Origin of the sequence: Rhizobium sp. SG_E_25_P2, from assembly GCF_029892285.1 — a bacterium.
In the GTDB taxonomy this organism is placed as follows: Bacteria; Pseudomonadota; Alphaproteobacteria; order Rhizobiales; family Rhizobiaceae; genus Rhizobium_E.
On sequence record NZ_JARXVM010000016.1, the window covers coordinates 57,152 to 113,894 of the forward strand.

The 56,743-nt window shown below is 61.1% G+C and carries 53 protein-coding genes and 8 tRNA genes (2 of these 61 cut by a window edge); 29 read left to right on the top strand and 32 right to left on the bottom strand.

What is annotated here, in order from left to right:
* On the top strand, window positions 1-148 hold the end of the coding sequence (locus M2360_RS20180) for an FAD-dependent monooxygenase (RefSeq protein WP_280777125.1). The gene continues 1,007 nt to the left of window position 1, outside the view; the window shows 148 of its 1,155 coding nt (coding positions 1,008-1,155); its start codon lies off the left edge, out of view; the stop codon is at window positions 146-148.
* A 22-nt stretch (window positions 149-170) separates the two neighbouring features.
* On the opposite strand, the gene M2360_RS20185 is transcribed toward M2360_RS20180, so the two are convergent.
* Window positions 171-1,355: a cystathionine beta-lyase gene (locus tag M2360_RS20185; protein ID WP_280777126.1), complete on the bottom strand. Its 1,185-nt coding sequence runs from the start codon at window positions 1,353-1,355 to the stop codon at window positions 171-173.
* 331 nt (window positions 1,356-1,686) lie between these two features.
* Here M2360_RS20185 and M2360_RS20190 point away from each other — a divergent pair, with 331 nt between their 5' ends.
* The 5 genes from M2360_RS20190 to M2360_RS20210 all read left to right on the top strand — a co-directional run bounded on the left by M2360_RS20190 (window position 1,687) and on the right by M2360_RS20210 (window position 7,690).
* The gene (locus M2360_RS20190) at window positions 1,687-2,712 is read left to right on the top strand and encodes an amino acid ABC transporter substrate-binding protein (protein WP_280777127.1); all 1,026 of its coding nucleotides are present in this window, start codon (window positions 1,687-1,689) and stop codon (window positions 2,710-2,712) included.
* Window positions 2,713-2,808: 96 nt separating this feature from the next.
* On the top strand, window positions 2,809-4,002 hold the full coding sequence (locus M2360_RS20195) for an amino acid ABC transporter permease (protein WP_280777129.1): 1,194 nt from the start codon (window positions 2,809-2,811) through the stop codon (window positions 4,000-4,002).
* A gap of 1 nt (window position 4,003) precedes the next feature.
* A complete protein-coding gene (locus tag M2360_RS20200) occupies window positions 4,004-5,161 on the top strand; it encodes an amino acid ABC transporter permease (RefSeq protein ID WP_280777130.1) in 1,158 nt (385 codons plus the stop codon).
* A 13-nt stretch (window positions 5,162-5,174) separates the two neighbouring features.
* Window positions 5,175-5,948, top strand: coding sequence for an amino acid ABC transporter ATP-binding protein (locus M2360_RS20205; RefSeq protein ID WP_280777131.1), 774 nt, complete (start codon window positions 5,175-5,177; stop codon window positions 5,946-5,948).
* A gap of 197 nt (window positions 5,949-6,145) precedes the next feature.
* A complete protein-coding gene (locus M2360_RS20210; RefSeq protein WP_280777132.1) occupies window positions 6,146-7,690 on the top strand; it encodes a M10 family metallopeptidase C-terminal domain-containing protein in 1,545 nt (514 codons plus the stop codon).
* Between the two features lie 62 nt (window positions 7,691-7,752).
* Here the strand turns inward: M2360_RS20210 and ilvD are convergent, their stop codons facing one another.
* From ilvD to M2360_RS20250, 8 genes are all read right to left on the bottom strand, one after another.
* Window positions 7,753-9,594, bottom strand: a complete 1,842-nt coding sequence (gene ilvD / locus M2360_RS20215) for a dihydroxy-acid dehydratase (RefSeq protein WP_280777134.1) — start codon at window positions 9,592-9,594, stop codon at window positions 7,753-7,755.
* 154 nt (window positions 9,595-9,748) lie between these two features.
* Entirely contained in the window at window positions 9,749-10,543 is a 795-nt protein-coding gene (gene exoR, locus M2360_RS20220; RefSeq protein WP_280777135.1) for an exopolysaccharide production regulator ExoR, read from the bottom strand.
* A 360-nt stretch (window positions 10,544-10,903) separates the two neighbouring features.
* On the bottom strand, window positions 10,904-13,732 hold the full coding sequence (locus M2360_RS20225; protein ID WP_280777136.1) for a valine--tRNA ligase: 2,829 nt from the start codon (window positions 13,730-13,732) through the stop codon (window positions 10,904-10,906).
* A 123-nt stretch (window positions 13,733-13,855) separates the two neighbouring features.
* Window positions 13,856-14,680 (bottom strand): DUF2497 domain-containing protein, encoded by an 825-nt coding sequence (locus M2360_RS20230; protein ID WP_280777137.1) that lies wholly within the window; start codon window positions 14,678-14,680, stop codon window positions 13,856-13,858.
* Between the two features lie 164 nt (window positions 14,681-14,844).
* Entirely contained in the window at window positions 14,845-16,260 is a 1,416-nt protein-coding gene (locus tag M2360_RS20235; RefSeq protein WP_280777139.1) for a TolC family outer membrane protein, read from the bottom strand.
* A 219-nt stretch (window positions 16,261-16,479) separates the two neighbouring features.
* Window positions 16,480-17,124, bottom strand: a complete 645-nt coding sequence (locus tag M2360_RS20240; RefSeq protein ID WP_280777140.1) for a protein-L-isoaspartate O-methyltransferase — start codon at window positions 17,122-17,124, stop codon at window positions 16,480-16,482.
* Window positions 17,125-17,297: 173 nt separating this feature from the next.
* Window positions 17,298-17,372: transfer RNA gene (locus tag M2360_RS20245), tRNA-Asn, on the bottom strand.
* Window positions 17,373-17,413: 41 nt separating this feature from the next.
* Window positions 17,414-17,488, bottom strand: a tRNA-Asn gene (locus M2360_RS20250).
* 293 nt (window positions 17,489-17,781) lie between these two features.
* Between M2360_RS20250 and M2360_RS20255 the strand changes: the two genes are divergently transcribed.
* Window positions 17,782-17,855, top strand: a tRNA-Cys gene (locus M2360_RS20255).
* 23 nt (window positions 17,856-17,878) lie between these two features.
* On the opposite strand, the gene M2360_RS20260 is transcribed toward M2360_RS20255, so the two are convergent.
* Window positions 17,879-18,178, bottom strand: a complete 300-nt coding sequence (locus M2360_RS20260) for a hypothetical protein (protein ID WP_280777141.1) — start codon at window positions 18,176-18,178, stop codon at window positions 17,879-17,881.
* Between the two features lie 150 nt (window positions 18,179-18,328).
* Between M2360_RS20260 and M2360_RS20265 the strand changes: the two genes are divergently transcribed.
* From M2360_RS20265 to M2360_RS20305, 9 genes are all read left to right on the top strand, one after another.
* Window positions 18,329-18,637, top strand: a complete 309-nt coding sequence (locus M2360_RS20265) for a hypothetical protein (protein ID WP_280777142.1) — start codon at window positions 18,329-18,331, stop codon at window positions 18,635-18,637.
* A 66-nt stretch (window positions 18,638-18,703) separates the two neighbouring features.
* A complete protein-coding gene (locus M2360_RS20270; protein ID WP_280777152.1) occupies window positions 18,704-18,874 on the top strand; it encodes a hypothetical protein in 171 nt (56 codons plus the stop codon).
* A 124-nt stretch (window positions 18,875-18,998) separates the two neighbouring features.
* Window positions 18,999-19,421: a BA14K family protein gene (locus tag M2360_RS20275; protein ID WP_280777215.1), complete on the top strand. Its 423-nt coding sequence runs from the start codon at window positions 18,999-19,001 to the stop codon at window positions 19,419-19,421.
* Window positions 19,422-19,543: 122 nt separating this feature from the next.
* Window positions 19,544-21,031, top strand: a complete 1,488-nt coding sequence (locus tag M2360_RS20280; RefSeq protein WP_280777153.1) for a deoxyribodipyrimidine photo-lyase — start codon at window positions 19,544-19,546, stop codon at window positions 21,029-21,031.
* A 70-nt stretch (window positions 21,032-21,101) separates the two neighbouring features.
* Window positions 21,102-22,355, top strand: coding sequence for a cyclopropane-fatty-acyl-phospholipid synthase family protein (locus M2360_RS20285; protein ID WP_280777155.1), 1,254 nt, complete (start codon window positions 21,102-21,104; stop codon window positions 22,353-22,355).
* A 120-nt stretch (window positions 22,356-22,475) separates the two neighbouring features.
* Window positions 22,476-23,516 carry a cysteine synthase A gene (locus M2360_RS20290; RefSeq protein ID WP_280777156.1) on the top strand — a complete coding sequence of 347 codons (1,041 nt, stop codon included), beginning with the start codon at window positions 22,476-22,478 and terminating at the stop codon, window positions 23,514-23,516.
* Window positions 23,517-23,523: 7 nt separating this feature from the next.
* Entirely contained in the window at window positions 23,524-24,255 is a 732-nt protein-coding gene (locus M2360_RS20295) for an alanyl-tRNA editing protein (protein WP_280777157.1), read from the top strand.
* Window positions 24,256-24,282: 27 nt separating this feature from the next.
* Window positions 24,283-25,137, top strand: coding sequence for a 3-mercaptopyruvate sulfurtransferase (sseA, locus tag M2360_RS20300; RefSeq protein ID WP_280777158.1), 855 nt, complete (start codon window positions 24,283-24,285; stop codon window positions 25,135-25,137).
* Window positions 25,138-25,140: 3 nt separating this feature from the next.
* On the top strand, window positions 25,141-25,707 hold the full coding sequence (locus tag M2360_RS20305) for a GNAT family N-acetyltransferase (protein WP_280777159.1): 567 nt from the start codon (window positions 25,141-25,143) through the stop codon (window positions 25,705-25,707).
* 83 nt (window positions 25,708-25,790) lie between these two features.
* On the opposite strand, the gene ald is transcribed toward M2360_RS20305, so the two are convergent.
* Complete coding sequence (ald, locus tag M2360_RS20310; RefSeq protein ID WP_280777160.1) at window positions 25,791-26,906, bottom strand: alanine dehydrogenase; 1,116 nt, start codon at window positions 26,904-26,906, stop codon at window positions 25,791-25,793.
* A gap of 158 nt (window positions 26,907-27,064) precedes the next feature.
* Here ald and M2360_RS20315 point away from each other — a divergent pair, with 158 nt between their 5' ends.
* Together M2360_RS20315 and M2360_RS20320 are read left to right on the top strand one after the other, a co-directional pair.
* Window positions 27,065-27,526, top strand: coding sequence for an Lrp/AsnC family transcriptional regulator (locus M2360_RS20315; protein ID WP_280777161.1), 462 nt, complete (start codon window positions 27,065-27,067; stop codon window positions 27,524-27,526).
* A 65-nt stretch (window positions 27,527-27,591) separates the two neighbouring features.
* A complete protein-coding gene (locus M2360_RS20320) occupies window positions 27,592-28,161 on the top strand; it encodes a hypothetical protein (protein ID WP_280777162.1) in 570 nt (189 codons plus the stop codon).
* Between the two features lie 151 nt (window positions 28,162-28,312).
* Here M2360_RS20320 and M2360_RS20325 read toward each other — a convergent pair whose 3' ends face one another.
* The 4 genes from M2360_RS20325 to cysG are packed head-to-tail and all read right to left on the bottom strand — an operon-like array spanning window position 28,313 to window position 32,241.
* Window positions 28,313-28,807 carry a DUF934 domain-containing protein gene (locus tag M2360_RS20325; protein WP_280777164.1) on the bottom strand — a complete coding sequence of 165 codons (495 nt, stop codon included), beginning with the start codon at window positions 28,805-28,807 and terminating at the stop codon, window positions 28,313-28,315.
* 10 nt (window positions 28,808-28,817) lie between these two features.
* Complete coding sequence (locus M2360_RS20330; RefSeq protein ID WP_280777165.1) at window positions 28,818-30,488, bottom strand: nitrite/sulfite reductase; 1,671 nt, start codon at window positions 30,486-30,488, stop codon at window positions 28,818-28,820.
* Window positions 30,489-30,524: 36 nt separating this feature from the next.
* Complete coding sequence (locus tag M2360_RS20335; RefSeq protein ID WP_137156154.1) at window positions 30,525-30,803, bottom strand: DUF2849 domain-containing protein; 279 nt, start codon at window positions 30,801-30,803, stop codon at window positions 30,525-30,527.
* A gap of 1 nt (window position 30,804) precedes the next feature.
* The gene (gene cysG, locus M2360_RS20340) at window positions 30,805-32,241 is read right to left on the bottom strand and encodes a siroheme synthase CysG (RefSeq protein WP_280777167.1); all 1,437 of its coding nucleotides are present in this window, start codon (window positions 32,239-32,241) and stop codon (window positions 30,805-30,807) included.
* 198 nt (window positions 32,242-32,439) lie between these two features.
* Here cysG and M2360_RS20345 point away from each other — a divergent pair, with 198 nt between their 5' ends.
* The 4 genes from M2360_RS20345 to mazG all read left to right on the top strand — a co-directional run bounded on the left by M2360_RS20345 (window position 32,440) and on the right by mazG (window position 34,437).
* A complete protein-coding gene (locus M2360_RS20345; protein ID WP_280777168.1) occupies window positions 32,440-32,637 on the top strand; it encodes a hypothetical protein in 198 nt (65 codons plus the stop codon).
* Window positions 32,634-32,921 carry a type II toxin-antitoxin system RelE/ParE family toxin gene (locus M2360_RS20350; protein ID WP_280777169.1) on the top strand — a complete coding sequence of 96 codons (288 nt, stop codon included), beginning with the start codon at window positions 32,634-32,636 and terminating at the stop codon, window positions 32,919-32,921. The genes M2360_RS20345 and M2360_RS20350 overlap by 4 nt, the downstream gene beginning before the upstream one ends.
* Window positions 32,922-33,002: 81 nt before the next feature.
* On the top strand, window positions 33,003-33,602 hold the full coding sequence (locus M2360_RS20355; RefSeq protein ID WP_280777171.1) for a nucleoside deaminase: 600 nt from the start codon (window positions 33,003-33,005) through the stop codon (window positions 33,600-33,602).
* 1 nt (window position 33,603) lies between these two features.
* Complete coding sequence (gene mazG, locus M2360_RS20360) at window positions 33,604-34,437, top strand: nucleoside triphosphate pyrophosphohydrolase (RefSeq protein WP_280777172.1); 834 nt, start codon at window positions 33,604-33,606, stop codon at window positions 34,435-34,437.
* On the opposite strand, the gene M2360_RS20365 is transcribed toward mazG, so the two are convergent.
* The 9 genes from M2360_RS20365 to dusB form a co-directional block, all read right to left on the bottom strand.
* A complete protein-coding gene (locus M2360_RS20365; protein ID WP_280777173.1) occupies window positions 34,438-35,694 on the bottom strand; it encodes a GGDEF domain-containing protein in 1,257 nt (418 codons plus the stop codon).
* 113 nt (window positions 35,695-35,807) lie between these two features.
* Complete coding sequence (gene hflX / locus M2360_RS20370) at window positions 35,808-37,118, bottom strand: GTPase HflX (protein WP_280777216.1); 1,311 nt, start codon at window positions 37,116-37,118, stop codon at window positions 35,808-35,810.
* 149 nt (window positions 37,119-37,267) lie between these two features.
* The gene (gene hfq, locus M2360_RS20375; RefSeq protein ID WP_280777175.1) at window positions 37,268-37,510 is read right to left on the bottom strand and encodes an RNA chaperone Hfq; all 243 of its coding nucleotides are present in this window, start codon (window positions 37,508-37,510) and stop codon (window positions 37,268-37,270) included.
* A 101-nt stretch (window positions 37,511-37,611) separates the two neighbouring features.
* Entirely contained in the window at window positions 37,612-38,475 is an 864-nt protein-coding gene (locus M2360_RS20380; RefSeq protein WP_280777176.1) for a D-amino-acid transaminase, read from the bottom strand.
* A gap of 20 nt (window positions 38,476-38,495) precedes the next feature.
* Window positions 38,496-39,860 (bottom strand): sigma-54 dependent transcriptional regulator, encoded by a 1,365-nt coding sequence (locus tag M2360_RS20385; RefSeq protein ID WP_280777177.1) that lies wholly within the window; start codon window positions 39,858-39,860, stop codon window positions 38,496-38,498.
* Entirely contained in the window at window positions 39,850-42,096 is a 2,247-nt protein-coding gene (locus M2360_RS20390) for a PAS domain-containing sensor histidine kinase (RefSeq protein WP_280777178.1), read from the bottom strand. The genes M2360_RS20385 and M2360_RS20390 overlap by 11 nt, the downstream gene beginning before the upstream one ends.
* A 117-nt stretch (window positions 42,097-42,213) precedes the next feature.
* Window positions 42,214-43,668: a nitrogen regulation protein NR(I) gene (gene ntrC / locus M2360_RS20395; protein WP_280777179.1), complete on the bottom strand. Its 1,455-nt coding sequence runs from the start codon at window positions 43,666-43,668 to the stop codon at window positions 42,214-42,216.
* Window position 43,669: 1 nt separating this feature from the next.
* Complete coding sequence (locus tag M2360_RS20400) at window positions 43,670-44,815, bottom strand: nitrogen regulation protein NR(II) (RefSeq protein WP_280777181.1); 1,146 nt, start codon at window positions 44,813-44,815, stop codon at window positions 43,670-43,672.
* The gene (gene dusB / locus M2360_RS20405; RefSeq protein ID WP_280777182.1) at window positions 44,815-45,804 is read right to left on the bottom strand and encodes a tRNA dihydrouridine synthase DusB; all 990 of its coding nucleotides are present in this window, start codon (window positions 45,802-45,804) and stop codon (window positions 44,815-44,817) included. The genes M2360_RS20400 and dusB overlap by 1 nt, the downstream gene beginning before the upstream one ends.
* Before the next feature lie 198 nt (window positions 45,805-46,002).
* Here dusB and M2360_RS20410 point away from each other — a divergent pair, with 198 nt between their 5' ends.
* Together M2360_RS20410 and M2360_RS20415 are read left to right on the top strand one after the other, a co-directional pair.
* The gene (locus M2360_RS20410; protein WP_280777184.1) at window positions 46,003-47,208 is read left to right on the top strand and encodes a bifunctional 2-C-methyl-D-erythritol 4-phosphate cytidylyltransferase/2-C-methyl-D-erythritol 2,4-cyclodiphosphate synthase; all 1,206 of its coding nucleotides are present in this window, start codon (window positions 46,003-46,005) and stop codon (window positions 47,206-47,208) included.
* Window positions 47,208-47,705: a CinA family protein gene (locus M2360_RS20415; protein ID WP_280777185.1), complete on the top strand. Its 498-nt coding sequence runs from the start codon at window positions 47,208-47,210 to the stop codon at window positions 47,703-47,705. The genes M2360_RS20410 and M2360_RS20415 overlap by 1 nt, the downstream gene beginning before the upstream one ends.
* Window positions 47,706-47,741: 36 nt before the next feature.
* Here the strand turns inward: M2360_RS20415 and M2360_RS20420 are convergent, their stop codons facing one another.
* From M2360_RS20420 to M2360_RS20435, 4 genes are all read right to left on the bottom strand, one after another.
* Window positions 47,742-48,194 (bottom strand): type II toxin-antitoxin system RatA family toxin, encoded by a 453-nt coding sequence (locus tag M2360_RS20420; protein WP_280777187.1) that lies wholly within the window; start codon window positions 48,192-48,194, stop codon window positions 47,742-47,744.
* 174 nt (window positions 48,195-48,368) lie between these two features.
* A tRNA-Asp gene (locus M2360_RS20425) sits at window positions 48,369-48,445 on the bottom strand.
* A 209-nt stretch (window positions 48,446-48,654) separates the two neighbouring features.
* Window positions 48,655-48,731 (bottom strand) — tRNA-Asp (locus M2360_RS20430).
* A 159-nt stretch (window positions 48,732-48,890) separates the two neighbouring features.
* Window positions 48,891-50,039, bottom strand: coding sequence for a CaiB/BaiF CoA-transferase family protein (locus tag M2360_RS20435; protein ID WP_280777188.1), 1,149 nt, complete (start codon window positions 50,037-50,039; stop codon window positions 48,891-48,893).
* 172 nt (window positions 50,040-50,211) lie between these two features.
* On the opposite strand from M2360_RS20435, the gene M2360_RS20440 reads away from it, so the two are divergent.
* The 5 genes from M2360_RS20440 to M2360_RS20460 all read left to right on the top strand — a co-directional run bounded on the left by M2360_RS20440 (window position 50,212) and on the right by M2360_RS20460 (window position 51,996).
* The gene (locus M2360_RS20440; RefSeq protein WP_280777189.1) at window positions 50,212-50,898 is read left to right on the top strand and encodes a DUF1045 domain-containing protein; all 687 of its coding nucleotides are present in this window, start codon (window positions 50,212-50,214) and stop codon (window positions 50,896-50,898) included.
* 122 nt (window positions 50,899-51,020) lie between these two features.
* Window positions 51,021-51,095: transfer RNA gene (locus M2360_RS20445), tRNA-Glu, on the top strand.
* Window positions 51,096-51,363: 268 nt separating this feature from the next.
* Window positions 51,364-51,438: transfer RNA gene (locus M2360_RS20450), tRNA-Glu, on the top strand.
* Window positions 51,439-51,582: 144 nt separating this feature from the next.
* Window positions 51,583-51,657: transfer RNA gene (locus M2360_RS20455), tRNA-Glu, on the top strand.
* A gap of 129 nt (window positions 51,658-51,786) precedes the next feature.
* Window positions 51,787-51,996, top strand: coding sequence for a hypothetical protein (locus M2360_RS20460; protein ID WP_280777190.1), 210 nt, complete (start codon window positions 51,787-51,789; stop codon window positions 51,994-51,996).
* Between the two features lie 77 nt (window positions 51,997-52,073).
* Here the strand turns inward: M2360_RS20460 and recJ are convergent, their stop codons facing one another.
* The 4 genes from recJ to M2360_RS20480 all read right to left on the bottom strand — a co-directional run.
* Window positions 52,074-53,873, bottom strand: a complete 1,800-nt coding sequence (gene recJ / locus M2360_RS20465; protein WP_280777191.1) for a single-stranded-DNA-specific exonuclease RecJ — start codon at window positions 53,871-53,873, stop codon at window positions 52,074-52,076.
* Window positions 53,874-53,936: 63 nt separating this feature from the next.
* Window positions 53,937-55,259 (bottom strand): homoserine dehydrogenase, encoded by a 1,323-nt coding sequence (locus tag M2360_RS20470; protein WP_280777192.1) that lies wholly within the window; start codon window positions 55,257-55,259, stop codon window positions 53,937-53,939.
* A gap of 28 nt (window positions 55,260-55,287) precedes the next feature.
* On the bottom strand, window positions 55,288-56,511 hold the full coding sequence (locus M2360_RS20475) for an LL-diaminopimelate aminotransferase (protein WP_280777193.1): 1,224 nt from the start codon (window positions 56,509-56,511) through the stop codon (window positions 55,288-55,290).
* Window positions 56,512-56,650: 139 nt separating this feature from the next.
* Window positions 56,651-56,743: the 3' portion of an SHOCT domain-containing protein gene (locus M2360_RS20480; RefSeq protein WP_280777195.1), read on the bottom strand. Its footprint extends 273 nt past the window's final position; 93 of the gene's 366 nt are visible here — the last part of the coding sequence; its start codon lies off the right edge, out of view; the stop codon is at window positions 56,651-56,653.

Consider the following 56,743-nt stretch of genomic DNA (forward strand, 5'->3'; position numbering starts at 1 on the left):
GGTCCGTTCTCGCGGCGCCTTCAACAAATTCGCCTATCACGCGCGCGGCCCAGTTCGGGTCGCCCGCGACCTGGTGCTAAAGCTGCGCAAGCCCGAAAGCGTCGCGGCCGATCTCGACTGGCTTTACGGCTACAAGGCGCCGGGCTGAACGCCCGGCTTCCTTTCTGTGGTTAAATCTCCGCCGCCGCCCGGAAGCCGGCTTCGAGGTCGCGCTGGAGATCGGCGACATCCTCAAGCCCGATCTGCAGGCGGATCAGCGCGCCGCCTTCGGGCGCCTTGCGGATCTTGCGGTCGCCGAGATTGACAGGCACGGCGAGGCTTTCATAGCCGCCCCAGGAATAGCCGAGACCAAACAGTGTCAGACGATCGAGAAAGGCATGCGCGCGCGCCTTGGCCTTTTCAGGCTCTGATTTCAACACAAAGGAAAACACGCCTGACGCGCCCTTGAAGTCGCGCTTCCAGATGGCGTGGCCGGCAAAGCTCGGCAGAGCCGGATGCAGCACGGAGGCGACGTCGTCGCGGCTCTCCAGCCATTGAGCGACCTTTATCGCGCTCTCCTGATGACGCTCCAGCCTGACACCCATGGTCCTGAGACCGCGCAGGATCTGGTAGGCGTCGTCGCCGCCGACGCACAGGCCCATCACCAGATTCATTTCGTCGATCGCCGGCCACAGCTTGTCGTTCGCCGAAACTGTGCCCATCAACACGTCGGAATGACCCGAGGGATATTTGGTCGCCGCATGGATCGAAATATCGACGCCGAAATCGAGCGGCTTGAAATAGAGCGGCGTCGCCCAGGTATTGTCCATCGACACGATTGCGCCGGCGGCATGGGCAGCGTCGGCGATTGAGCGCACATCCTGCATTTCGAACGTGTTCGACCCCGGCGCTTCGAGATGCACGAGCCGTGTGTTGGGACGGATCAGGCTCGTTATGCCCGCGCCGATCTCTGGATCGTAATATTCGGTCTCCACGCCCATGCGCGCGAGCACCGTTCCACAGAAACGCCGCGTGGGAAAATAGACCGAATCGACCACCAGAATGTGATCGCCCGGCCGGAGCACAGCGAGAAACGGCACGGTGATCGCGGCAAGCCCGGAGGCCAGCAAAATCGTGCCCGCCGATCCCTCCAGTTCGTTGATCGCGGCGCAGAGCGCATCTGTGGTCGGCGTTCCGTGCGTGCCATAGGTGTAGGACTGCCCGCTGGTTTCAAGCGTGCGGGAGTCCGGAAACAACACCGTCGAGGCGTGTACGACCGGCGGATTGACGAAGCCGTGATAGTCGCGCGGACTATAGCCCTGATGCGCGAGCCGCGTATTGATGCCCATTTCACCCTCGCCGACGTCCTTGACCATGCTTTATCTCCATCAATGCTGAAGCTGGATTTCCACAGGCCGGGCTTTTTGGTCAAGCGCGACGCCCCGCGTTTTCGCGGCATAATGCCGTCCTTGGTCGAAAACGCAAAAAAATTCGCCTAATGGCCTATTTAATAGGTCCAGATCTGCACATTTTTCCGGAAACAGGGATGTTTGCGCACTAATATACGCAAAAATCTCGGCAACACTTGACTAACGCAGCGTTTACGATTGTCTTAGAGCGACGTCCACCTGAAAGGGAAACGGCTGGACGACCGTTTTCGCTCTGGCGAGAAACGGCGGGGAAACAACAAACAAGAAGGTACGAAACATGACGAAACAGCTTTTGACCGGCGTGCTTGGCGCAGCGATCGTGGCGCTCGGCGCAGCGGCTGCTCAGGCCGGAACGCTCGACGACGTCAAAGCCAAGGGCTTCGTCCAGTGCGGCGTCAACGCCAACTTGGCCGGCTTCGGTTCTCAGGACGCCAACGGTAATTTCACCGGCTTCGACGTCGATTATTGCAAGGGCATCGCCGCCGCCGTGTTCGGCGACGCCACCAAGGTGAAATTCACCGCTTTGTCCGCCAAGGATCGCTTCCCGGCCCTGCAGTCCGGCGAAATCGACATTCTGGCGCGCAACACCACCTGGACCGCCAGCCGCGATTCGCAGCTCGGCTTCGATTTCCGCGCTGTGAATTATTATGACGGCCAGGGCTTCATGGTCCGCAAGGACATCGGCGTGAAGAGCGCGCTGGAACTGTCCGGCGCCGCCGTCTGCGTCCAGTCCGGCACCACCACCGAACTCAACCTCGCCGACTATTTCCGCGCCAACAAGCTGGAATACAAGCCGGTCGTGTTCGAAAAGCAGGAAGAAGTCGACGCCGCCTATAACGCCGGCCGTTGCGACGTCTACACCACCGACCAGTCGGGCCTGTATTCGATCCGCCTGTCGCTCGCCAATCCGGCTGATCACGTGATCCTTCCGGAAATCATCTCCAAGGAGCCGCTCGGCCCGGCCGTTCGCCAGAACGACTCCAAGTGGTTCGACGTCGTCTCCTACGTTCACTACGCCATGGTCACCGCTGAAGAATTCGGCATTACCACGGCCAATCTCGATGAGATGACCAAGTCCACCAACCCGGACATCCAGCGCTTCCTCGGCGCCGAAAAGGACCAGACGATCGGCAAGGATCTCGGCCTGGACGAGAAGTGGGCCTATAACGTGGTCAAGGCCGTCGGCAATTACGGCGAATCCTTCGAACGCAATGTCGGCCAGGGCTCGAACCTGAAGATCGCGCGCGGCTTGAACGCCCTGTGGTCGAAGGGCGGCCTGCAATACGCCCCGCCGATCCGCTAAAATCTTCCGGGAGGCGGCAAAGCCGCCTCCCGATTTCGCCTAGAACATAGATGAATAAGCTCCCTGAAGGGAGCGGCGAAAAACGGGGAAAAATGCATGGCAGCAGACGCCACAACGCGCGTCGGGGACGACAGTCCTTCGCAATCGCTTCTCTATAACCCGGAAATCCGCGGTTACTTCTACCAGGCCGTGACGGTTATCGTCGTCATCGCATTCATTTACACCGCCGTGACAAATGCGGCGGAAAATTTGGCTCGCGCCAATATGACGGCGGGCTTCGACTTTCTCGGCAGCCGCGCCGGTTTCGACGTCGGCCAAAGCCTGATCGCCTATACGAGCGACTCGACCTATTTCCGCGCCTTGCTTGTCGGCCTGGTCAACACGCTTATTGTCGCCGTTTTCGGCATAATTACGGCGACCATCGTCGGATTGCTGGTCGGCGTCGGTCGCTTGTCGCAGAACTGGCTGATCGCCAGGCTTTGCACCGTCTATGTCGAAGTGTTCCGCAACATTCCGCCGCTGCTGGTGATTTTCTTCTGGTACAAGCTGGTTCTCGACATCCTGCCGGGTGTGAAGGAATCTTTCGAACTGCCTTTGTCGGTCTATCTGAACAATCGCGGCGTGTTCATGCCGGCTCCGGTGTTCGGCGACGGCTCCGGCCTGATCGTGATCGCCCTGATCCTCGGCATCGCCCTCGCTTTCGGCTTCAGTCGCTGGGCCAAGAGCCAACAGATGGCGACCGGCAAGCAATATCCGACCATCAGCGTGGGCTTTGGCCTGGTCATCGGTCTGCCTTTGCTGGTTTTCCTGGCGCTCGGCGCGCCCCTCACTTTCGACGCGCCCGTGCTCGGCAAGTTCAATCTCAACGGCGGCATGGTCGTGGGACCTGAATTCCTGTCGCTCTATCTGGCGCTGTCTTTCTACACGGCGTCCTTTATCGCCGAAATCGTCCGCGCCGGCATCCGCGGCGTCGCCAAGGGTCAAAGCGAGGCGGCGCAGGCGCTCGGCATTCGTCACGGCTTGACGACGCGTCTGGTGGTGTTGCCGCAGGCGCTCAGGATCATCATTCCGCCGCTGACCTCGCAATATCTCAATCTCACCAAGAATTCGTCGCTCGCCATCGCTGTTGGTTACGCCGATCTCGTGGCGGTCGGCGGCACCATTCTCAACCAGTCCGGCCATTCGATCGAAATCATCGCGATCTGGATGATCTTGTATGTGTCGATCAGTCTGATCACGTCGCTGTTCATGAACTGGTTCAACGCGAAAATGGCATTGGTGGAGCGCTGATATGGCAAATGACTACGCTTACGTCCGCCAGACCTTCCTGACGCCGGAAAAGCCGCCGATCGGCGACGCGACGTCGGCAAGCTGGATACGCCGCAACCTGTTTGCGACGCCGGTCGACTCGATCCTCACGCTCGCGGCGGGAGCGATCATCGTCTGGTTCCTCTATCACGCGCTGGACTGGCTGGTGATCAAGGCGGTGTGGACCGGTTCGGACCGCACCGTTTGCGCCACCCCCGCCCAGGGCGGCATTCAACCCGAAGGCTGGTCCGGCGCCTGCTGGGCCTATGTCGGCAATTACTTCACGCAGTTCATGGTGGGCTCCTATCCGCGCGACCTGCTGTGGAGGCCAATCGTCGTCGCGATCCTGTTCGTCGGCCTCCTTGTGCCGTTCCTGATCCCCAAGGCTCCGTTCAAGGGCTGGAACGCCATCGCCCTTTTGGTCGTCCTGCCGATCGTCGCCTTCGTGCTGCTGCTCGGGGGCTGGTTCGGCCTGACCCATGTCGAAACGGCGCGTTGGGGCGGATTGATGGTCACCCTGATCCTGTCCTTCGTCGGCATCGTCGTGTCGCTGCCGATCGGCATTTTCCTCGCGCTCGGCCGTCGCTCGACGCTGCCGATCGTCAAGGGCTTCTGCGTGTCCTTCATCGAACTGATCCGCGGCGTGCCGCTGATCACCGTTCTGTTCATGGCCAGCGTGCTCCTGCCGCTGTTCCTGGAGCCGGGCGACACGCCGATGGACAAGTTCCTGCGCGCGCTGATCGGCGTCTCGATCTTCGCTTCGGCCTATATGGCGGAAGTCATCCGCGGCGGCCTGCAGGCCATTCCGAAGGGGCAGTATGAAGGGGCGGATTCGCTGGGCCTGAGCTACGGCCAGAAGATCACCTTCGTCATCATGCCGCAGGCGATCAAGCTGGTCATTCCCGGCATCGTCAACACCTTCATCGGCATGTTCAAGGACACCTCGCTCGTGTCGATCATCAATATGTTCGACCTGCTTGGCGTGGTGAAGAACAGCTTTGGCGACACGACCTGGTTGACGCCGGTCACGCCGCTCACGGGTCTGATCTTTGCGGGCTTCGTGTTCTGGCTGTTCTGCTTCGGCATGTCGCGCTATTCCAGCTTCATCGAGCGCCGCCTCGACACTGGACACAAGAGATAAAGGGGAAAACACCATGGCTAATGACGCCGCACAGAAACTGAACGTGTCCTCGACCGATGTCGCCGTCGAACTGATCGGCATGAACAAGTGGTATGGCGAATTCCACGTTCTGCGCGACATCAATCTCAAGGTGATGAAGGGCGAACGCATCGTCATCGCCGGCCCGTCGGGTTCCGGCAAATCCACGATGATCCGCTGCATCAACCGTCTGGAAGAACACCAGAAGGGCACCATCATCGTCGACGGCATCGAACTCACCAACGACCTCAAGCGCATCGACGAAGTGCGCCGCGAGGTCGGCATGGTGTTCCAGCACTTCAACCTGTTTCCGCATCTGACGATCCTGGAAAACTGCACGCTGGCGCCGATCTGGGTTCGCAAGATGCCCAAGAAGCAGGCCGAGGAAATCGCCATGCATTTCCTCACCCGCGTCAAGATCCCCGATCAGGCCCACAAATATCCGGGCCAGCTTTCGGGCGGCCAGCAGCAGCGTGTCGCCATTGCGCGGGCGCTGTGCATGAAGCCGAAGATCATGCTGTTCGATGAGCCGACCTCGGCGCTCGATCCGGAAATGGTCAAGGAAGTGCTCGACACCATGGTCGGTCTCGCCGAGGAAGGCATGACCATGCTCTGCGTCACCCATGAAATGGGCTTTGCCCGCCAGGTCGCCAATCGGGTGATCTTCATGGACCAGGGGCAGATCGTTGAACAGAACGAACCCGGCGCCTTCTTCGACAATCCGCAGCATGAACGCACCAAGCTGTTCCTCAGCCAGATCCTGCACTGAAGATCGATGCCGAAACGCGACAAGAGCCGGCCAAACGCCGGCTCTTTGTCGTTTTTCCTGTTCTGAACCGGATAGATAAAATTCGCACCGAATGAGCGCCGGACAGTTAACCGCATCCATTAGTCGAGTTGAAAATACATTCTGTCATTCTCCGAAATCATCACGGCCAAACCGCGCCGACGTTCGGGGACAACACCATGACAGGAACCGCCAAGACAATCGCGACCGTTTCAGCGACGGGGAATTCCATGATCGACGGCGTGCTCTACGGCTATGCCTGGAGCGGGACCATCACCTACGCCTTCCCGACCAAAGCGACCGATTACAGCTACACGAGCGAATCCAGTCAGAATTTCGCCGCCGCCACCACGCAGCAGAAGAACGCGGCGCTTTTTGCCGTCGAACAATCCTTTGGAACCGCGGCGAATGACGGTTTCGCCATCGAGGGCTTCACCAACGCCACCTTCTCCTCGGCGGCGACCGCATCGGCGACGCTGCGCTTCGCCCAATCGGACGCCCCCTCCACCGCCTATGCCTATATGCCCGGCAACTATGCCCAGGCTGGCGACATGTGGTTCGGCCGCAATTACGACTACACCAACGCGCAGGCGGGAAACTACGCCTGGCACACGGTGCTGCACGAAATCGGCCATGCGCTCGGATTGAAACACGGTCATGAATCGGAAGGCAATTTTGCCGCGCTGCCCGCCGAGTACGATTCGCTCGAATACAGCGTGATGACCTATCGGACCTATGCCGGCGCCGACACCAATGGCTATACCTATTCGAATTGGTCCGCGCCACAGACCTATATGATGGCCGACATCGCCGCGCTCCAACAGATGTACGGCGCAGACTTCACCACCAACAAGACCAACACGACCTACAAATGGTCAGCCGCCAATGGCGACACCTATGTCAACGGCAAGGTCGGCGTCGACGCCGGCGGATCGCTGATCTTCGCGACGATCTGGGACGGCGGCGGAACCGACACTTACGATCTCAAATCTTACTCAACCAATCTGTCCATCGATCTGCGCGCCGGCGGGCATTCGACCTTCAATTCCTCGCAGCTCGCCAGCCTCGGCAATGGCCATTCAGCCAGCGGCAATATCTACAATGCGCTGATGTACAACAACAACACCGGCTCGCTGATCGAAAACGCCATCGGCGGTTCGGGAGCGGACACCATCTATGGCAATGAAGCCAAAAACGTCCTGACCGGCAATGACGGCAACGACACGCTTTACGGCCTGACGGGCGACGATCAGTTGCTCGGCGGCAATGGAGATGATGCGCTTTATCTCGGTGACGGCGCCAATCGCGCCGATGGCGGCGCGGGCAATGACACGATCACGGCCGAAACCGGCAAGGACAACCTCGTTGGCGGTCTTGGCGCCGATACGATCTCATCTGGAACCGGCATTGATACGGTGAATGGCGGCGCTGGAATCGATCGATTGGATGGCGGCGCTGACGCCGACACCCTGACGGGCGGAACGGATGGCGACACCTTCGTCTTCGAAGACAATGATGGTCTCGACAAGATCACCGATTTCCAGAACGGCTTCGACAAGCTGGAACTCGACGGTTTCTCATATAGTTCGACGTCCCAGGTCGTCGCCCTCGCCAAGCAGGTCGGATCGAATGTGGTGCTGACTTTCGATACCGATCAGACGGTCACGCTCGCCAACATCAAGCTTGCCGTCATCGACGCGACGGACTTCCTGCTGGTCGCCTGATCCAACAAAAAAGCGCGCGACCTCGCCGGGCGCGCGCTTTTTTCTGTCCAGTTTCCTGGCGATCAATCAAACTGCCCGAGATCGCGCACCGCGCCGCGATCGGCGCTGGTGGCGAAAGCCGCATAGGCCTTGAGCGCCTTCGACACATTGCGCTTGCGCGTAATGGCCGGCTTCCAGCCCTTGGCGTCCTGATCGATCTTGCGCGCGGCCAGTTCCTCTGCGGAAACGCGCAACTCAATGGTGCGGTTGGGAATGTCGATGTCGATCATGTCGCCTTCGCGCACCAGCCCGATCATGCCGCCATTGGCCGCCTCAGGCGAGGCATGGCCGATGGAGAGACCGGAGGTGCCGCCGGAAAAGCGGCCGTCAGTAATCAGCGCGCAGGCCTTGCCGAGACCCTTCGACTTCAGATAGCTGGTCGGATAGAGCATTTCCTGCATGCCCGGGCCGCCCTTCGGGCCTTCATAACGGATCACGACGACATCGCCGGCCTTCACTTCATTCGAAAGAATGCCCTTCACGGCGGCGTCCTGGCTTTCATAGACCTTGGCGGGGCCGGAGAATTTCAGGATCGATTCGTCGACGCCGGCGGTCTTCACGATGCAGCCGTCGAGCGCCAGGTTGCCCTTGAGCACGGCAAGACCGCCATCCTTGGAGAAAGGATGCTCAACCGAGCGGATGACGCCGTGTTCGCGGTCCATGTCGAGTTCGTCCCAACGCGCCGACTGGCTGAACGCCGTCTGCGTCGGCACGCCGCCGGGCGCCGCGCGGAAGAATTCGCGCACGCTCTCGCTGTTGGTGCGGGTGATGTCCCAACGGTCCAGCGCATCGCCGAGGGTCGCGGCATGCACGGTCGGGCAATCGCGGTTCAACAACCCGCCTTTGTCCAACTCGCCGAGGATCGACATGATGCCGCCGGCGCGGTGGACATCTTCCATATGCACGTCGTTCTTGGCGGGCGCGACCTTGGACAGGCACGGCACCTTGCGCGACAGACGGTCGATATCGTCCATGGTGAAATCGATCCCGCCTTCATGGGCGGCGGCGAGAATATGCAGCACGGTGTTGGTCGAGCCGCCCATGGCGATGTCGAGCGCCATGGCGTTCTCGAAAGCCTGCTTGGAGGCGATCACCCGCGGCAGCACGCTCTCGTCGTCCTGCTCGTAATAGCGGCGGGTGATGTCGACGATCACATGGCCGGCCTCGACGAACAGCCGCTTGCGATCCGAATGCGTCGCCAGCGTCGAGCCATTGCCGGGCAGCGACAAGCCGAGCGCCTCGGTCAGGCAGTTCATCGAATTGGCGGTGAACATGCCAGAGCACGAGCCGCAGGTGGGACAGGCGTTCTGCTCGATGGCGGTCACATCGGCGTCCGACATCTTGTCGTCGGCGGCCGCGACCATGGCGTCGACCAGATCGAGCGCATGCGTCTTGCCGTTGAGCACGACCTTGCCGGCTTCCATCGGTCCGCCCGAAACGAAAACCACCGGTATATTGATCCTCAGCGCCGCCATCAGCATGCCAGGCGTGATCTTGTCGCAATTGGAGATGCAGACCATCGCGTCGGCGCAGTGCGCATTGACCATATATTCGACACTGTCGGCGATCAGCTCGCGCGACGGCAGCGAATAGAGCATGCCGTCATGGCCCATCGCGATGCCGTCATCGACGGCGATGGTGTTGAATTCCTTGGCGACGCCGCCGGCGGCTTCGATCTCGCGCGCCACGAGCTGGCCGAGATCCTTGAGATGCACATGACCCGGCACGAATTGGGTGAAGGAGTTCACAACCGCGATGATCGGCTTGCCGAAATCGCCATCCTTCATGCCGGTGGCGCGCCAAAGACCGCGCGCGCCCGCCATGTTGCGGCCATGGGTGGTTGTTCTCGAACGATAAGCGGGCATGGAAAAGTCCTCGATTGCGACGGCGCGCCATCAGAAGCGGGCCGATCCGGTCGTCAGGGCCGTTAGGTAGATCAATTCTAAAGGCAAGTCACTACCGATCCAAGCGGAAGCGGTACGCTTCCGGGGCAAATTGCCGTGATCGGAAATCCTGCGTTTAGTCGGTGGAGCGACCGATCGTGGCAGACAGTTCGATCGCCTTGCGGCGGTCTTTCTCGTCGACCAAAGAGAACGCTTGCTCCTGCATCGACTGGAGCCAGTCGCGGTCGTGCGGCTTGCAGGTGTCGAGCGCCGCCGTCATATAGGCAAGCCCGCGCACGGTCTGGCCTTCCTGGAACAGCACATTGCCAAACACGCCCATGGCGCCGACATGGCCTTCCTTGCGAGCCCGATTGAGCCATTTCTTGGCCTGGCGGATATTGGGCTCGCCGCCCTCTCCCGTCAGCAGCATCTTGGCGAGGCGGAACTGCGCCTCAGTGTCGCCGAAAGCCGACGCCGCCTGGAAATAGAGTTGCCGCGCCTGGCTGAGATCCGGACGGATCGGGCTCTTGGGAATGCCGCGCTGATAATATTCGGCCAGCGCCATCAGCGCGTTGACGAAGAAGCCGGTGTCGTTGGATCCGGGCTCCACGCCTTGCGAGGCGATCTCCGAATACATCTTGAAGGCTTCGAAATCATTCTTGGTGACCCCGTCGCCATCGGCATACATCGTCGCCAGCGCCCAGCGCGACCCCGTATGGCCCTTCTCGGCCGCATAGCGATAGGCTTCCACCGCGTCCTGCTTGTTGCCCTGCTGATAGGACTTGAAGCCGAACCTGAAAAGATCGAACGGACCCGATTCGGGAGAAACGGCCGCGTTGGGATCCAGCGCCCAAACATAGCCGCCGGAACACAGCGCCAGCGCCGTACCGAGCATCATTCCCTTAAAGCCTGAAAATGCGTAGCGCTGCATGTTTTACTCAGTTGTCCCTTGAAGGACTGCGTTTACCCGCCGGATGTTGAACGAATTACGCAGGCCTGGGCGCCGCCGGCTTTTGCCGCCAACCACCTTCCGCCATCCCGAGAGATTTTCGATTGCGTACGTGTTCATTCCGACCCTATCGCGCGAACATCTACACCCGCGCTTGACTGGCGATATTCGTAGCGCCCGTTTTGTGGCAGGAAATGGACGAGCTTTCCAGACCTCCGGGGCGACGGCAAGAATAACGAAAAAAGTGTTGCTAAATCGTCACAAAATGAGATTGCCGAAAAACAAACGCCGCCCCACGGAACATTCCATGGGACGGCGCGTTTCATTAGGTTTGCCTTCGTCTCAGCCGTCGGAGATCCGCGCCAGCGCCGCCAGCAGACTCGCCTTCTGCTGTTCGAGCTCCGCCAATTTCTCGCGTTCCGCCTCGACCAGTTCCGGCTTGGCGTTGGCGACGAATTTCTCGTTCGACAGCTTGGCGACGATACGATCGATATCGCCTTGCGTCTTGGCGAGCGCCTTGTCGAGCCGCGCCTTTTCGGCGCCAAGATCGATCAGGCTGCCGAGCGGCAGGCAGGCGATCGCCTCGCCGCTGACCACCTGCGCCGAGGCTTTCGGCGCCTCATCGGCGAAGGACACAGTTTCAACGCGGGCCAGCCGCTTGATCGCCGCTTCATTGCGCTCGACACGCTCGCGGGTCAGCGCATTGGCGCCCACCATCACCAGCGGCGCGGTAACGCCCGGCGGCACGTTCATTTCGGAACGCGCCGAACGGATGCCGCCGACCAGATCGACCAGCCAGTTGATTTCCTCCGCCGAGGTGTCGTCCCTGAAAGTCGGAGCCGGCCAGGCGGCGTGGCAGAGAAGGCTGTCGCGCGAGGCGGTATGCTCCCACAATTCCTCGGTCATGAACGGCATGAAGGGATGGAGCAGCTTGTAGGTCTCCTCCAGCACATAGGCAGCACACGCCTGCGCTTCCTTTTTGGCCGCCTCGTCCTCGCCGGAGAACACCGGCTTCAGAAGTTCGAGATACCAGTCGCAGAACTGATTCCAGACAAAGCGGTAAAGCGAGCCCGCCGCCTCGTTGAACTTGAACTGTTCGACGCCGCTGGTCACCTCCGCCACCGTCTTGGCGAATTCGGTGAGAATCCACCTGTTGATGGTCAGCGTCGCCTGTTCCGGCCGGAAATCGGCGTCGCGGCTCACGCCATTCATTTCGGCGAAGCGCGTGGCGTTCCACAGCTTGGTGCCGAAACTGCGATAGCCGGCGATGCGGGCGGGATCGAGTTTCACGTCGCGGCCCTGCGCCGCCATGATGGCGAGCGTGAAACGCAGAGCGTCGGCGCCGTATTCGTCGATCAGGTTGAGCGGATCGATGACATTGCCCTTGGACTTCGACATCTTCTGGCCGTTCTTGTCGCGGACCAGAGCATGCACATAGACGGTGTGGAACGGCTCGACAGGATTGCCGGCCTCGTCCTTCATCAGATGCAGCCCCATCATCATCATCCGGGCGACCCAGAAGAAGATGATGTCAAAGCCGGTCACCAGAACATCGGTCTGGTAATAGCGGTCAAGCTGCGGCGTCTTTTCGGGCCAGCCGAGCGTCGAGAACGGCCAGAGCGCCGAGGAGAACCATGTGTCGAGCACGTCCTCGTCGCGGGTGAGGATCTCGCCCGGCTTCATCTCCTCAAGCTTTTCCTCGACCCAGGCCTTCCAGGGGCCTTCATGGGCGATGTAATGCTGGATGGCGGCGTGCAGCGCCTCTTCCTCGGTCTTCTCGACGAAGACCGTACCGTCAGGGCCATACCAGGCCGGGATCTGGTGACCCCACCACAGCTGGCGCGACACGCACCACGGCTGGATGTTCTCCATCCATTCGAAATAGGTCTTTTCCCAGTTCTTCGGGACAAATTTTGTGCGGCCCTCGCGCACCGAAGCGATCGCCGGCTTGGCCAGCGTCGCGGCGTCGACATACCACTGTTCGGTGAGACGCGGCTCGATCGGCACGCCGCCGCGGTCGCCATGCGGCACCATATGCGTGTGCGGCTCGATCTTCTCGAGCAGTTCCCAGGCCTCGAACATCTCGACGATCTTCTTGCGGGCGGCGAAACGCTCGACGCCGTCGAGCTCCGCGATCAACTGCGCCAGAGCGTCCGTGCGGTTCAGGTCTTCGAGGAAGTCCTCATTGTCGGCGAGCGTGATCTTGCCGTCTGTCGTCATGATGTTGATCATGCGCAGGCCGGCGCGTTTGCCGACTTCGAAGTCGTTGAAGTCATGCGCCGGCGTCATCTTGACGGCGCCCGTGCCGGCTTCTGGATCGGGATATTCATCTGCGACGATCGGGATGCGGCGACCGACGCCTGGCAGCACGACATTCTTGCCAACCAGCGCCTGATAACGCTCATCGGAAGGGTGGACGGCAATGCCGGTGTCGCCCAGATAGGTTTCCGGCCGGGTCGTGGCCACAACGAGATAGTTGCGCGTTTCCCATTCGGTCGGCTTGCCATCTTCGTCGAAGGCAACCGGATGATCATAGGTCAGGCCGTCTTCCAGCGGATAACGCAGATGCCAGAGATTGCCCTTGATCTCGACCTGCTCAACTTCGAGATCCGAGATCGCGGTCAGGAGCTTCGGGTCCCAGTTGACCAGCCGCTTGTCCTTGTAGATCAGCTCTTCTTTATAGAGCCGGACGAACACTTCCAGAACGGCCTCCGACAGGCCCTCGTCCATGGTGAAGCGCTCGCGCGACCAGTCGCAGGAGGCGCCCAGGCGCTTCAACTGGTTGAAGATCATGCCGCCCGATTCGTCTTTCCACTGCCAGACGCGCTCGACGAAAGCCTCGCGGCCCATGTCGCGGCGCGAGGGCTCCTTGCGTTCGGCAAGCTGCCGCTCCACCACCATCTGGGTGGCGATGCCAGCATGGTCCATGCCTGGCTGCCAGAGCACATCCTTGCCGCGCATCCGCTCGAAGCGGATCATAATGTCCTGCAGCGTGTTGTTGAGCGCATGGCCCATATGCAGCGAGCCGGTCACATTCGGCGGCGGGATCACGATGCAGAACGAGTCTTCGCCCGGCTTGGCGTTGGCGCCGGCCGCGAAAGCGTCGGCCTCTTCCCACTTCTTGGCGATCCTGGGTTCGATGGACGCCGAATCATAGGTTTTTTCGAGCATGATGATACCGTATCTGGTCTGAATGTCGGTGTTTCCGTAAAGGCAACGCCGCGTGCAAGTCAATCGCGACAAAACAAAAAGCCGCCCCGTTGGAGCGGCCCTGCATTGGCGCGGGAGGAAGAATCAGCGACGCGGACCGCGCACGACCCGTTCGATTTCCTCGCGCACCAACCGCTCTACGAGCGTCGGCAGGTTGTCGTCGAGCCATTCCTGCAGCATCGGGCGCAGCATTTCCTCAGCGATCTCGTCGAGCGAGCGGCGTTCCGCCTCTTCGAGCGCCGACTGCAGATCCTGGAAGGACTGGGTCACCTTTTCCACGGTCATGGTCGAGACCAACGAGGTGATCGCCGCCATTGGCTCCGGCGTCTTTTCGACATCGACAGTCGCAGCGGCGGACACGTCGGCGACAGTCCGCTCCGGCTCTTCGGCGACGGGCGTTACAGTGATGGCCGCCGCAGCGGCCGGTGTTTCCGGCTCCGCCACGGTGACGGCGATGGAGCTGGCGTAAACAGGCGTTTCGACCACCGGGCTCGATTGGGGGGCGGAAGGCGCTTCGCGCAACGGCGCAACGCCGCGTTCGGAGGCGGCGCGCACGCGGGCGGCGACATCGGCGAGAGACAGCGATTTGACTTCCATGGCCTGCGGCTTGGCCGGCGCCGCCTCATTGGCGGCCACCAGTTGCGGGGCGCGATAGTCGCTGGGCGCGGCCATCATCGCAGGCGCCGGGTCATTGGCGGCAGCCGGCTGCTCATAAATATCGAAAGACCCATCGACCGTCAGCGGCACGTCTTCGAGATCGTCATTGGCCGCCTCGCTCTGGAAACCATCGAGATCGCCCAGCGCGGCAAGGCGCGCTTCGGTGGCCGGCTCGTTGCTTTCGATGATCCGCCGGATGGACGCCAGAATTTCATCCATCGACGGTTCGCGCGCTGCATTCGGCTGAGCCATGGTCATCCTCGATTGTCTTTCCGCATGTTCTCCGCGCTCTCACGCGGCGACGATCAGATTAAAGCATGGCGGCGATTGAAAAAACCGCCGCGAATCAAACAACTATGATCATGCACAGATTTGTTGCGGAGGTAAAACCGTTCAACTCCGCTTTGTCGGGACGCTCAGCGCCCGTCGACCGTGCGAAGGCCGAACCACTTGTCCTTGACCTTGCCGTAATGCTCTTCCGGCTCGTAGCGCGCCACTTTCAATCCGACTGTGTCGATGGTCAGATGACCCATGGCCGCGACCGCGCCAAAACTCGCCACCACGGCGTCGCGATTGGCGCTGGCCAAACCTTCGCGGGCGTTCAGCACGCGCGCCTGATAATCCAGCACGTCGAGCGTGGTGGCCTGGCCGACTTTGCGTTCTTCGAGCACGCCGTCCAGCGCTTGCTGCGCTGCCTGCAGCTGAACATTGCCGGCCTCGATCATCGCCTTGGCGGCGTCGAACTGGGCGATGGCCGCCACGATCGTGCGCTGCACTTCCAGCCGTGTCGAATCAAGCTGGATCTGCTGCTGGCCCAACCGTTCCTTGGCCTGGCGGATTTCACCATATTCCGCGCCGCCCTGATAAATCGGCACATTGATGCGGGCGGTCACCGAAGAAGAATTGTAATTGTTGAGCGTTGACCAGTCGGAATTGCCGCCATTCGCCGACACCTGCCCTTGGACGACCACGCCAGGCAACATCGCCCCCTCGGCGGTCTTGACCTGGAAGCCGGCGGAATCGATGGCGTACATCGCCGCGAGAATAGCGGGATGTTCACGCCAGCCAGTGGCCACGGCGTCGTCGATGGACTTGGGCAAAGTCTTGCTCAACGGCTTGGCCTGACGGATGGCCTTGGGCGTTTCCCCAACGATCTGCACATAGACGGCGCGGCTTTGCTTCAGCTGAAAATCCGCATTCGCAAGCGCGCCCTCGGCCTGGGCGAGTTCCGCCTCGGCCAGGCTCACATCGGTCTTCGTGCCCTCGCCCACGTCGAGACGCGAGGTGGCGGCGTTGACCTGTTCGCGCAAGAAAGCGAGATTCTGCTTGCGGATCGACACGATTTCCTGGTCGCGCGCAATATTGGCGTAAGACTGCGCCGCCGACAAAAGAGTCTGAATTTCCGTGGCTTTGAGATTGGCGCGCTCAGAATACACGGTTGATTCCGCCGACCTGACCCGGTTCAACGTCTGAAAACCGTCGAAAATCTGTTGCGTGACCGTCAATCCCGCCGATTTATTGAAAAAGTCCAGGCCATAATTTTGGGCCTCGGCTATGTCAGAAGCTTCTTTGCCGCTGTAGCGTGTGCTGCTGATCTGCGCGAATCCAGAGACCTGCGGTCGCCAGCCAGCCTTGGCGATGGTGACGCCTTCATCGGTCGCGCGCAACCCGGCGCGGGCGGCGTTGAGGTCTGGATTGTTCTCGTAGGCCTTGGCCATCGCATCGAAAATGCTGTCGGCCCAGGCCGCGCTGGACAAGGCGACAATTGCCGGCGCCATCACAGCAGCCAACAAAGCTCTTCTGAATTTCAACACGGTACCCACCCTGCGCATGACGCCTTCTTTTCGACGCCTTCCGCGACACGTCATGTGCCGTCCGCCGGAGCGCCGAGCGAAGCATGCTTCGCGAGCCGCACTATGCGTATAGAAGTCGCGCGCGGCAACCGATTAACAAAGCTTTAGGACATTCAATCTGTGGACACGTTGCCGCTCGGCAACAAAACGGCGCGTTTCCAAAATAGAAAGGGCGGCCAACGCCGCCCTTGTCGAATATTAGAAAACGAATTCAGCTATCTTTTCGAAACCGGGAAGCTTCCGCACCGAAGTGTTGAAGCCGAAACGCTCCGACACCGCGCGGCCTTCGCTGACGAACACCTTCGCGCTGGACGCCAATCCTTCGCCAAAAACAGCGACGAGCCGACCGCCCTCTTTCAGTTGATCAAACAGCGACTGAGGCAATTCCTCGACCGCGCCGTTGACGAAGATCGCGTCATACGGCCCCTTGGCCGGACAGCCGACGGAAAGCGCGCCGGTCACCAGCGTGACATTGTCGACGCCATCAAGGGCCGCCTTGGCGAATTCGGCGGCCGCCGGCGTTTCCTCGACCGTCACCACGCTTGCGCCCATATGCGCCATCAGGGCCGCAGAATAACCGCTCGCGGCGCCGATCTCCAGCACGCGCTCGCCGGCGCGAAGATCGAGAAGCTGCAGCATCTTGGCGAGCGGCGACGGCTCCATCATGTAACGGCCTTCGCCGACATTGATGTCGGTGTCGATATAAGAGAGCGCCTTGAGGTGCTCTGGCGTGAATTTTTCGCGCGGAACCGCGAGAAACGCCGCGAGCACCGTCCTGGACGTTACGTCCGTCGTGCGAATCTGATTGTCGACCATTTTGGCGCGCTGCGCTGCGTAATCCATTGTCGGAGGCCCCATCGTAAAGCTTTAAGAACCGCTTGCCTGCGAGCGGTATTAGTCCGCCTGCGTCGCGCTTTCAAGCGGGCGCGCGCCGCAACGCAAAAAAGAACCGAAACAACAAACGAAAAAGCCGATCGCGCGGGCGATCGGCTCTCGAGCGGCTATCGCCGCAAATTTGGCTCCTCGGGCCGGATTCGAACCGGCGACCTGTCGATTAACAGTCGAATGCTCTACCGCTGAGCTACCAAGGATCAACACGATACTACAGTCTTCACTTTGCCACTTGCAAAGTTGGCTCCCCGGGCCGGATTCGAACCGGCGACCTGTCGATTAACAGTCGAATGCTCTACCGCTGAGCTACCAGGGAATAACTGCGTCTTCCGCGTCGTTGGGCGGCGTAATACAAACGCTTTCGGGATTTGCCAAGCGATTTTTTCGAATTTCCCAATTTTTCGCAAGGACAAGTCGTCAAACCACTGAGGACCTCGCAAGAGCTTACCTCCCCTAATTTGACGCAAAGAAATCTCGCTCAACTTTTTCCAAATCCGTCTTGCGGATCTCAAACCTTCCTGTTAGAAGCCCGCCAACCGCCGGGATGGTGAAACAAACATCCCTGTTACATGCGCGTCGGCTGTTGAAGCCAGACGTCGCATCACGAGAGGCCTCGTGGCGGAGTGGTGACGCAGAGGACTGCAAATCCTTGTACCCCGGTTCAATTCCGGGCGAGGCCTCCAAAAATACTCCTATGTAATCAATGTTATTCGTTGTGGTGACGGTTTGTCTGCCGCAAATACGCCGCCGCATCGTCTGGAAGTTCCGGCGCGGCCGAAAGCACCACCGCGACATTCTTGCCGCCGCAGCGGCTGCAGACGAGTCGTGGCGCGAGATCAGGCGGAAGCGCGCTCTGATGTTCCCCCAATCGGGCGATTATCGATGGAAGGTCGAGCGGCGCGCTCCAGTGGCAGCCGGGATTGTTGCAATAGGCGTGCAAATGCAGTCCCGCGTCTCGCAAGGCTCCGAGTGTTTTGTGTCTGACGGCGATCAGTTTTTCGCGCATGTCGCCTCCAATCTCAACATGGCGCCCCGGCCTGAAAAAGAAAAGGCGAGTCGCGGCCAAACCCGTCCGCTCACCGCGTTGCGCTTATTTTAATATTCATTTGAAAATGTGAAGATACCGCCGGAATTACGGTCGTGTGGGAGGTTGCCGTTGAAGAATCGCTTTTCGCTGCATCTGGGGCAAATCGAATTCGGGATTCTTCGCGTCAATTCGGCGTCCGCCCCGAAGTTTCTCGCCACCGCGCAAGCGCTTCTCGGCGAATTGGGCCAACAAAGCGAACAGACGCCCGAACTGATTGACGACATCGCCGCGCTCGATCTTACTCTTCGCACGCTGGCGGAATTTGCCGGCGCTTATACTGTGGGTTCGAAGGAGCCGACCTATCTGACCCAGGCGCGCGGCAAGGCGCTGAAGGCGCTGGACGTGCTTCGCGCCCGGCTATCGGCCTCCGGCGCATAATCAGGGCTTGCAGCCTGTGGAACGCCTTGCGCTCCCGGCGCGTTGCGAAGGCAAAGGAGCACGCCCATGAGACCCGATGACGAGCCCGCGCTCGCTCCGAGCGCCGAAAATTCAGCACAGAAAATGAAACGAGTTACCCTCGGAAAGGGCCTGCTCGTGGTTTTTATGGCCTTTGCGGCGTTGATATTCACGCTATACGCCGCAATCCTGGTTTGGGCCGGAATGACGGCAAATTAAGAGCGGTTGATCGCTTTCCTCGATACAAATGCGAATTCGTGGCCATGCACGGAACATTTTCCGTCATACGCCCCTTTAGAGGCATAGACACATCGAAGAGGTGATTATCATGGCTCGTTTATCAATGTCAGCGGCTGCTATCGGAATTGGCGCGATCATGGCCTTTACCAGCATCGTGCCGGTGACCGCCCAGCCGATGCCGCTTCCCCGCCCCCAGGCGGAGACGGGAACGGATCTGGTCCAGGTCCGCGAACAGGGTCGCCGCATCATCCGCCAGCGCCATAACAACTGGCGCGGCCATCGCGGCTATCGCTATCATCGCCATGGCTATCGCCGCCATTCCAATGGATTCTGGTATCCGCTGGCCGCCTTTTCCGCCGGGGCCATCATCGGCGGCGCGATCGCGGCGCCGTCGGTGCGTGTGCGCACAGGCAATCCGCACCGCCGGTGGTGCCGAAATCATTACCGGTCCTATCGCGCCTATGACAACTCGTTTCAGCCCTATAACGGCCCGCGCCGCCAGTGCATGTCGCCATATGGCGGCTGATCAAGATGTGAACAGGGGCCGCGCGAGGCGGCCCCTGTATTGCAAACTCTTCTCGGCTTCTCATTGATCCCAAAGCAAAAACAGCACGTAGATGGACTGGCGGACAATTGGGAAATGACAGAGTGGCTGAGAAAAAAACGGGTCCAGGACCCTCCATCGTCTGGTTTCGCCGCGATTTGCGGCTGAGTGACAACCCGGCTTTGGCCGCCGCCCTGCTGGCAGGCGGCGACGTGATCTGCATCTATATCCGCGAAGATGAGGAGGTTTTCGCCGGCGCGCATGGCGCCGCTCAGGCCTGGTGGCTTCATAATTCACTGGAGAGACTGAGCGCCGACCTCGTCGCGCGCGGCAACCGGCTGTTGCTGCTCACCGGTCATGCGGAAGACGCGCTCGATTCGCTGATCGAAACAACCGGCGCCCGCGCGGTGTTCTGGAACCGGCGCTACGATCTCGCTTCGCGCGACATCGACGCCGCCATCAAGAAAAATCTGAAAGCTCGGGGCCTCGATGCAAGAAGCTTCGACGGGTTCCTGCTGCACGACCCCATGGCCTTGATGACCGGACAGGGAAAGCGATTTTCCGTCTATTCCCCGTTCTGGCGCGCCTTCGAAGCGCAATATCGCCCGATCGACGCCATTCCAGCGCCAGAGCGAATTCCGGCTTGCGCCGGCGCGGCGGAAAGCGAGGACCTCGCGGCATGGAGCCTGTTGCCGAACAAGCCTGATTGGGCCGGCGGCTTTCGAGAGACATGGACTCCCGGAGAAGCCGGCGCCGAAGCCGCTCTCCAGGCGTTTCTCGACGAGGCGGTGAAAGGCTACAAGAAGAATCGCGACATTCCAGGCAAAAAGACCACCTCGCGCCTGTCGCCGCATCTCGCTTTCGGCGAAATCTCGCCGCACCGGATCTGGCGCGCCACCGAAGGGCTGACCGACGCCATCCCCGCCGAGGACATTATTCATTTTCGCAAGGAACTCGTCTGGCGAGAATTTTCCTGGCATCTGCTGTTTCACGTCCCCGATCTGGCGAGCCGCAACCTCAACCGTAAATTCGACGCCTTTCCCTGGGCGGACAATCCCGAGGGCCTTGATCTCTGGACGCGCGGATTGACCGGATATCCGATCGTCGACGCCGGTATGCGCGAACTCTGGCGCACCGGTTGGATGCACAATCGCGTCCGCATGATTGTCGCCTCCTTCCTCATCAAGGACCTGCTTGTGCATTGGACCGAGGGCGAATCCTGGTTCCGGGATACGCTGGTCGATGTCGATCTCGCGAGCAACGCCGCAAGCTGGCAATGGGTGGCGGGTTGCGGCGCCGACGCTGCGCCCTATTTCCGGATTTTCAATCCCGTCAAGCAGGGCGAAACGTTTGATCCCGACGGCGCCTATGTGCGCCAGTATTGCCCGGAACTGGCCCGCCTGCCCGACCGTTATATTCACAGGCCCTGGGAGGCTCCTGCCGATGCGCTGGCCAGCGCTGGCGTGACGCTCGGCGACACCTATCCGAAGCCTGTCGTAGACCATGACCGGGCGCGCAAGGCGGCGCTTGCCGCCTATGCTGAGATCACTGGATCAAACCAGGGGGATGAGCCCCAGCAAGACAATGTTTAGGCTCGACAAGCGACGAATTTTTTGCGGAACTGGGAATTGCGGGACAGGGATAAAAGGGGATCACAACAACATGGGACAACATAGCCTCACTGCCGAAGAAACCTTGGCCGCAGAACCGCTCAACGCCGCCAATCTCGCCAAATTCAACAAGGGCCTGCCGCTGACCGTGCAGATGATCTTCAAGGGTCTCGTCAATATTGACGTCGGTTCGCTCACGCTTCGAACGCCCGAGGGCCGGCTGGTCCGTATATCCGGCCACAAAGCCGGGCCCGATGCGGTCATCACATTGAAAAACTGGAATCTGTTCACCCATTCGATCACCGGCGGCGCGATCGCTGCGGCGGATTCCTATATCGACGGCGATTGGGACAGCGCCGATATCGGCCAGTTCCTCGAACTTTTCCTGGTCAACCAGCATGTCGGCGGCCGTTTCGCCAATGGCGCACGCGGCCTGCTTCGCATCGTCGAACGGTTCCGCCACTGGATGAACGCCAACACCAAGACCGGCTCCAAGCGCAATATTTCGGCCCATTACGATCTCGGCAATGAGTTCTACAAGGCATGGCTCGACCCGACCATGACTTATTCCTCCGCACTCTATTCCACCGGCGCCAATGACCTACCCTCCGCCCAGCGGGCCAAATATCGCGCGCTCGCAGAGGCCACCGGCATTCAGCCCGGCGACCGCGTGCTGGAAATCGGCTGCGGCTGGGGCGGCTTTGCAGAATTTGCCGCAAGCGAGATCGGCTGCCAGGTCACCGGCCTGACGATTTCCCGCGAGCAGCTGAAATTCGCCTCCGAACGCATGCAGCGCCAGGGACTGTCGGACAAGGTCGATCTCAGATTCCAGGATTATCGCGACGAGACCGGCGTCTATGACAAGATCGTCTCGATCGAAATGTTCGAGGCGGTCGGCGAGCGTTACTGGCCCGTCTATTTCGGCAAATTGCGGGAATGTTTGAAGCCGGGCGGCCGCGCCGGTCTGCAGGTCATCACCATCGATGAAAAGGCCTATGCCGATTACAAGGCCAATCCCGATTTCATCCAGAAATACATTTTCCCGGGCGGCATGCTGCCGACGCCGCGCCATCTCGCCGAACATGGCGCGAAAGCCGGCCTGTCTCTGGTCAGCAGTTTCGGCTTCGGCCATGATTACGCGCGCACCTTGGCCGAATGGCGGGTGAAATTCTGGGAAACCTGGGATCGGTTGCAACCGCTCGGCTTCGACAACAGGTTCAAGCGGCTCTGGGAGTTCTACTTCTTTTATTGCGAAGCCGGCTTCCGCTCCCGCAATATCGATGTGCGCCAGGTGGTTTATGCCTGAGAGATTGAAATCCTTTTCCGCCCTCAGGGCCGTCCTCGGCAACTAAATTCCTTGCGCTGACAGGGCCTGGCGTGAAAAACACCGGGTCTCGGAACCAAGGAAAAACAGGCGGACAGGATCATGGCTGCGCAGCACACCGTTCTCGATCTCATCGGCGACACGCCGCTCATCACGCTCAAGCGCGCCAGCGAGGAAACCGGCTGCACCATTCTCGGCAAGGCGGAATTTCTCAATCCCGGCCAGTCCGTGAAGGATCGCGCCGCGCTTTACATCATCCGCGACGCCGAGCGCAAAGGCCTGTTGCAGCCGGGTGGCGTGATCGTTGAAGGCACCGCCGGCAATACGGGAATCGGCCTGACCATGGTCGCAAAAGCGCTCGGCTACCGCACCGTCATCGTTATTCCCGAGACGCAGAGCCAGGAAAAAAAGGACGCGCTAAAACTGCTCGGCGCCGAGCTCGTGGAAGTGCCGGCCGTCCCCTACAAGAACCCCAACAATTATGTGAAGCTGTCCGGACGGCTGGCCGCCGAACTGGCCAAGACCGAACCCAACGGCGCGATCTGGGCCAACCAGTTCGACAATATCGCCAACCGTCAGGCGCATATCGAAACCACCGCGCCGGAAATCTGGAAGCAGACCGGCGGCAAGGTTGACGGTTTCATCTGCGCGGTCGGCTCGGGCGGCACGCTGGCCGGCGTCGCAGCCGGCCTCAAGGGCTTTAACACGGACATCAAGATTGGGCTTGCCGATCCAGAAGGCGCAGCGCTCTACAATTTTTATGCGCATGGGGAGTTCAAATCCACAGGCGGATCGATCACCGAGGGAATCGGCCAAGGCCGCGTCACCGCCAATCTCGAAGGTTTTGCGCCCGATTTCCAGTATCAGATCCCCGATTCGGAAGCGCTGCCGATCGTCTTCGATCTGGTCGAAAACGAAGGCCTCTGCCTCGGCGGCTCCTCGGGCATCAATATCGCCGGCGCCATCCGCCTTGCAAAAGACTTAGGCCCGGGCCATACAATCGTGACCATCCTTTGCGATTACGGCAACCGGTACCAGTCCAAGCTCTTCAATCCCGCCTTCCTGTCCGAGAAGGGCCTGCCCCTTCCGACCTGGCTCACGAAGACCTCGGGCATCCGGCCGCCCTTTGAACCTGTCGAGTGACTGACCCATGCCCGTGACCCCTCTCTTCCGCGACGATTTCTATCTTTCGACGGCGGAGGGGACGGTCACGGCGGTGCATGACGACGGGTCGATCGAACTCGACCAGACCTGTTTCTACGCTACGTCGGGCGGCCAGCCCGGCGATTCCGGTTTTCTTGAGCGCGCCGACGGCAGCCGCATCGAACTCGGCGTCACCACAAACGGCGCCGACAAAAGCATCATCCTGCACAGGCCGCTTGACGGCCAGGCCCGCCCCGAGATCGGCGAAAAGCTCGTTCTCCATATCGACTGGGCGCGCCGCTACAAGCTGATGCGCATGCACACCGCCTGCCACATCCTCTCCGTCGTCTGCCAGTTCCCGATCACCGGCGCCGCCGTCGGCGAGGATGAAAGTCGCGTCGATTTCGACATGAGCGAGACCATCGACAAGGATGAGGTGACGGCGAAGATGATGGAAATCGTCGCCGCCAATCATCCCATCTACCTGCAATGGATCACCGACGAGGAGCTGGCGGCCAATCCGGGCATCGTCAAATCCAAGAATGTCCGGCCGCCCATCGGGCTCGGTCGCGTCAGCCTGGTCTGCATCGGCGAAAACGCCGCGATCGACAGCCAACCCTGCGGCGGCACGCATGTGTCGGAAACCCAGGAAGTCGGCGAGATCCACATCGCCAAGATCGAAAAGAAGGGCAAGGAAAACCGGCGCTTCCGCATCAAGTTCGGCAAGCCCGAGGCCTAAGCCAACATTTCCCAAGGGAGGAAGAAGATGAGCGCCGACAAGAGTCCCTTCGTGGTGACATCCGACTGGGTCGAGAAGAATCTCGGCGCGCCCGCGTTCCGCATCGTCGACGCCTCCTGGTATCTTCCGGCGCAGAATCGAATCGGCGCCGAGGACTATGCAGCGGGCCATATCCCAGGCGCGGTGTTTTTCGATCAGGACGCCATCGCCGATCATTCGACCGGCCTGCCCCACACGGTCCCCTCGCCTGCGCAGTTCGCCGACGCCGTCGGCAAGATGGGCATTTCCGCAAGTGATGAAATCGTCGTCTATGACGGTCCCGGCTTCTTTTCCGCCCCGCGCGTCTGGTGGTTGTTCCGGCTGATGGGCGCGGAGAAGGTCTACGTGCTCGAAGGCGGGCTGGATGGCTGGAAGGCCGAGGGCCGCCCGCTCGAAACCGATCTGCCGGAACCCGCGCCAGCCGTCTTCACCGTCAATTATCAGGGCCGGATGATCACCTCGCTCGAGTCCATGCGCGGCATCGTCGACGCCGGCCTCCGCCAGATCGCCGACGCTCGCAGCCCCGGCCGATTCGCGGCCATCGACCCCGAACCACGCGCCGGCCTGCGCGGCGGCCATATGCCGGGCGCCAAAAACCTGCCGGCCGGCGTCTTCGCCGTATCGGGCCGCTTCAAGAGCCTCGACGATCTCCGCGCCGAATTCGACAAGGCCGGCATCGATCTTGCGCGCCCCGTCACCACCAGCTGCGGCTCGGGCGTCACGGCTGCGGTCATTTCGCTGGCGCTCGCCTCGGTCGGGCATACCGATCACACACTTTACGACGGCTCCTGGTCGGAATGGGGCTCGCTACCCGATACACCCGTTATCACCGGCAAGGATTGAACCATGGCGACTGGCACCAAAAAACCCCGTGCGCTGAAAGCCCATATCACCCGGCTCGAAATGAACACGCCGCCGCGCCAGAGCTTGCCGCTGCCGGTCAATCTGCAAACGGCGCTGATGCGTGCGCCGAACATTCCCCTGCCCTTCTACCGCTTCCTCTATAGCCAGGTCGGCCGCCGCTGGAATTGGGTCGACCGTCTGAGGTTGTCAGACGATAAGCTTGCAGCTGTGTTGCACGACAAGCGCACCCACATCACCGTTCTCTATGTCAACGGCGCCCCCGCCGGCTTCTATGAGCTGTTTCACGAGTCGGAAGACGTGGTGGAGCTCTGTCATTTCGGCCTGATCGAGCATGCGCTCGGTCTTGGCGTCGGTAAATGGTTCCTGCTGCAGGCCTTGCACGCCGCCTGGGGCCTGGAGCCGAAAAAGCTCACCGTCACCACCAACAATCTCGACCATCCCCGCGCGCTGCAACTCTACCAGATGTTCGGCTTCAACCCTGTCTCGACTGCGGACGCGCTGGTCAGGCCGCTGAGTGATGAGGAATGGGCGGAACTGGGCAAGCGTTAAGGTAGAAGACTTTTTGATAGACGCAAAACGCCGGCCCGAAATCTCGGGCCGGCGTTCTGTTTCCCCGCATTTTTCTATGCGGCTTACGCCGCGAGTGCGGATTCCGGTGCATGCAGCTCATAGCCGAGAGCTTCGGCGACGGCGGCATTGGTGATCTTGCCCTTGTGGACGTTGAGGCCATTGCGCAGATGCTTGTCGGCGAGGATGGCGGCAACACCCTTGTCGGCGAGCGCCAGGCCGTGGCCGATCGTGGCGTTGTTCAGCGCATGCGCGGACGTCACCGGCACGGCGCCCGGCATATTGGCGACGCAATAGTGGATGATGCCGTCGACTTCATAGGTCGGCTCGGAATGGGTGGTGGCGTGCGAGGTCTCGAAGCAGCCGCCCTGGTCGATAGCGACGTCGACGATGACAGCGCCCTTCTTCATGCCGCCAAGCATCTTGCGGGTGACGAGCTTGGGAGCTGCGGCGCCTGGGATCAGCACCGCGCCGATCACCAGATCCGCCTGGAAGACTTCGCTTTCCAGCGCGTCGATCGAGGAGAAGCGGGTGTGGACATGGCCGTTGAAGATGTCGTCGAGCTGGCGCAGGCGCGGCAGCGAGCGGTCGAGAATGGTCACATCGGCGCCGAGGCCAACAGCCATGCGGGCCGCATGCAGACCGACGACGCCGCCGCCGATCACCACGACCTTGCCCGGCAGCACGCCCGGCACGCCGCCGAGCAGCACGCCGCGGCCGCCATTGGCCTTCTGCAGCGAGAAAGCGCCAGCCTGGATCGACAGACGACCCGCGACTTCCGACATCGGCGCAAGCAGCGGCAGGCCGCCGCGCTCGTCGGTAACGGTTTCATAGGCCACAGCCGTCACGCCCGAGGCAATCAGGCCCTTGGTCTGTTCCGGATCCGGAGCCAGGTGCAGATAGGTATAGAGGATCTGGCCGTCGCGCAGCTGCGCCCATTCCGACGGCTGCGGCTCCTTCACCTTCACGATCATGTCGGAATTGGCGAAAACATCCGATGCGGTGGCGGCGATCGTCGCGCCAGCGGCCACGTAAGCGGCGTCATCAGCGCCGATGCCGGCGCCGGCATTGGTTTCCACCAGCACGCTATGGCCATGCGCGACATATTCGCGGACCGAAGCCGGCGTGAGGCCGACGCGATATTCGTGGTTCTTGATTTCCTTGGGGCAGCCGACGCGCATGAGTAGTTCCCTTATTGTCGCTTGAAGCGTGGAGCGGTTGTCGAATGCGCAGGATTTGACAGGATTACTGAGGAAATGTCCTTGCAAAATGCCGGGTCCGCAATCAAATCTATCGAAGAATATTTCGTTAAAGACGCCATTTTTCGAAGGAATCTCCGATGGAGAAACTCGACAGCACTGATCATTCGATTTTGCGGGTGTTGCAGCGCAACGGACGAATCTCCAACGCCGAACTCGCCGAGCGCGTGGGCCTCTCTCCCTCCGCCTGCTCGCGGCGTCTCGACATCCTCGAAAAATCAGGGGTGATCAGCGGCTATTACGCCCAGGTGTCGCACAAGGCGCTGGATTACAAGATGATGGTGATCGTCCACATCTCGCTGTCGGGCCAGTTCGCCAAGACCCTCAGCGAATTCGAGGCGGCGGTCAAACTCTGTCCGAATGTGCTGGTCTGCTATCTGATGTCGGGAGAATACGACTATATCCTGCGCGTGGCCTGCAAGGATCTCGAAGATTACGAGCGCGTCCACCGCGACTGGCTCTCGGCCCTGCCGCATGTGGTGAAGATCAATTCGAGCTTCGCGCTCCGGGAGATCATCGATCGGCCGAATGTGGGGATTTAAATTAATCAACATATTTAAGAAAACAAAATATCCAGATATTTTCCAACAAAAGAACGGAGGAAGTTTTGCCTAAAAATCCCTCTATCTCCGCAAGTGAAATAAGAAAATTCATAAAATCACAGAGTGACATTGATGTTATTAGAATTCACTACTGCTATCAGATTGGTTCCACTTTCGTGAACCTTTCCCTCATGGAGACTACCATCATCGAGGGGATGACTGTATGCGACAGAATTTCGGTTAAGAGCTTATTAGGAGACGACGCGCCAGCATGGGACGTAATATTGGAGAAATCTGGTGTTTTAAAGGATTCTACACTAGGAAGCTTAATAAAAATACTATCAAAACACGGAATAAACGATAATGATATTTCATATTTACGCTGGGTAAAAGAAAAGAGAGATTTCTTTATACACAGGTACTTTCACGACAACCAATGGCCTGGCTCCATGAATGCGGAAGAGATTTCAATTGCAGTTAGAAAACTTCTCTATCTTGAGATAATTTTCAGTCGCGTGGGGCAGCGTCTTTGGAAGATATTTACCAGAGCTGGCCTTATGATGTCTATAGATATGGGAGAGAGCGGACATTTGCTTTATAATCCGGATTCATTTCCGTTTGGGACGGAAAAATAAATATCCGACACGCACCAATCAGAAAATATTTTTAATTCAAACCTTACACAAACATGTACACTGAAAATTTACAATATTAAGTTGATTGAGAAAATGCGCCAACAAATTTTGCAAGCGCATTTTCCGATCACTAATTCATTTGGAACAGTAATCAGTTCGCCCGACGCCAGCTATACCCGCCTTCGTTATCCGCCGGCCGCGCCGTCGGCTGATAATGATTGCGGATTCCCGGCAACCGCCCCTCCGACAGCCGCTGAATCGCCGTCGCATTGGTCACCGCAAAGCTCGTCACCCCACAGCGCAGCATCAGCGGCAAGGGATCGATCAGCACGTCGCCCACCGCCCGGATCTCGCCCTCATAGCCCAGCCGGCGCAGCAGCGAGGCATGGCTGAAGCCGCGACCGTCGCTATAGGCCGGGAAGGACACGGCGATGAGCGCGATTTTGTCAAAGTGGTCGGCGAGCGCCTTCACATTGTCGGCCGGCGCGATCAGCACGCCGAGGCCGGTTTCGCCTGAAGCGGCCTTTTCGAGAAAGTCCGCCAGCGGCAGGATCGGTTTTTCATTCGAGCCGGCCTTGGTTTCCTCGGTCTCGATCACCCAGGGATCGTCGCTGACAAAGCCGTTTTCATTCCAGATCTTGGTCATAAAACTCTCCTCAGGCGGCTTCGGCGGTGGAGCCGTAGAGCGCGGCCTTGAAGGGCTGCGGCCCGACGCGGCGATAGGCGTCGATGAAGGTCTCTTCCTTGGACAGGCGAAGACCGAGATAGGTGTTGACCACCACCTCGATCGCATCCGTCACCTTCTCAGGCTCAAAACCGCGACCGATGATTTCGCCGATCGAGGTGTTCTCGTCAGCCGAGCCGCCCAGCGTGATCTGATAGAGTTCCGCGCCCTTCTTTTCCACGCCCAGAAGGCCGATATGGCCGACATGGTGGTGGCCGCAGGCATTGATGCAGCCGGAAATCTTGATCTTGAGTTCGCCGATCTCCGCCTGGCGTTCGGGCGAGCCGAAGCGCGACGAAATCGCCTGCGCCACGGGGATCGAGCGGGCATTGGCCAGCGCGCAATAATCCAGCCCCGGACAGGCGATGATGTCGGTGATCAGATTGCTGTTGGCGGTGGCGAGACCTGCGCCTGCCAACGCGCGATACAGCGGCTCGAGATCGGCAAGCGCCACATGCGGGAAGATGATGTTCTGCTCATGGCTGATGCGGATCTCATCAAAGGCGTATTCTTCGGCGAGATCGGCGACCAGATCCATCTGCGCGTCGGTGGCGTCGCCCGGAATGCCGCCGATCGGCTTCAGCGAGATCGTCACCATGCCGTAATCGGGGTTCTGGTGCGGCTGGACATTCTGGTCCACCCAGCGGGCGAAATTGGCGTCCGCCTTTTTCCAGGCGGCGAGATTGGCCCAGCCTTCGGCGCGCGCCGGCAGGTCCGGCAGCTTGAAATAATTCTGGATGGCGAGAACATCGGCTTCCGGCAGCTTCAGTTCGGAATTCTTGAGTTCATTGAACTCCGCCTCGATCTCGGCCGACAGTTTTTCGACGCCGGTCTCGTGCACGAGGATCTTGATGCGCGCCTTGTACTTGTTGTCGCGGCGACCATAGAGATTGTACACGCGCAGGATCGCGGTGGTGTAGGACAAGAGATCCTCTTCCGGCAGGAAGTCGCGGATCTTCTTGGCCACCATCGGCGTGCGGCCCTGGCCGCCGCCGACATAGACGTCGAAGCCGATTTCGCCCTTGTCGTTCTTCCGCATATGCAGACCGATGTCGTGCACCTGGATTGCGGCGCGGTCGCGCTCGGCGCCGGTCACGGCGATCTTGAACTTGCGCGGCAGGAACGAGAATTCCGGATGCACGGACGACCACTGGCGAAGGATTTCCGCATAAGGACGCGGATCCACGGCCTCGTCGGCGGCGGCGCCGGCGAAATGGTCGGCGGTCACATTGCGGATGCAGTTGCCCGAGGTCTGGATGGCGTGCATTTCGACGCTCGCGAGATCCGCGAGAATGTCGGGACAATCCTCAAGCTTCGGCCAGTTATACTGGATGTTCTGCCGCGTGGTGAAATGGCCATAGCCGCGGTCATATTTGCGGGCGATATGCGCGAGCATCCGCATCTGCTTGGAATTCAGCGTGCCATAGGGAATGGCCACCCGCAGCATATAGGCGTGCAACTGCAGATAGACGCCATTCATCAGGCGCAGCGGCTTGAACGCGTCTTCGGCGAGCTGGCCGGAAAGGCGGCGCTCCACCTGATCGCGGAACTGCGCGACGCGATCGGCCACGAAGGCGTGATCGAATTCATCGTAACGGTACATGCGTGTGTCCCTGGTTCAAAAATGCGGAAATGCCGATCAGGCGGCGTAATCGATGGTCGGACCTTCGGCCCGGATGCGTTCGCGCAGGCGAAGCGGACGAATGGCCCCATCGACTTCTTCGATATCGATCAGGTTGACGTCGACCACGAGATTGGCCGCGAAAGCCTGCTTGCCGATGGCTTCGAGCCGGGCAGCGGTCTCCTTGTCGCGGGCGATCTCGGCGCGCTCTATGGTCAGGCTCCACTGACCGTCGACATCATACCAGACGACGACGCCGTCGGTCAGGCGGTTGGCGGTCAAAATCTGCAAACTCATCTCATGCTCCCACACGTTCGGCTAGATGCCGCTCTCTGGAAAGGAGCGGCGTCGAATTGTCAAGATTGGCGCCTGCGACCGCCTCGCCGATGATCACCATCACCGGTCCCGTTAGATCGTCGCGGCTATCGAGCGACGGCAGGTCGGCGAGCACGCCATGCATCAGGCGCCGGTCGCGACGGCTGGCGTTTTCGATCACCGCCACCGTCGTCTCGGCCGGAATGCCGGCAACCATCAGCCGCTCAGCCACGGAGGCCGCCACGCTGCGTCCCATATAGACCGCGATCGTGGCGCCGGACACCGCAAGCCGCGCCCAATCCGGCAGCACGTCGCCGGCGAGATCATGCCCGGTGGTGAAGATCAGCGACGAAGCGACGCCGCGCAACGTCAGCGGCAGTTCGAAATCGGCGGCGGCGGCGAAGGCCGAGGTGATGCCGGGCACGATCTCATAGGAGACGCCCGCCTGTCTCAGCGCCGCCATTTCCTCGCCCGCCCGGCCATAGACCAGCGGATCGCCGGATTTCAGCCGCACGACGCGCTTGCCCGCGCTCCCCAACTCGACCAGCAGATCGTTGATCTCGTTCTGCGATTTCGAATGACAGCCCTTGCGCTTGCCCACCGAAATGCGCTCGGCGTCGCGCCGGCCCATATCGACGACGGCCTGCGGCACCAGCGCGTCATAGACCAGAACATCGGCTTCCATCATCACCCGCTGGGCGCGCAGCGTCAGCAGATCTTCGGCGCCGGGGCCTGCGCCCACCAGCCAGACATGGCCGCCGATGCCGTCGATGCTTTTGAGCAGGCGCTTGGCCTCGCGCTTGGCCTGGCCCACTTCGCCATTCTGCACCGCTTCGGCGACATCGCCGGAGAAGAAGCGCTTCCAGAACATTCGCCGGGGCGAGCCCTTCGGCAGCACATGTTCGACCACGCCGCGATAGACCATGGCCAGCCGCGCGAGCCGACCGAGCGACGGCGACAGCATCTGGTCGACCTGCGCCCGGATCATCTGGCCGAGGACCGGCCCCGCGCCTTCCGTACCGATCGCCACGGCCACAGGGGCGCGGTTGACGAGCGCCGGCGTATAGAAATCGCATTGATCGGGCTGGTCGACCGCATTGGCCGGGATCTTCAGCGCCCGGGCCGCGGCCACGATGGCGCGATCCTCGGCGGCATCGCCGGTCGCGCCGAACACCAGCGTCGCGCCGTCGATCAGCGACGGCTCGAAAGCCTGGGCGACATGACGGACGCCGTTGGCGCGGACGAGATCGACGAGTTCGGCCTCAGGCGCATCGGCAATCAGCGTGATCTTCGCGCGCGTATTCAGCAGCAGGCGCACTTTCGCCAGCGCCTCGTCGCCATTGCCGACAACGGCCACATCGCGATCTTCCACGCGGAAAAACGCCGGAAACACCCCGAGCTGATCGTCGCGATCCTTCATCTGCCTGCCTTTCTCAAGAGCCTGCACTATCCTTTGGAAACCGCCAAAAGAAAAGGAACATGAATCCCGCTGACGGCTATCGGCCACATTCTTTTCCTCGCAATTCCAACCGGCTGAGCATTTCCGTTCACGGGGCCAGGCCGATCCGGTTGCAAACGCCTAAAACAAGCCTATCCTAAGGGGAAAGGACGGATGCACATGGACACGCCGAACACAGAGCCGGCCGCCGAGGCGGAAGAAACATACGACGCCTGGTTCCGCCGCAAGGTGCAGGAGGCGATAGACATCGCCGACAGCCCCGATGCGGTGTGGATTCCTCATGAGGAGGTCGAGAGGGATTGGGAGGCCCAGCGGGCCGATATTCTCGCACTGAAGCCTGCGAAACGCGCGAAATGAAACTGATCTGGCTCGCGCAAGCCCGTCGGGAGCGCCAGAGCCAACTAACTTATCTTGCTCAGCGAAATCCTCAGGCTGCGCCTGACGTCGGCGACCGTCTCATGCGCGCCGTGCGAATGCTCACGCGCTTTCCTGAAAGCGGACGGATAGGGAAACTGCGCCACACCCGCGAACTCGTCGTGCCGCAAACGCCCTTCATCGTCATCTACCGGCTGTCGCCATCCGGCGACGAGATTCACATCCTCCGCCTCCTCCACGCCGCCCAGAAATGGCCGCCCGAATAATCTGTTCGTGAGGCCTCCTGGCAACTTCCCTTTTGCATCTGCGAACCGCTAAAGTTGCTGGGAAACCTACTGGAGCGCTTCATGTTCGGCCACGATCCCACCGCCCTCGCCTCTCGCCTGTTGTCCGTGATGGAAAACGATATCATTCCCCTGACGCGGCGCGGGGTGGAAGCCGGCAACAAGGTGTTCGGCGCAGCGATTTTGCGCAAGTCGGACCTTTCTCTGCTGCTGGCCGAAACCAACAACGAGACGGAAAATCCGCTCTGGCATGGCGAAGTGCATACGCTGAAGCGCTTCTACGAGATGGCGGAGCGGCCGAACACGAAGGATCTCATCTTCCTCTCCACCCATGAACCCTGCAGCATGTGCATGTCGGCGATCACCTGGGCGGGATTTGACAATTTCACCTATTTCTTCAGCTATGAAGACAGCCGCGACGCCTTCGCCATCCCCCATGACCTGAAGATCCTCAAGGAAGTCTTCGGCCTCGAGCCCGGCGGCTATCGCAAGTCCAACGCTTTCTGGACTTGTTATTCTCTGCCTGAGATGGCCGCAGCCGAGGAAAATCCGGATGAAAAAGCCGGCTTCCATGCGCGGATCGACGCGATCAAGGCCAGCTACACAGAACTCTCCGACATCTACCAGGCCTCCAAGGCCGGCAACGATATCCCGCTGAACTGAGATGACGCCGTCCAAGGATATTGCCCGTCTGCTGGAGATCATGGCGGCGCTGCGCACTCCGGTCACCGGCTGCCCCTGGGATCTCGAACAGGATTTCGACAGCATCAAGCCCTATACGCTGGAAGAGGCCTATGAAGTCGCCGACGCCATCGAGCGCAAGGATCTCGACGACCTGCGCGACGAATTGGGCGACCTGCTGTTGCAGGTGGTGTTCCACGCCCGCATGGCCGAGGAACTTGGCGAATTCTCCTTTGGCGACGTGGTGGAAGCGATCACCTCCAAGATGATCCGCCGTCACCCGCACGTCTTCGCCGTCTCCGACGCCGATGACCCCGCCAAGGTCAAGAAGCAATGGGACGAAATCAAGGCCGAGGAAAAGCGCGAAAAGGCCGCCCGACGCGAACGACGCGGCCTCATCGAGGATTTCAAGGCCGGGCTGCTCGGCCAGGTCGACCGCGCCCAGCCTGCGCTGACCGAAGCGGTGAAACTGCAGAAACAGGCCGCCAAAGTCGGCTTCGACTGGTCCGAGGCCGAACCGATTCTCGACAAGATCGAGGAGGAGATCGGCGAACTCCGCGAGGCGATCAAGGTGGGTCAGCGCGACAAGATCGCCGATGAACTGGGGGATCTGATCTTCGCCGTCGTCAATATCGGCCGCCATGTCGACGCAGATCCGGAAATGGCGCTGAGGGGCACAAACACCAAATTCCGCCGCCGCTTTCGGCATATCGAGACGAGTCTGGAGCAGGCCGGTGAAAACCTGGAGGACGCAAGTCTCGATCGGATGGAGGAGTTTTGGCTGGACGCCAAGCGTCGGGAAAAAGCCGAGGACTGATCAGGCGGTGCGCGGTACGCCGTCGACCTGATTGCGGCCATTGGCCTTGGCGCGATAGAGTCCCTGATCGGCAGTGTCGATCAGGGCCCGCAACGTATCTCCGCCCGCAGGCGCGGAAGCAACGCCAATGCTGACGGACACCGGCGCCCCGCCCGCCGTCACCTGCGCTTCGACCCGCAGCCGCAATCGCTCCGCAGCCCTGAGCGCTGCATCATGACCGATTCCCGGCATCAGAATCAAAAATTCCTCGCCGCCGAAACGGAAGAGTTGATCAACATCGTTTCGAAGCCCGGATTTCAGGGCTTCGGCAATCGCCCTGAGCACCGCATCGCCCTGGAGATGGCCGAAGCGGTCATTGATCTGCTTGAAATGGTCGACGTCGGCGATCAGAAGCGACAAGGCCGCAGACGTTTCCATATGGTGCTGGATCAGCCCTGGACCGACCTCTTCTAGCCGACCGCGATTCTTTACCCCTGTCAAAGTGTCCACGCCGCTACGGGCGAGAAGCGCGTCATAGCGCTCCCGATAGGTGAGATCGGCGAAGACATCGGCGGGAAAGCGCTTCGCGGTGGCTGCGCCGCTCGCGAAAAAACGAAAATAGAACGCGGCCAACACCGCGTAGACGAACGCGAAGAAACATTTACCGGTGAGGCTTGCCCAGAAAACCGAGATCGGCGCGTCGTAGAGCAGTCGGAGAACAGCGTAGAATCCAATCTGGTCGAAAATCAGCGCCAATACGCTGGCGAGCCAAAGCCTGGGCGCTGGCGAACGCCCCATCCACCGGCCCAACGCTTCATATAGCAGGATAACGCCGATCGATTCGATATAGAGCAGCGCCGTGCCCCACACCATCAACACGCCCATCTGATCGAGAAAATCAGTGTCCGGCATCGCGCCCGGGGCAAGCCCAAGTCCAGTGTGGAGACGTAGAACAAAGGCGAACAACAGGCAGATGGTGTTGCCGCCCAGCAGACCGTAGATCAATTGTCTGACGGTCGCGGCGTCCTCGCGGATATAGATCATCAGGATCATCACCAGCTTGCCGCTGTAAAACAGGATCGATCCCGGCGACGCCATGCCGAACGGCGTCATCACGTAAAACCGCGCGGCGAGATAGGTCTCAAGAAAGTGCATCACCCCGAGCACGGTCATCATCACGCCAATGCCCAGGCGCGCCCGCCAGTGAAGTAGGCAAACGAGCAACCCGAAATAGAGGCAGGCTTCGAAAACCAGAAGGACTAGGTTCAGCACGTCCATGAAAATGGCCTAACGAATTGCATGGAGATTCGCCGCAGCGATCCAAAAGAATCAGTCAATAGGCCGTAGTATCAGCGCGGTGGATAATAATTTGAATATGAAACATTCGAATTTTAAAATTCGTCGTCCTGCTGTTGTTTTTGAAACAGTCCCAACTGCCGGTCCAGATCGTCCGCCTGGCCCTCGGACAGTCGGATGTCGAGGCTGACCGTGCCGTCCTCATTGTCTTCGCGTCCGTCGACGATAGCGTTCTGATAGAGCCAGGGAAGCAGCGACAGTTTGTCGACCGGCAGAACCACCGTGGCTTCGGTCAACACGCCCGACAGACGCTCGGAAATCGTCGCCAGCAGCGCATCGACGCCCTCGCCCGTCACCGCGGAGACGGCATGGACATTGGCGGCGCCATCGGCCTTGGCCTTCAGCGCGTCATGGGTTTCGGGGTCGAGCCGGTCGATCTTGTTCCAGACTTCTATGATGCGCTTTTCCTGCTCGCTCTCCTCGATGCCGAGATCGGTGAGAATACGCAACACATCACTCGCTTGCGCGCTGTTGTCCGGATCCGACAAATCGCGCACATGCAGGATCAGATCGGCTTCCAGCACTTCCTCGAGCGTGGCGCGGAAGGCGGCGACGAGGTGTGTCGGCAGATCGGAAATAAAGCCGACCGTGTCGGACATGATGATCATCCGGCCCTGCGGCAGTCGAATGCGGCGCAGCGTCGGATCGAGCGTTGCGAACAGCATGTTCTCGGCCAGCACGCCCGCGCCGGTCAACCGGTTGAACAGGGTGGATTTTCCGGCATTGGTGTAGCCGGCCAGCGCCACGATCGGATGCGGCACTTTCTTGCGCTTGGCGCGATGCAGCTGGCGCGTCCGGCGCACCTGCTCCAGTTCGCGCTCCAGCTTGACGATTTTGTCCTGAAGAATGCGCCGGTCGGCTTCGATCTGGGTTTCGCCGGGACCGCCGAGGAAGCCCGCGCCGCCGCGCTGACGTTCAAGGTGGGTCCAGCTGCGCACCAGCCGGCCCTTCTGGTAATTGAGATGGGCAAGTTCGACCTGCAGCGAGCCTTCCTTGGTGGAAGCGCGGCGACCGAAAATTTCCAGAATGAGCCCGGTGCGGTCGATGACCTTGGCGTTCCATTCCTTTTCGAGATTGCGCTGCTGCACGGGCGTCAGCGGGTGATCGACAATCACCAGACCGGCATTGCCTTCGTCGAGCAGCGCGCCGATTTCCTCGATCTTTCCAGTGCCGATCAGGGTCGCCGGCCGGGGCTGCGAGACCGTGAGCACGACCGATCCGGCGATCGCCAAATCGATGGCGCGGGCAAGGCCCATGGCTTCATCGAGACGTCCTTCTCCCGTTCGCACGACGGAGCCATCGCGCTCGGCCGACTTGAGCACCGGGACCACCACGACGCAACGCATCTGGTCTCGGCGCTTTTCAAGCTCCGGTCCAAGGGATTCGTGATTCACTTCGCGCTCGGTTATGCCCGTTACTCCGGAAATTAAGTCCTAAACGGCAACAAGGAGCCCAGGTTCCAACCCGGCTCCTTGTTGCGGATAAAACGCGTCGATCAACCGGCGTTTTCTTCGCCTTCGAACATCTGCACGGGTGAGCCCGGCATGATTGTGGAAATCGCATGCTTGTAGACGAGCTGGGAATGGCCGTCACGACGCAGCAACACACAGAAATTGTCGAATGACGTCACGACGCCCGTCAGTTTGACGCCGTTGATCAAAAAAATTGTCAGGGAAATCTTCTGCTTTCGGACTGTGTTTAGAAACAAATCCTGCAGATTTTGAGAACGTTCAGCCATTGCGCCCGCCGTTTCTTCGGTTTTTGCCGGCGACTTCGCCGGAATTATTGTTCATGCCTCCCGGCGGGGCTCCCATCGCCCCAACCTTGCATAGACTGCTATCAAATCGATGTCTTTTCCGCAATGTCGAAAAAAGCTTCACGAATTTTTTGCGACATCGAGCCTGGATGGCCGTTGCCAACAGCCTGTCCATCGATTTCCACGATCGGAAAGCAGATGCTGGTTGCCGCCGTGATGAAGACTTCGCGCGACGCTTTCATCTCCTCGACGCTGAACTTGCGTTCGCGGATCTCGACGCCCAGTCGCGCCGCAACGTCTTGCAGAGTTGTGCGGGTGATGCCGCGCAGAATTCCGTGTTCCGCCGGCCGGGTGACGAGCGCGCCGTCGGCGTCGACGATCCAGACATTGGTGGCGGCCCCTTCGGTGACATTGCCGTCCTGGTCGACATAGATCGCTTCCTGGGCGCCGCGCTCCTTTGCCGCCTGCCGCGCCATGGCGTTCGGCAGCAGTCCCACGGTCTTGATGTCGACGCGCTCCCACCGATTGTCGGGCGCCGTGATCGCCTTGAGGCCATGGGCGTTCTTGGCGGCGATGAGCTTGGGGTCGGTGCTTTTGGCGGTCACCACGATCGAGGGACGGGTTCCGGGCTTGGGGAAGACATGGTCGCGCTTGGCGACGCCGCGGGTCACCTGCAGATAAAACATGCCGTTCCTGACATGGTTCATGCGGGCGACGCGGCGAATCACCTGGGCAAGCGCCGCCCGGCTCATCGGCCAGTCGATGCGCAACTCGCCAAGCGAACGTCCGAGACGATCGAGATGGCGGGTCAAATCGACGACCAGACCGTGGCGGATCTCGCAGACCTCGTAGACGCCATCGGCGAATTGGTAGCCGCGATCCTCCACATGCACCATTGCGTCCGAATGCGGGACATAGGCGCCGTTCACATAAGCAATTCTCGACATGGCGGGTCCTGTGGTCGAAATCAGACGCCGAGCGTCTTCAGTTTGCGGTGCAGCGCGGAGCGTTCCATGCCGACAAATTCTGCGGTTCTCGAAATATTGCCGCCGAAGCGGTTGATCTGGGCGATCAGATAATCGCGCTCGAACATTTCGCGCGCCTCGCGCAGCGGCAGCGTCATGATGTGCTGGTCGCCGGTCGAGGACACCCTAGGCATGGCGTCCAGCACGTCCGCCGGCAGCATGTCGGCGGTCACAGGCGTATCCGGTCCATCGCTGCGCGCGAGAATCAGCAGGCGCTCGATATTGTTGCGAAGCTGGCGCAGATTGCCCGGCCAGTCATGCGATTGCAGGATCGCCAGCGCATCGTCGCCGATCTTGCGCGGCCGGATGCCGGCATGTTCGCAGATCTGGCGCATGAAAATGTCGACGAGGAAGGGAATATCCTCGCGCCTGTCCGACAGCGGCGGCACTTTTACCGGCACCACCGACAGGCGGTGATAGAGATCTTCGCGAAAACGTCCGTGGGCGATCATCTGCTCGAGATCGTAGGCGGTGGAGGAAATGATCCTGACATCCACCTTCACCCGCTTGGAGCCGCCAACGCGCTCGAACTGCTGGTCCACCAGCACACGCAGGATTTTGTTCTGGGTTTCGCGCGGCATTTCGCCGATCTCGTCGAGATAGAGCACGCCGCGATGGGCTTCCTCGAGCGCGCCGGTCTTGCGCGGCTGGCCGGGCGAGCCCTCGGTGCCAAACAAGGCGATTTCCATTTTGTCCGGCGTGATCGCGGCGGCGTTCAGCGCTACGAACGGGCCTTCGGCGCGCGAAGACTTGCGGTGGATGATGCGGGCCACCAGTTCCTTGCCGGAGCCCGATGGTCCCATGATCATGATGCGGCTGTTGGTGGGAGCGATCTTCTCGATATTCTGCCGGAGCTGCGACACCGCCACCGAGGTGCCGATGAGTTCCGCCGTATCTCCAGAGCGCTTCTTGAGGTCGCGCACCTCACGCTTCAGCTTGGAGGTTTCCAGCGCCCGCTCGGCGATCAGGATCAGCCGGTCAGCCTTGAATGGTTTTTCGATGAAGTCATAGGCGCCGCGCCGGATCGCGTTGACGGCCATCTCGATATTGCCGTGACCCGAAATCATCACCACCGGCAGTTCAGGATAGCGGCTCTTGATCTCATCGAGCAGCGCAAGCCCGTCAAGCCGGCTTCCCTGCATCCAGACGTCGAGGAATATCAGCCGGGGCACGCGGTCGGAAATCGCGGCGAGAGCGCTGTCGGCGTCATGGGCCGTGCGCGTTTCATGTCCCTCGTCCGACAGGATTCCGGAGACGATCTCGCGGATATCCTGTTCGTCGTCGACCACCAAAATATCAGACGCCATGAGCACTCACCTTCTCGTCCATTTTGCCTGCGGCTTCATCGGCCAGCGGCAGTATCACCCTGAACATCGCGCCAAATCCGTGATCGAAATCCGGCGGCGCGTCGTGAATTTCCAAATGCCCGCCATGCTCCTCAATGATTTTCTTGACGATGGGCAGACCGAGGCCGGTGCCCTTGTCGCGCATCGTCATGTAAGGCTCCAGGATGCGATGACGGTTTTCCTGTGGCAGGCCTTTGCCATTGTCGATGATTTCCACAACAAGACGATCGCCGCGCGGATCGGGCTTCGCCCGCACCAGGATCTTGTACTCGTCGCGGGTCTGGCCGGCCGGCACCGCCTCGATCGCTTCCACCGCATTCTTGATCAGATTGGAGAAGGCCTGACCGAGCATGCGCGAATCAAAGGCGCCGGTAAGCGGCTCCTCGCCCCAGTCGCGGATGAAGCGGATATGGTTGTTGCCCATCTCGCGCAAGAACACCGCGTCCTTGAGGATGGTGCGGAGATCGCTTCTCTCCTTGGATGGCTTCGGCATGCGCGCAAAGGACGAGAACTCGTCGACCATCCGGCCGATATCCTCGACCTGCCGCACGATCGTATCGGTGCACTGGTCGAAAACGGCGCGGTCATCCTCGGCGATGTGGCGCCCGTAGCGCCGTTTCAGCCGTTCGGCCGACAGCTGGATCGGCGTCAGCGGATTCTTGATTTCATGAGCGATGCGGCGAGCGACGTCGGACCAGGCGGTCGAGCGCTGCGCGATCATCAGATCGGTGATGTCATCCATGGTGATGACATAGGACTCCTTGCCGGCGTGCGATTCCTCGCGGGTGATCTGCACATTGAGGTTCCGTTCCTTGCCGCCCTGGATCATGGCGATTTCGCCGCGAAAATCCTTGCGCGACCGGCTCGCCGCGTCCGACAGCAGCGCGTCGATTTCCGGCGCAACTTCGCTCAATTGCCGGCCGGGCAAAGTCTCCTGATCCTGCCCCAGCAACAGGCCGGCGGACGGATTGGCGATGGTGATGGTCCGATCTTCCTCAACCCCGATCACGGCGGCGGTAACGCCCGACAGCACCGCCTCGATGAAGCGTCGGCGATCGTCGACTTCGTCGCGGGCGACGATCAATTCGTCGCGCTGGCTGCGCAGCTCCGAAATCATCTTGTTGAAGGTGCGCGACAGGCTGCCGACATCGCCGTCGATCGCCCTGACCGGCACGATCACATTGAGATTGCCGCCGGCCACATTGTCGGCGGCGTTGATCAGCAGGCGAATCGGCCGGACGATGCGGTCGGCGACCGCAATCGCCGCCCAGATGGCCGCCAGCAGCACGACGAGCGCGAAACCGAGGAAGATCACGCCATAGGCGATCTGCGTCGTGACCTTGCCCTCGTCCATCACCCGGTATTCGGTGGCGTTGGCCTCCATCAGATTGGCGGCTGAAAGCACGCGCGGATCGACGGCGCGGATCGTGTAGAGATAAGCGTCGAGCTGGTCGAGATTGATGATGGCGCCGACGAGATTGGTCTTGCCAGGCGGGATCAGCACCGGCTTGCCCGACACGGCCGATTTCATCGCTTCCGCCGGCATGGCCGGCAGCGGCTTGTCGCTGTCAACCTCTGATTTGGCGATCACCGAGCCGTCGCTGTTCATCAGGAAGGAAGCCACCAGCCCCCTGCCCTTGGTCTGGCGCGTCAGCAACTGTTCGAAACCGGATCGGTCGAGCGCGAAGAGTTGGCGGTTGCGCTCGAGGTCATTGCCCATCGAGACGGTCTGGCCGAGCAGATAGCTGGCATTGTCGTTGAGATAGGCTTGCGCCACATTCATCGCCGAATAGACGATCTCCTTGGTGCGCACGGAGAACCACCGGTCTAGCCCGACATTCAAGGTCAGCGAGGCGATGACGGCGACGAGAATGGCGGGCGCGATGGCGACGCCGGAAAACAGCGTGACGATACGGATATGCAGCCGGGCGGCGGCGCGACCGCGCGCGCGCGCCTTGAACAATCGGTAGAGTTCGTATCCGACCAGCGTCAGCAGCCCGAGCACGAAGATGACATTGACCACCACGGAGGCGACCACCACATTCGGTTCCGGCTGAATGGGCGTCACACCCAGGAGAATGGCCAGCGTCACCAATGCCGCGAGCAGCGACCCGCCGGCGACGGCGACCCCCGTGCTGTTGGAAATACGCCGCGGATCAATGCCCACGGACTTGGTTTGATCCTGGCTGATCGCCATCCAGTCCCCCGTTCGCCTCGACCCGGCCAGGCCGGTTCGAATCGTCTTCCCACTCTCACAATTCGTTGCGTTAAAGCAACGCATTGTGGCGGAAATGCAACGGAAAAATGATGCGCCTCAGGCCGAGCGGGCGCTGCGATAGACGGTGACGCCGAGTTCCCTGATCTTCTTGCGCAGCGTATTGCGGTTCAGGCCGAGCAGATCCGCGGCCTTGATCTGATTGCCGCGAGTGGCGGTGAGCGCCGCGAGAATCAGCGGATATTCCACCTCGGCCAACACCCGGTCGTAAAGCCCCGGCGGCGGCAGCTGATCGCCGAATTCGGCGAAATAGGAGCGCATGTTCTCCTCCACCGCTTGCGCGATAGACACGGCGCCCGAGGCCGAACCAGGCTTTTCCGCTGGTCCCGAAGAAATGTCAGGCTTGAGTTCGGTGTCGGCGATTTCTCGGGTGATCACATCCTGCGGATAAAGCGCAGTCAGGCGGCGCACGAAATTTTCGAGTTCGCGCACATTGCCCGGCCAGGGATAGGCCTTCATCACGTCGAGCGCTTCATTGTCGAAGCGTTTCGGCGTCATGCCTTCTTTCTCGGTCAGCTGCACGAAATGCCGGACGAGATCGGCGATATCTTCGGAACGCTCGCGCAAGGGCGGCAGTCTGAGCGGCACGACATTGAGGCGATAATAGAGGTCTTCGCGAAACAGGCCTTGATTGATGGCCTGCTTGAGATCCTTGTTGGTCGCCGCAACGATTCGCACATCGGTGCGGATCGGCGTTCGGCCGCCAACAGTGGTGTATTCGCCTTGCTGCAGCACGCGCAACAGCCGCGTCTGGGCGTCCATCGGCATGTCGCCGATTTCGTCGAGAAACAGCGTGCCGCCTTCGGCCTGCTCGAAGCGGCCGGTCGAGCGCGCCTGCGCCCCGGTGAACGCGCCCTTTTCATGGCCGAACAGTTCCGATTCGATCAGATCGCGCGGGATGGCGGCCATGTTGATGGCGACAAATGGCCCATTACGGCGTTTGCCGTAATCATGCAGCGCGCGGGCCACAAGTTCCTTGCCGGTGCCCGATTCGCCAGTGATCATCAGCGTGAGATCGGTCTGCATCAGCCGCGCCAACACGCGATAGATTTCCTGCATCGCCGGCGAACGGCCCACCAGCGGCATGCCGTCCTGGCTGTCGTCTTCCATCCGCTGCGGCTTGCGCTTGGGCTCGGCGAGCGCCCGGCCGACGATGGCGATCAGTTCGGTCAGGTCGAAGGGCTTGGGCAAATAGTCATAGGCGCCTTTCTCCGACGCCTTGATCGCCGTCATGAAGGTGTTCTGCGCGCTCATCACCAGCACCGGCAAATCCGGGCGGATGCGCTTGATGCGCGGCAGGAGGTCGAACGCGTTCTCGTCCGGCATCACCACGTCGGTGATGACCATATCGCCGTCGCCCGCCGAAATCCAGCGCCACAGGGTTGCGGCGTTGGAGGTGATGCGGACATCGTAGCCGGCGCGGCTGAGCGCCTGGTTGAGCACCGTCCTGATCGCGGCGTCGTCGTCGGCGACAAGAATCGTGGCATTGCTCATGTCAGTTTCCCTGCGTCTTGGCGTCCGTCGGCTCGCCCGCGTTTCCGCGCGACGCCGGCATGAGCACTCTGAAAATCGTCTTGTTGTTCTGGCGGTCGCATTCGACGATGCCGCCATGGCCGCCGATGATCTTGGCGACCAGTGCGAGACCCAGGCCGGAGCCATTGGTCTTGGTGGTGATGAACGGGTCGAACAGATGCGGCACGAGATCTTCGGGAACGCCCGGCCCGTTGTCGACCACGCAGAATTCCAGCGGCAGCGAAATCTTCTCCCGCGTGCCGGCCACCGACATGCGAATACCCGGACGGTAGGCGGTGGTCAGCGTGATCTCGGCGTCGGGCCGGTCGGCCACCGCTTCCGTGGCGTTCTTGATCAGATTGAGGAACACCTGGATCAGCTGGTCGCGATTGGCGTGCACCGGCGGCAGCGAAGGGTCGTAATTCTCGCTGATCTTGACGTTGCGTGCGAAGCCCGCTTTGGCAACCGCTTTCACATGGTCGAGAATCGAATGGATGTTGACCGGCGCCCGATCGACCGGCCGCTCGTCGGAGAACACTTCCATCCGGTCGACCAGCGAAACGATTCGGTCGGTTTCCTCGCAGATCAATTGCGTCAGCGCCCGGTCCTCGTCGCTGACATTGGTCTCAAGCAGCTGCGCCGCGCCGCGAATGCCGGAGAGCGGATTCTTGATCTCATGCGCCAGCATCGAGGCCAGCCCGGTCACCGAGCGGGCGGCGGCGCGATGGGTCAGCTGCCGATCGATCTTGTCGGCCATGCTGCGTTCCTGAAACACGATGACCACCGAGCCCGAATTGGTCAGATCCGGCGCGACATAGATATCGACGAGCTTGTCGGAGCCGAGCCGCGGCGAGCTGAGATCGACGCGATATTCGTTGACCGGCGCGCGGCGCTCGCGCACCTGCTCGATCAGCGCCAGAAGCGGGCTGCCGAACGGGATATAGGCATAGATCGTGTGCCGGGCCAGATAGGAAGCGCTGGCGCCGAAAAAGGCTTCGGCCTCCCAATTGGCGAAACGGATATAGCCATCCTCATCCACCAGGATCACGGCGTTCTGGATGGCGTTGAGCACCGCCATGGCGATTTCATTCACGGCTGCAGGGCCTTTCTTCTTGTTGTCGCCCGTCATCACGCAGCCTCGCTTGTTTGCGGCGTCGACCAGTCTCCGTCGAAGGCGGCTTGCATCAGCGCAGCCGCGTCTTCGGGCGACCGGGAGGTCAGGATCTGCTGGCGAAGCGCGATCGGCGCTCCGGGCGCGGCGTGATCGAGATACCAGCCGAGATGTTTGCGGGCGTGACGAAGCCCCGGCTCGCGGCCATAAAAATCAAGCATCATGGCGTAATGGCGGGCGAAGATCGTCTTGATCTCGGAGATATCGGGCTCGGCGCGGGCGCCGGCCAGCACGCCCGGCAGCCAGGGCCGCCCTTGCGCGCCGCGGCCGATCATCACCGCATCGGCGCCGGAAGCGGCCAGAATGCCGGCGATGTCGTCGCGCGAGCGCACGTCGCCATTGGCGACCAGCGGAATGGAGATCGCCTCGCGCACCCGGGCGATCTTGCCCCAGTCGGCGCGGCCTTCATAAAACTGCATGCGGGTGCGGCCATGCACGGTGATCATGCCGACGCCAAGCGCTTCGGCGGCCCGCGCAAGCTCCGGCGCATTCAGCGACTGATCGTCCCAGCCGAGCCGCATCTTGACGCTGACCGGAACCTTGACCGCCTCGACCACGGCTTTGATGATGGCGAGCGCCAGTTCGGGCTCGCGCATCAGCGCCGAACCCGAGAGACCGCCGATCACCTTCTTGGCCGGGCAGCCCATATTGATGTCGATCATGTCGGCGCCATGCGCCTCGGCGATCCGCGCGCCTTCGGCCATGAAATGCGGATCGCGGCCCGCCAGCTGCACGATATGCGGATCGATGCCGGAATTGCTGAGCCGTGACCATGATTCGGCCGCGTTGTGAACCAGTTCCCGGCTCGCCACCATCTCCGTCACCACGAAGCCGGCACCGAATTCATGCGCGAGCTGTCGGAACGGCAGATCGGTCACGCCGGACATCGGCGCCAGCGCGATCCGGTTGCGAAAGGCGACAGGGCCGATCTGAAGAGGCGTGGACATCACGTCGATCGTCAAATGATTATCTTTCGGGCAAGGCCAGTGTGTGCTTGATTTTTAGCCATATTGCAGCAACTTGCCAAGAGAAATCGACTCGCGCCCAAAAATTATGCGCCGCATAATCGGAGCCCCTATATGGCGAACGCGCGAGCGCCTATACACCGCGCAATGCTACTATCCAATGACACAAGCTGAAACAATATGAGGCAGACGCAATCCATGACTTTAGGCGTGCTGATCGTGGCCGCCGGCCGCGGCGAACGCGCGGGCGGATTGACCGAGGGGCCGAAACAATATCGCCTGATCGGCGGTCGCCCGGTTCTCGCCCATACGATCGACGCCTTCCTGTCCTGGCCGGGCTGCGGTCCGGTCATGGTGGTCATTCATCCCGATGATGCCGATCTCTATGAAACCATGGCGAAAAGCACCTCCGCGCCAGACAGGCTGTCCCAGGCTTTCGGCGCCGCCACGCGCCAGACATCGGTGCTGGCGGGGCTCGAAGCCATGGTCGAGCTCGGCGTCAGCCATGTGATGATCCAGGACGGCGTCCGGCCCTTCGCGGGCCATAAATTGTTCGAGCGAATCGCCGCCGCGCTCAGGGCCGGCGACCGCGCGGTGCTGCCAGCAACCCAGGTCGCCGATACGCTGAAGCGCGGCGCGCCCGATGGCTTCGTGGCCGACACCGTCTCGCGCGACGGGCTTTATGCGGCCCAGACGCCGCAGAGCTTCGATTTCGCCTTTATTCTCGACGCCCATCGCCGCGCCGCGGCTGCGGGCGTGACGACGCTCACCGACGACGCGGCGATCGCCGAATGGGCGGGCGCGCCGGTGCGCCTGGTGGAAGGCGATCGCGACAATGTGAAACTCACGCTGAAGGCGGATATAGACATGGCGGACAGAATGCTCGCACAGACCACGCTTCCCGATATTCGCACCGGCAACGGCTACGATGTCCATCAACTGATTCCTGGCGACGGCGTGACGCTGTGCGGAATCAGGATCCCGCATGATTTCACGCTCAAAGGCCATTCCGACGCCGATGTCGCGCTGCATGCGCTGACCGACGCGCTGCTGGCCACCTGCGGCGCCGGCGATATCGGCGATCACTTTCCGCCGTCTGATCCGCAATGGCGCGGCGCGGCGTCGCGCATCTTCCTCGAGCATGCCGCAAAAATCGTCCGCGACCATGGCGGGACCATCATGAACGCCGACATCTCTCTGATCGCCGAAGCGCCCAAGATAGGTCCGCACAGGCAAGACATGCGACAATTCCTGTCGGACTGTCTCGGCATCGAGCTGGAGCGCTGCTCGGTCAAGGCGACCACCAATGAGAAGATCGGTTTTATCGGCCGCGGCGAAGGGATCGCGGCCATCGCCACCGCGACGGTGGCATTCGGGAGACGATAATGTTCGAAAAGGAAATTCTGGCGCTGGCGCGCGAGGTGGTTGAGCTCTGCACCGAAAAGAATGTGATGGTGTCGACGGCCGAATCCTGCACCGGCGGTCTGGTGGCCGCCGCGATTACGGCGATTCCCGGCTCCTCACAGGTTATGGAGCGCGGCTTCGTGACCTATTCGGACAAGGCCAAATGCGAGATGCTGGGCGTCATGCCGATCACGCTGCGCCAATATGGGGCTGTTTCCAAGGATGTGGCGCTGGAAATGGCGCATGGCGCCATGTCTCGCTCGGAAGGCGGCATCGCCATCTCCACCACCGGCATCGCCGGTCCCGACGGCGGCTCGACCGGCAAACCTGTTGGCCTCGTCCATTTCGGCGGACGTCATTACAAGGGCAAGCTCATTCACCGCGAAATGCGCTTCGGCGATATCGGTCGCGAGGCGATTCGTCTGGCTTCCGTGGAAGTGGCGCTGGAAATGATCGTCGAACTCGCCAAGCTTGGCTGAACAGGATTGGTCGGCGCCCAGCGGCGCCGTCATCCCTCAGGCGCGCGGATAGATCTGGTCCGCGCGCTTCTCAAAGGCTTCCGCGAACATGCGGAAGGCGCGGTCGAACATCGACCCCATCAGCGCGCCGAGAATCCGGCTCTTGAATTCGTAATCTATGAAAAACCTGACCTCGCAACGGCCGCCGTCGAGATCGACGAATCGCCAGACATTGTCGAGATATTTGAACGGCCCATCGATATATTTCACCTCGATCGCGAGATCGTCGGGCTTGAGCAGCACCTGGGTGGCGAATGTCTCGCGGATGGCCTTGTAGCCGACGGTCATATCCGCCACGAGCAGCGACTTGCCGTCGCGCTCCTTGCGGCTGCGCACGGTCAGCCCTTCGCAGAGCGGCAGGAATTGCGGATAGGCTTCGACATCGGCCACCAGCGCAAACATTTCGCGGGCGGTGTGATTAACAATGCGGGTGGTTTCGTGTTGGGGCATGTGGCTTTATTCGTCATGTTGCGGCGCGGATGCCGGAACGACATGCTGGGCCATGATCGGCATTTAAGCCCGACGCTCCCGGCGCACAAGCCCTGCGCGACCAAGACACATCTCTCCGACAAAGAGCAGAAGAGCTATCATCGCATCTAGCCACAACGACTTTAAGAAGAGAAATGGCGCGAGTGACGGGGCTCGAACCCGCGACCTCCGGCGTGACAGGCCGGCACTCTAACCGACTGAGCTACACCCGCGCTTTGTTCCGTTCAGCGTCTCCGCCGTTCGTGAAGCGGTGTCTAAGGCTCCCAAGGCAAAGTGTCAAGCGCGGCTTGCAAGTTTTTTGCCGGATTTCGCATTTTTCCAAACTGGATGAGAAAAACCCGCCAAACCGTTGATTCCAAAACGACAAAAGACGCCACAAGGGCGTCTTCTAAAGTTGTCTTTTCATTTTCTGGAAGGAAAATGGCGCGAGTGACGGGGCTCGAACCCGCGACCTCCGGCGTGACAGGCCGGCACTCTAACCGACTGAGCTACACCCGCGCTTTGTTCCGTTCGGCGTGTTGTCCGCCGTTCGTGAGGCGGTGTCTAAGGCGAGGCGCGTCCAGTGTCAAGCAGCTTTTGTGACAAAATGACGGCAGGCGCCGGACCCCCTGAAACTCCCGGCGCGGCGTCTGTGGACGCCTGCCCGCCTCGTCCCGCTCACTCCTGCCGCAGACGGGATTTGACCGAATCCGTATCCGCGCCGAGTCGCGGCGCGCCTTTGTCCAGCGCCAGTTCGGAGCGCGAAAAGCGGATCGGCGTCCGGATTCCCGGCGCGCCCTCCGGCTCGATCTTCATGCCGCGATGGATGAATTGCGGATCGGAGAAGACATCGGCGACGCTGTTGATCGGGCCCGCCGGCACGCCTTCCTTTTCCAGGAGCGCCAGGAGATCGTCGCGACGGAAGGTCAGCGTCCTCTCCTCCATGATCCGGCTGAGCTCGAGGCGGTTGCCGACGCGGGCCGCATTGGTGGCGAAGCGGGAATCGCCCGCCAGCTCCGCCAGTCCCAGAATCGCCGCAAGCCGCCCGAACTGGGAATCATTGCCGCAGGCGACGATCAGATGCCCATCCGCCACGGGAAATGTCTGATACGGCGCGATATTCGGATGCGCATTGCCCATGCGGCGCGGCGAGACGCCGGAGGCCAGAAAATTCATCGCCTGATTCGCCAGCACCCCGGTCATGCAGTCGAACAGCGCCATGTCGATATGCTGGCCCTCTCCCGTGCGCTGCCGTTCGATCAAAGCGGCCTGGATCGCCACCACCGAATAAAGCCCGGTGAAGATATCGGCAAAAGCGACGCCGATCTTCTGCGGCTCTCCATCCGGCGCGCCGGTCAGATCCATGATGCCGCCCATGCCCTGGATCATGAAGTCATAGCCAGCCCGCGGCGCGTAAGGACCGTCCTGCCCGAATCCGGTGATCGAGCAATAGATCAGCTTCGGATTGATCGCTCTGAGGCTCTCATAGTCCAGACCATATTTTTTGAGCCCGCCAAGCTTGAAATTCTCGATCAGCACATCGGCGCGCTTGGCGAGCGCGATCACGAAATCGCGGCCTTCCTCGGTGGTGAAATCCGCCGTCACCGATTGCTTGCCCCGGTTGGCGGCGTGGAAATAGGCCGCCGCCTTCTCGCCGTCCTTTTCGATATAGGGCGGGCCCCAGCGTCTTGTGTCGTCGCCTTCGGGACTTTCCACCTTCACCACCTCCGCGCCGAGATCGGCGAGCGTCTGGCCGCACCAGGGGCCGGCGAGGATTCGGGCGAGTTCGAGCACCTTCACGCCGTGAAGCGGGCTGTTAGCGGTCATGCGAGCATCCTGTCTGTCATTTTCACTCGCCATCATCGTCTCAGGCGCGCGCTGCCGCCACTGATTCTTTCTCCGCCGGCCATCAGCTTTTTCAATAGCGGCGTCACGCTTGTGTCATCCCCCGGTTCTAGGGCAGGTTTCCCGCCCGCGTCCCAGAATGAGGAATTGAGCCATGCGTTACGCCGTCTACTTCGCCCCTGCGCTGGATCATCCGTTGACCCTGCTCGCCAATGCCTGGCTCGGTCGCGACGCGGCCTCCGGCGAAGATCTGCCTCAAGTCGCCATAAATGGCGTCACCAGAGAGGAACTGACCGAACTGACCGCCGATCCGCGCCGCTACGGCTTTCACGCCACGCTGAAAGCGCCCTTCGAATTGGCGGATGGCGTGAGCGAAGCGGACCTGATCGCCGCCTTTGACGGCTTTGCGGACAGCCGCCAAGCCTTCGCCCTGCCCTGCGTCACACTCGGCCAACTCGGCCCGTTCTTCGCGCTGGTTCCGGCCGAAGATTCGGAAGAGCTCGATTCTCTCGCCGCCGACAGCGTCCGCGCCTTCGAGCCCTTTCGCGCGCCCTTGAGCGAAGCCGACATTCTCCGCCGCAAGCCGGAGAAGCTCAGCCCCAGCGAACGTCACAATCTGCAGACCTGGGGCTACCCTTACGTCTTCGAGGATTTTCGATTCCACATGACACTGACCGGCCCCACATTGGACGCCCAGCGCGATGCGCTGAAGACGGCGATCTGCGGCCATTTCGCAGAAATCCTCGACCGCCCTCTCGCGATCGATCATCTGGCGCTCTTCGTGGAAACCGAACGCGGCGCGCCGTTCACCGTGCTGCGCATCAATCAGCTCCGGTCCTAAACCTCTGATCTGAAAAGAGCTTTCTCGCCATACCCGGCAATTTCGCATTTTTGTGACAAAATCCGACCAAGGGGCTTGCGGAGCTGAATGGCTCCGTCTATATACCCGCTCGCAAGCGCAGTGCGCCCTTCGTCTATCGGTTAGGACACCAGATTTTCATTCTGGGAAGAGGGGTTCGACTCCCCTAGGGCGTGCCACTTGCTCTTCAAGAAAACCGCCTCCGGGCGGTTTTTTTGTGCCTTGCGATAAGCTACGCTAAAATTGCGATCTACAGTGATCGCCGTTGGCCGAAGCGCCAACCCCTTGCCAATCTCCCCCCTTGAGGGGGAGATGTCCGGCAGGAAAGAGGGGGGTGGCTCCTTCCTCGACGCTGTCCACCCTGTCCTCATTTTTCTTGTCCACACCCGCAAAAAACCTCTTGCGCGAAATCCGTCCTCTGCCTATAAGCCCGCTCGCAAGCGCAGTGCGCCCTTCGTCTATCGGTTAGGACACCAGATTTTCATTCTGGGAAGAGGGGTTCGACTCCCCTAGGGCGTGCCACTTGCTCTCTCGAAAAGCCGCCCTCCGGGCGGTTTTTTCGTTTCCGGCTCCCCCTCTCATCCCGTTGAAAAAAATCGCGAAAAGCCGAAAAAACCGCTTGCGGGAATCGGCGCCTCCCCCTAGAAAGCCCTCACCGAAGCGCACGCGCCCTTCGTCTATCGGTTAGGACACCAGATTTTCATTCTGGGAAGAGGGGTTCGACTCCCCTAGGGCGTGCCACTTCTGTTTTTCTCCACAGTTCGCAACAGACCTTCCAAGCGTGTATCTGCTTGCACAGTGGCGTGCGTCGGCTCAGCGCAGGGAACTTTTTCACCAGCCGGGCGATTTATCCGCGAAAGGAGATCGCCGATGTCATTTCATTTCAAAGCGTTTGAAATCCTTGAGGCGCTTGGTCTGGTCCAGAAGCATTCCGAACAGCAGCCGATGACACATGAACTCAACGGCGAGGAAAACCTGCTTCTGATGTGTTATCGTTCGGGCCAGATCGAGGAATGGGCCTGGGAGCAGCATCGGTCCGAGCACCCGCGTCTCGCTGCGCATCAATCCCGTGCCGAATAGCCATCAAGGAATCAGCAATACTGACTGATGAGAGACTGCAGGCCGTCATAACGCTCCGCCGCCGCCGCATGGCGTGATCACGCCTTCGCCGCATCCAGGATCCGGAACTGAATCCGTCGCGTTCCCTGCCAGAAATCGCCCGACAGTGTCCCCGCAACATGCAGGTTGTCGCCGCGCGAGCCGGTCAGCAGGCGGCCGAGATCGGTGTCGCCGGCGCGGAAGGCCATGGCGTCGAGGCGGCCGCCGTCGAGTCCCTCCAGCGTCACCTTGATGTGGTTGGTTCCGACGAATCGGCTGTCCTTCACCCGGTGCATCGGCAGCGCGAAAATCGGCTGTGAATGGCCCGAGCCGTAAGGCCCCGCAGCCTCAAGCTGATCGACGAGATCGAATGTCGCCCCACTCGCCCCGAGCGCGCCATCGATCTTGAGCACGCGATTGGCGGTCAACGTCGAGACGGTATCGCGCGCGGTATCCTCGAAGAAGGCCCTGAGCGCGCCCAATTTCGATCGTTCGACTGTCAGCCCCGCCGCCATGGCGTGACCGCCGCCTTTGACGAGCAGGCCCTGGTCCACGGCGGCGCGCACCATCTTGCCCATGTCGAAACCGTTGATCGAGCGGCCCGAGCCGGTGCCCTTGCCCGAGGGATCGAGCGCGATGGCGAAGGCAGGCCGGTTGAATTTTTCCTTCAGCCTTGCAGCGATCAGCCCGACGATGCCCGGATGCCAGTTTTCCCGCGCCGTGACGATGACAGGCGTCCCCTCGCCCGTCCCATAGTCTGCGAGCGCTTCGGCCTCGGCTTCGGCCAGCATCGCCTGCTCCATGGCCTGGCGCTCGCGGTTGAGTTCGTCGAGCTTGGCGGCAATCTCGGCGGCGTGGCCCGCATCTTCAAGCGTCAGCAGGCGCGAACCGAGCGCAGCGTCGCCGATTCGCCCGCCGGCATTGATTCGCGGCCCGATCAGAAAACCGAGATGATAAGGAGTGACCGGCCCGCCGACGCCGGCTTTGGCGAACAGCGCGGCCAGCCCCGGATTCTGCTGATGCCGGGCGGCGATCAGGCCTTTCACCACATAGGCGCGATTGAGCCCCTTGAGCGGCACCACATCACAGACGGTGGCGAGCGCCACGAGATCGAGCAGCGCGAGCAGATCGAGGCTTGCGGCGCGCGGATCGCGGCGCTCGCGCATCAGTCGATGCAGCGCCGCCATGACGAGAAAGACGACGCCCGCCGCACACAGATGGCCCTGCCCCGACAGATCGTCCTCGCGATTGGGATTGACCAGCGCATGGCAATCCGGCAGCGCATGCCCCACCTGGTGATGGTCGATCACCACCACGTCGATGCCGCGTTCATGCGCGACCTTCAGCGCCTCGATGCTGGTCGAGCCGCAATCCACAGTGACGATGAGTTTTGCGCCGTCGTCGATCAGCTTGCCGATCGCGCCGGGATTGGGGCCGTAGCCTTCGAAAATCCGGTCGGGAATATAGATCGTCGCGTCAATGCCGAAGTGAAACAGCACGCGATGCAACAGCGCCGCCGAGGCCGCGCCGTCGACATCGTAATCGCCGAAGATGGCGACATGTTCGCGCCGCTCGATCGCGCGCGCGATCCGCTCCGCCGCCGGTCGGCAATCGGTCAGCGTGAAGGGATCGGGCATGAGCGAACGGATGGTCGGCTCAAGAAAAGCCGGCGCTTCGTCAAGCCCGACGCTGCGCCCGGCCAGCACCCGGCAGATCAGTTCGGGTATGCCGTGCTGCTGGCTCATCGCCAGCGCGCGATTGAGCCCGGCCTGGTCGAGTCTGGATACCCAGCGCTGGCCGCTGACGGAGCGCTCGACGCCAAGAAAGGCGCGGTCGACAGGATCGGCGGGCTCAAACATCGTCACATCATTCCCTTGCGCTTCCATGGCTGCGGCGCAAGGGATGTTGACGGCATCCCGGCGTCACGCCGCCTTCGGCCGTTCGATGCGGATCACCTGCGGCTTGCCGATCAGATAGCCCTCGGTCTCGATCGTATCAACCGCCTTGCGCACGGAGGATTCGGTGGTGGCGTGGGTCACGAGGATGATTGTCTTGCGATCGTCGCCTTCGGTCGCCGCCTGCGGGCGCTGCACGATCGATTCGAGCGAAATGGCGTTTTCGGCCATACGCGTGGCGATGCTGGCGAACACGCCGGCGCGATCCTCCACCGTCAGGCGGATGAAATAGCCGCCCTCATGGCTCTGCATTTCCCCGCGAACATACGTATCGAGCGATGCCGCCGGCCGTCCAAGGCTGGGAACCAGCTGCGCGCCGGGCCGGCTCTTGGCGATGTCGGCGATATCGCCCATCACGGCGGACGCTGTGGCGTTGCCGCCGGCGCCGGGGCCGACCATCAGGAGTTCGCCCAGCACATCCGATTCGATCGCCACCGCATTGGTGACGCCGTCGACCTGGGCGATCACCGAATCCTGCGGCACCATGGTCGGATGCACGCGCTGCTCGATGCCGGTGGCGGTCTTCTGCGCTACGCCGAGCAGCTTGATCCGGTAGCCGAGATCACGCGCCGCCAGGATGTCCTCGAGCGAGATATTGGTGATGCCTTCGAGATAGATGTCGTCAGCGGCGATCTTGGTCCCGAAAGCCAGCGTGGTCAGGATCGACAGCTTGTGCGCCGTGTCGTTGCCCTCGATGTCGAAAGCCGGATCGGCCTCGGCGTAACCGAGACGCTGCGCTTCCTTGAGGCAGGCCTCGAACGACAGGCCCTCTTTCTCCATCCGGGTCAGGATGTAATTGCAGGTGCCGTTCATGATGCCATAGATGCGGCTGACCGTATTGCCGGTCAGCGATTCCCTGAGCGCCTTGATCACCGGAATGCCGCCGGCCACCGCCGCCTCGAAATTCAGGATCACGCCTTTTTCTTCGGCGAGTGCTGCGAGTTCCACGCCATGCTTGGCGAGCAACGCCTTGTTGGCGGTCACCACATGCAGGCCGCGATTGAGCGCGGTTTTGACAGCGGTATAGGCCGGATCGCCGGCGCCGCCCATCAGTTCGACGAACACGTCGATATCGGCTTCGGCAGCCATGCTCACGGCATTGTCGAACCAGGGCGTCGCGGTGATGTCGATGCCGCGATCGGCGCTGCGATTGCGGGCGGAAACCGCCGTGACGCTGATATCGCGGCCGCAGGCCACCGACAACATCGTGTGGCGCTCACCGAGAATGCGAAACAGGGAAGCGCCGACGGTTCCCAGTCCTGCAATGCCGATCTTCAGGGCATCAGCCATAGTATCATTCCTGTATTGTCTTGATCATTCAGCCGGCGGATTTGAGCGCCACGACATTGTGCAGCGTCTCGTCGGCCGTGCCGAGAAATTTCTTGATATTGCGGGCCGCCTGACGAATGCGGTGCTCGTTCTCCACCAGGGCGAGGCGAACATAGTCATCGCCATGCTCGCCAAAGCCGATGCCGGGGGCTACCGCCACATCGGCTTTCTCGATCAGGAGCTTGGCGAATTCCAGGCTGCCGAGATGGCGGAATTTCTCCGGCACCGGCGCCCAGGCGAACATCGAGGCGGAAGGCGGCGGGATCTCCCAGCCGGCGCGGCCGAAGCTTTCGACCATCACGTCGCGGCGACGCTTATAGGTCTGGCGCACCTCATCGATATGCTGGTCGAGATCGGGATCGTTGAGCGCTGCGGCGGCGGCCACCTGGATCGGCGTAAACGCGCCGTAATCGAGATAGGACTTCACCCGCGTCAGCGCCGAGATCAGCCGGTCATTGCCGACCGCAAAGCCCATGCGCCAGCCGGCCATGGAAAAAGTCTTGGACATCGAGGTGAATTCGACCGCGACATCCATCGCGCCCGGCACCTGCAGCACAGACGGCGTCGGCTTGCCGTCGAAATAGATTTCCGAATAAGCGAGATCCGAGAGCACATAGACGCCGTGCTTCTTGGCGAAGGCCACCACGTCCTTGTAGAAATCCAGCTCCACCACCGTCGCCGTCGGGTTGGACGGGTAGCACAGGATCATCGCGATCGGCTTGGGGATAGAATGGGCCACCGCGCGTTCAAGCGCGCGGAAGAATTCCTCGTTAGGCTCGACCGGAATAGAGCGGATCACGCCGCCCACCATCAGGAAGCCGAAGGCGTGGATCGGATAGGACGGGTTCGGGCACAGCACCACGTCGCCGGGCGCCGTGATGGCCTGCGCCATATTGGCGAAGCCTTCCTTGGAGCCGAGCGTGGCCACGACCTGCGTGTCGGGATTGAGCTTCACGCCGAAGCGGCGCTCATAATAATTGGCCTGGGCGCGGCGCAGGCCGGGAATGCCCTTGGACGAGGAATAGCCATGCGTATCAGGCCGCTGCACGGTCTCGATCAGCTTGTCGACGATGAATTTGTTGGTCGGAAGATCCGGGTTGCCCATGCCGAGATCGACAATGTCGGCGCCGCCGGCTCGGGCCGCCGCCTTGAGGCGATTGACCTGTTCGAACACGTAGGGCGGAAGGCGCCGGACCTTGTGAAACTCTTCCATGGTTGTCCTCTTGACCAAAATGCGGCCACGTCATGCCGCAAATCACGCTTTGCGACCAAATGCCGAGAAAGGCAAGGGCAAAAAGCCCGTCCGCGCGCCTGGACAAACCCAAGCGCGGCGCATTGCCAGACGGGTGGCCTCAGTTGCCGGCCGTCGCCTTGCCCAAAGCCCGCAACTCCTCGACGCGACGCAGATATTCGGCCTCGCTGATCGCGCCCGAGCGGCGCTGGCC

Coding starts and splice junctions, on each gene's coding strand:
- M2360_RS20185 (WP_280777126.1), bottom strand. CDS start 1,355: ATGGTCAAGGACGTCGGCGAGGGTGAAATGGGCATCAATACGCGGCTC.
- M2360_RS20190 (WP_280777127.1), top strand. CDS start 1,687: ATGACGAAACAGCTTTTGACCGGCGTGCTTGGCGCAGCGATCGTGGCG.
- M2360_RS20195 (WP_280777129.1), top strand. CDS start 2,809: ATGGCAGCAGACGCCACAACGCGCGTCGGGGACGACAGTCCTTCGCAA.
- M2360_RS20200 (WP_280777130.1), top strand. CDS start 4,004: ATGGCAAATGACTACGCTTACGTCCGCCAGACCTTCCTGACGCCGGAA.
- M2360_RS20205 (WP_280777131.1), top strand. CDS start 5,175: ATGGCTAATGACGCCGCACAGAAACTGAACGTGTCCTCGACCGATGTC.
- M2360_RS20210 (WP_280777132.1), top strand. CDS start 6,146: ATGACAGGAACCGCCAAGACAATCGCGACCGTTTCAGCGACGGGGAAT.
- ilvD (WP_280777134.1), bottom strand. CDS start 9,594: ATGCCCGCTTATCGTTCGAGAACAACCACCCATGGCCGCAACATGGCG.
- exoR (WP_280777135.1), bottom strand. CDS start 10,543: ATGCAGCGCTACGCATTTTCAGGCTTTAAGGGAATGATGCTCGGTACG.
- M2360_RS20225 (WP_280777136.1), bottom strand. CDS start 13,732: ATGCTCGAAAAAACCTATGATTCGGCGTCCATCGAACCCAGGATCGCC.
- M2360_RS20230 (WP_280777137.1), bottom strand. CDS start 14,680: ATGGCTCAGCCGAATGCAGCGCGCGAACCGTCGATGGATGAAATTCTG.
- M2360_RS20235 (WP_280777139.1), bottom strand. CDS start 16,260: ATGCGCAGGGTGGGTACCGTGTTGAAATTCAGAAGAGCTTTGTTGGCT.
- M2360_RS20240 (WP_280777140.1), bottom strand. CDS start 17,124: ATGGATTACGCAGCGCAGCGCGCCAAAATGGTCGACAATCAGATTCGC.
- M2360_RS20260 (WP_280777141.1), bottom strand. CDS start 18,178: ATGCGCGAAAAACTGATCGCCGTCAGACACAAAACACTCGGAGCCTTG.
- M2360_RS20270 (WP_280777152.1), top strand. CDS start 18,704: ATGAGACCCGATGACGAGCCCGCGCTCGCTCCGAGCGCCGAAAATTCA.
- M2360_RS20275 (WP_280777215.1), top strand. CDS start 18,999: ATGTCAGCGGCTGCTATCGGAATTGGCGCGATCATGGCCTTTACCAGC.
- M2360_RS20285 (WP_280777155.1), top strand. CDS start 21,102: ATGGGACAACATAGCCTCACTGCCGAAGAAACCTTGGCCGCAGAACCG.
- M2360_RS20290 (WP_280777156.1), top strand. CDS start 22,476: ATGGCTGCGCAGCACACCGTTCTCGATCTCATCGGCGACACGCCGCTC.
- M2360_RS20295 (WP_280777157.1), top strand. CDS start 23,524: ATGCCCGTGACCCCTCTCTTCCGCGACGATTTCTATCTTTCGACGGCG.
- sseA (WP_280777158.1), top strand. CDS start 24,283: ATGAGCGCCGACAAGAGTCCCTTCGTGGTGACATCCGACTGGGTCGAG.
- M2360_RS20305 (WP_280777159.1), top strand. CDS start 25,141: ATGGCGACTGGCACCAAAAAACCCCGTGCGCTGAAAGCCCATATCACC.
- ald (WP_280777160.1), bottom strand. CDS start 26,906: ATGCGCGTCGGCTGCCCCAAGGAAATCAAGAACCACGAATATCGCGTC.
- M2360_RS20315 (WP_280777161.1), top strand. CDS start 27,065: ATGGAGAAACTCGACAGCACTGATCATTCGATTTTGCGGGTGTTGCAG.
- M2360_RS20325 (WP_280777164.1), bottom strand. CDS start 28,807: ATGACCAAGATCTGGAATGAAAACGGCTTTGTCAGCGACGATCCCTGG.
- M2360_RS20330 (WP_280777165.1), bottom strand. CDS start 30,488: ATGTACCGTTACGATGAATTCGATCACGCCTTCGTGGCCGATCGCGTC.
- M2360_RS20335 (WP_137156154.1), bottom strand. CDS start 30,803: ATGAGTTTGCAGATTTTGACCGCCAACCGCCTGACCGACGGCGTCGTC.
- cysG (WP_280777167.1), bottom strand. CDS start 32,241: ATGAAGGATCGCGACGATCAGCTCGGGGTGTTTCCGGCGTTTTTCCGC.
- M2360_RS20345 (WP_280777168.1), top strand. CDS start 32,440: ATGGACACGCCGAACACAGAGCCGGCCGCCGAGGCGGAAGAAACATAC.
- M2360_RS20350 (WP_280777169.1), top strand. CDS start 32,634: ATGAAACTGATCTGGCTCGCGCAAGCCCGTCGGGAGCGCCAGAGCCAA.
- M2360_RS20355 (WP_280777171.1), top strand. CDS start 33,003: ATGTTCGGCCACGATCCCACCGCCCTCGCCTCTCGCCTGTTGTCCGTG.
- mazG (WP_280777172.1), top strand. CDS start 33,604: ATGACGCCGTCCAAGGATATTGCCCGTCTGCTGGAGATCATGGCGGCG.
- M2360_RS20365 (WP_280777173.1), bottom strand. CDS start 35,694: ATGGACGTGCTGAACCTAGTCCTTCTGGTTTTCGAAGCCTGCCTCTAT.
- hflX (WP_280777216.1), bottom strand. CDS start 37,118: ATGCGTTGCGTCGTGGTGGTCCCGGTGCTCAAGTCGGCCGAGCGCGAT.
- hfq (WP_280777175.1), bottom strand. CDS start 37,510: ATGGCTGAACGTTCTCAAAATCTGCAGGATTTGTTTCTAAACACAGTC.
- M2360_RS20380 (WP_280777176.1), bottom strand. CDS start 38,475: ATGTCGAGAATTGCTTATGTGAACGGCGCCTATGTCCCGCATTCGGAC.
- M2360_RS20385 (WP_280777177.1), bottom strand. CDS start 39,860: ATGGCGTCTGATATTTTGGTGGTCGACGACGAACAGGATATCCGCGAG.
- M2360_RS20390 (WP_280777178.1), bottom strand. CDS start 42,096: ATGGCGATCAGCCAGGATCAAACCAAGTCCGTGGGCATTGATCCGCGG.
- ntrC (WP_280777179.1), bottom strand. CDS start 43,668: ATGAGCAATGCCACGATTCTTGTCGCCGACGACGACGCCGCGATCAGG.
- M2360_RS20400 (WP_280777181.1), bottom strand. CDS start 44,815: ATGACGGGCGACAACAAGAAGAAAGGCCCTGCAGCCGTGAATGAAATC.
- dusB (WP_280777182.1), bottom strand. CDS start 45,804: ATGTCCACGCCTCTTCAGATCGGCCCTGTCGCCTTTCGCAACCGGATC.
- M2360_RS20410 (WP_280777184.1), top strand. CDS start 46,003: ATGAGGCAGACGCAATCCATGACTTTAGGCGTGCTGATCGTGGCCGCC.
- M2360_RS20415 (WP_280777185.1), top strand. CDS start 47,208: ATGTTCGAAAAGGAAATTCTGGCGCTGGCGCGCGAGGTGGTTGAGCTC.
- M2360_RS20420 (WP_280777187.1), bottom strand. CDS start 48,194: ATGCCCCAACACGAAACCACCCGCATTGTTAATCACACCGCCCGCGAA.
- M2360_RS20435 (WP_280777188.1), bottom strand. CDS start 50,039: ATGACCGCTAACAGCCCGCTTCACGGCGTGAAGGTGCTCGAACTCGCC.
- M2360_RS20440 (WP_280777189.1), top strand. CDS start 50,212: ATGCGTTACGCCGTCTACTTCGCCCCTGCGCTGGATCATCCGTTGACC.
- M2360_RS20460 (WP_280777190.1), top strand. CDS start 51,787: ATGTCATTTCATTTCAAAGCGTTTGAAATCCTTGAGGCGCTTGGTCTG.
- recJ (WP_280777191.1), bottom strand. CDS start 53,873: ATGTTTGAGCCCGCCGATCCTGTCGACCGCGCCTTTCTTGGCGTCGAG.
- M2360_RS20470 (WP_280777192.1), bottom strand. CDS start 55,259: ATGGCTGATGCCCTGAAGATCGGCATTGCAGGACTGGGAACCGTCGGC.
- M2360_RS20475 (WP_280777193.1), bottom strand. CDS start 56,511: ATGGAAGAGTTTCACAAGGTCCGGCGCCTTCCGCCCTACGTGTTCGAA.